This is a genomic window from Sphingobacteruim zhuxiongii (assembly GCF_009557615.1).
Taxonomy (GTDB): Bacteria; Bacteroidota; Bacteroidia; order Sphingobacteriales; family Sphingobacteriaceae; genus Sphingobacterium; species Sphingobacterium zhuxiongii.
In genome coordinates, this window is sequence record NZ_CP045652.1 from 4210022 (window position 1) to 4267692 (window position 57671).

The window sequence follows — 57671 nt, forward strand, 5'->3', positions numbered from 1 at the left end:
ACTAGATGTTCGAATCGACAGTGCGAATTACGCTATTCTAGGCGCTCAAGTGCAAGCTAACCTCCAAGTACCACTTCAGGGTAACGAAAACTACTTAACGCTTCATATACCCGATAAAAACGCGTCTGCTACAAGTATTAATCCCCTTGATGAGATTAGGACAAGAACAATCGCGTCAAGTGCAATCTTAAAATTCCAACCAGGTTTCGATGATCTTATCTTAGTGCCTATTGACTTCGCTAAAGATCTATTGAATGAGTACAATAGCATTTCCGCCATCGAACTATTTGGAGCAAACGATAATTCGAAAACACTTCAAAACGAAATACAAACACTTATCGGAAAAGACTATATCGTCAAAAACCGGGAACAACAAAATCCAACACTTTATAAAACCGTTCGATCAGAAAAGTGGATTGTGTTCTTTATTATAACCATAATTGGAATAATAGCCATATTTAACATTATTGGATCATTAACGATGCTAGTCATAGACAAAAAGCAAGATATGGTCGTTTTAAATAGCCTAGGAGCCAATAGAACATTGATTCAAAACATCTTTTTCTACCAGGGAGTATTAATTGCTCTTATCGGAAGTGTCGTTGGTGGAACGTTAGGCCTAATATTTTGTGTTTTGCAAGAGAAATATGGATTTGTACAGACTAATGAGGGATCGCTATTTGACGCATACCCTGTAGACGTTCGATACTATGACATCGTAATCATCTTTCTAACGGTATTACTCGTGTCCATCATAGTTTCCTATGTGGCATCAAAATTAAGTATCAAAGGATTTAAGAAAATTGAAGAACTAGATTCTAACTAGTATTTGAGGCGTTCGCGACTAAAGTCCCCTCTTTTGATTTGATTAATCAGCTGTCCCCAAGCAAAAGGATTCAGCAATGGATTTGCAAAATTCTGGTTAATGGCTTTATTTGACATATTGATATGCCTTTGGAAATTATTATAAGCCTGAATCTCATCGGCACTTCTTGGAACAATCTTAGATAATGCTGCTAAGGCCTGCGGAGACAAGTTTCGTTGAGCAGAAAGAATATCATCAGCACCGACATTTAGCGCCAGAAACTCTCGATTAAATTCCTCAATACTTGCCCATGGCAAGGGACGCCCAATTGTGACAACTGGGAGCTCTTTTACCAATGGCGTCAACTCTATATTTAACGTGTATTTATCGGTTGAAGTTTGAGGGATAGTAATAGCCAACGTGGCATATCCAATTGAAGAAAGCTCAATAATATCTCCTGTACGTACGACAAAAGTGAAATAGCCTTCATGATTCGCAGAATAGGTTTCATTGCCAAAAGAAGTGTTCCTAAGCGTTACGTAAGGCACAGCGACGTCGGTACTTACGGCAGAAATAATTCCAGAAAATTGCACAATACGCTTCTCCTGTGCAAATGTAGTCATACATAAACACAGCAAAACGCATACAGATAAAATTTTCAGATATAAATTCATTTACTCACAAAACTAATGAAAACGAATTATAGACGCTGTTAAATTGTGTTAACGGCATCTATCATTTTAATTACAATTGATTCGGAGTAATTGCATTAGGGTCATTAATATCCGTCAAGTTGATTGCTTCGACAGAAACGATCTCTGGAACTGCCTTTTTAATCGCCTGTTCCAATCCCGCTTTAAATGTCATTATGCTCATCGAGCAACTCGCACAGGTTCCAAGCAACTTCAATTTGACTACATTGTCAGGTGTAATTTCCTCGATAGAAACGTTTCCACCATCAGTTTCCAAATAAGGTCTGATAGACTCCAGTGCCTGCTCTACTCTCTCTAATAAGGTCATTTTAATATTTTTAATAGAATTTAATAGTAAATATAGTTATTTTTTCAACAAATGTAGTTTACGCCTCGTAATTCAACAATCCACTGACTTTGCCTGATTCTTAGTTAAAGATTGTTAAAAGCATGATAACAAAGCTTCTTCTCCATAGAATTCAACTATTTTAGCACCAAAATATAATTGAAAATTAGTATTAATTGACGTATCTTTGTGAGATGTTTTTAAAGAATCATGTATTTAGCCTAATTGTCGGCGCTTCATTGCTATTTGTTTTTGGAAGCTGCAAAAGCAAATTCGAAAAACTACGTGCCAGCAATAATATACAAATGAAATATCAAGAAGCTATTAAATACTACGAGAAAGAGAAGTATTCAAAAGCCTTGACTTTATTTGAAGATTTGTTAACGCGTTATCGAGGTACTGCGGATGCAGAAGACCTTGCTTATTATACTGCTTATGCAAGTTATAGGCTAAAAGACTATATTTCTGCGAGATACCATTTCAAACAATTTGCTCAAAATTACCCGAACAGTCAACGTGCAGAAGAATGTCGATTCATGTCTGCTTATTGTTTCTACCTAGACTCTCCGAGATCAAATTTAGACCAAGAAAACACACGTAAGGCGATAGAAGAGCTTCAATTATTCGTGAATCTATATCCTGAATCTGATCGTGCTAAAGAAGCATCCGAACTTATTCAGACTTTACGCGATAAATTGGAAAAGAAAGCATTTGACAATGCAAAATTGTATTATAATATGGGGCTTCCAGATGATTACCGTGCAGCGGTAATTGCATTGGAGAATGTTCTAAAACAATACCCAGACACGAAGCATGCGGAAGATGTTGAGTATCTATTAATCAAATCACAGTACTTGTTTGCTGATAATAGCTATGCGCATCGTCAGGAAGAGCGATTTAACCAAATGCTTGACTACTTTGAGAGCTTTTCTGAGCACTTCCCTGAAAGTAAATACGGCAGCGAATTAAAAGGATTAAGATCTAGTGCTGAACGCAAAATTTCTTTAGCAATCAAACGTGTTGAGGAAGACAAGAAATTGAGAAAACAACAAGAAGAAGAATTAGGTATATCTACTTCAACAAGCGGACAAGCTTCCTCCGAGGAAAATAAAGAGAAGAATTAATTATCTTTGTAAATAATATCATTTTAAATATGAGCCAGAATAAAACTTCAGTTGCAAATAGTACGGTAACACGAGATTTAAGAGAGTTGGATAAAGGAACTGATAACTTATACGAGTCAATCGTAGTAATCAGCAAACGTGCTAACCAAATTTCTGTCGATATCAAGGAAGAATTGAACCAAAAGCTTTCTGAGTTTGCAAGTAGCAATGACAATTTGGAAGAGGTATTTGAAAACCGTGAGCAAATTGAAATCTCTAAACACTACGAACGTATGCCAAAACCATCGTTAGTAGCGATTGACGAGTTTTTACATGATAAAGTATACTTTAGAAACCCATCTAAAGAGCAAGAATAGGTTTATACCATGTCCTTGCAAGGAAAACATATTGTAATTGGCGTAAGCGGCAGTATTGCCGCTTATAAAATTGCAAGTCTAATTAGACTTCTACGCAAGGAAAATGCTTCTGTACAGGTTATCATGACCGAAGAAGCTTGTTCATTTATCACTCCACTTACGCTTTCAACATTATCCAATAACCCCGTTTTTGTAGATTACTACAACAAAACAACAGGGGAATGGAATAATCATGTCCATATTGCAGAATCTGCAGACCTTATCCTAATCGCACCTGCGACCGCTAATACAATTGCTAAATGTGCACAAGGTCTATGTGATAATTTGTTATTAGCGACTTATCTATCTGCGAAAGGTGTTGTATACTTCGCCCCGGCAATGGACTTAGATATGTGGAAACATCCCGCCGTACAACATAACATCGATCTTCTAAAGCAATTCGGAAATCAAGTTATTCCCCCAGGAAAAGGAGAGCTTGCGAGCGGTTTGGTTGGCGAAGGACGCTTAGCAGAACCTGAGGAGATATTGCACTTTATTAAGAACAATTTAGGGCAGTCAAAACCTCTAAAAGGCAAAAAAGCATTGGTTTCCGCTGGGCCAACACATGAAGCTATTGATCCGGTTCGTTTCATTGGAAATCATTCAAGTGGTAAGATGGGTTTTGCAATTGCAGAGAAACTAAATGCTCTTGGAGCTGATGTAACTCTAGTAAGTGGACCAACATCCCTTGCAACCCCAATAGGCGTCAACAGGATCGATATTACCTCAGCAAAACAATTGTTAGATGTCTGTATCGATGAGTTTCCTAATTCTGATATTACGGTAATGAGTGCCGCTGTTGCTGATTATACCCCAGAAGAAGTCGCAACACAAAAGATTAAAAAGAAAGAGGATCATTTCTCAATCGCTTTAAAAAAGACAACAGATATCCTAGCGACATTGGGGCAATTGAAGAAAGACGACCAACTGTTGGTTGGCTTCGCCTTAGAAACGAACAATGAAATTGAAAACGCAAAAGATAAGCTTAAGCGAAAAAATCTAGATTTCATTGTCTTAAACTCCATGCAAGACAAAGGAGCAGGATTCGCTCACGACACAAATAAGGTAACTGTAATAGATCAAACAGGCGAAATTATTCATTTCGATCTTAAATCGAAAGACGCCGTTGCTACAGATCTTTGTGACATAATCGCAAGTCAAATACAAAGCAAATAATTCAATCTATAAATTTGCTATCCTAACCTCTTTAGGGTAATAGTTATTTATTCTATTTCCTAAAACTTTAATCCATCCAATAGCTAAACCTTTATATTTGATAATGCACCATCCCTTTTTAACTTGATCAAATACATCAAGAGGGATCGATTCTTTTCTCAAATAATCTCTAGCCAGATCTAGATTCAATTCTATCGCGTTAATCTCTCCAGATAAATGAATGCTCAATGCCAAGTCATGGCTCGGAACCAATTCCTTCCCTAACCACTTTCCCACAGCTGTGCCCGCATTCTTCAAATACAATACTTGTTGAAATGCTTTTATTGCCAATTCATGTTCCTTTGAAGAGATATGTATAGTATCGTGATGAACTAGTGTTGCAAAACGATCCGAATCCTTCACCCAAGATGTTAAGGCATTTTTAGGAACGGGTGACTTTTCAACCTTCAGTTTCTTCAATGAAAAGGTAGGTTGAACCTGCTTCATTTTCAAGATCGCAACAAAAAAGCCCTCTCCTTTCACTTTATGCGGATAAAAACGATAACCAGTTGCCTGATGTCTTAATGACAAAGTCGTTTCAATACCCCAAGACGGATCTAAGGAAACATTCACTGATTCCATTTCAAACTCATCTGAAAGCCAATCTAATATCATTTCATTTTCCTCTTCGGAATATGAACATGTTGAATATATCAAATAACCGTTCGTCTTCAACGAAACCAAAGCCTCCGACAATATTCGTTGTTGCCGTTCGCTGCACAACTTCACGTTCCCTTCAGACCACTCATCTATCGCATCCTCGTCCTTCCTAAACATACCAGACCCTGAACAAGGGGCATCAATTAGCATCAAATCAAAGAATCCAGGTAAGCGATTAAAAGCAGACGGATCATTATTGCTCACCACTGTATTAGCGGTCCCCCAGCGCATTAAATTTTCTTGAAGGACAATTGACCTGCTTTTGATGATTTCATTCGAGAGAAGCAAGCTATCCTCGTGCAAAAAGGAATTTAACAAAGTAGACTTCCCTCCAGGAGCTGCGCAGACATCAACAGCCATAATTGCCTCCTTATTTAGCTCTAATTCTTCTATAATATGCGCAATAAACATGGAAGATGCCTCTTGAACATAATAAGCGCCGGCATGAAATAATGGATCAAGCGTGAATTGTGGCCTAGCAGGTAAATAGTAACCCTTATCACACCAACCAACCCCCTCAGAAAGATAAAAATCCAATTCAATAGGTTTGAATGGATTTATCCGAATAGTAGTGATCTGACTTCTATCTTCATGTACCGCTATAAAAGCGTCGTTGTCGAAGGTGGGATTTTGACTAAGTCGTTTAATAAGGGAATTCGGAAGGAAATTACTCATGCTTTGCTAATAAATCTGCGTAAATTTACGGAAATTGTCTTTTTTCAAAACAACAATGAGAAATTTTAAGAAATATTATGTTATACCGGCGAGTCCAGAAGAGATATACCGAGCATTAACAACAGAAATAACGATTCGATTATGGACTGGTGATTTAGTGGAAATAGATCCACAGGTTGGTGGCGAATTCTCATTGTGGGATGGCGCCATACAAGGTAAATTCATTAGCCTTGAACCCTTTGAAAAGATTGTACAAGAATGGTACTTTGGAGAACAAGAGGAACAATCTATTGTGACCATAAAACTCCACGAACATAAAAAGGGAACATCCTTTGAAGTCAATCATGTCAATATCCCCGACGAAGCATTCGATGAAATTGCCGACGGATGGACTGATACTTATGTAGGTTCTCTACTAGAATTCTACGAAGAAGACGAAATAAGCTAAGTTTAGATGTTAGATATTAGACAAATGTCGATCTCTAAATACAGTTGACCGTTTTTATACTTTTCTTATCTATAATGCAATTATAGTTGAAAGTGGTTTAGGAGATAGCATTCTCTTAAACCACTTTTTTTTTAAAACTCCATGGGACTATTCGTCCTAGGGAATCGTGGTTCCTTATCTTATTCTACTGTGCTACTGCCTATTTACATGGAAGACATTAGATGTTAGATATTAGACCTATGTTTTCGACATCTTTAAATAAGAAAAACATCTACTCTCTACTATCTTAGATTTTAGATATAAGATATCAGACATTAGACCGATGAATCAACATCTCCACTAGACAGATACCAGCAATCACGCCCTACATCTTATATCTAATGTCTTATATCTAATGTCTAACATCTAATATCTATAACACAAAAAAGCTCGTCATCTTTCGATAACGAGCTTTTCGTATAAAAATAGGCGCCGACCTACTCTCCCACCTGTTACGGCAATACCATCGGCTCTGGCGGGCTTAACTTCTCTGTTCGGAATGGGAAGAGGTGGACACCGCCGATATAGGCACCTGAATATCTTTATGTTCTATACTTGATTGTTCAAGTACAGTAACAATGACATGTTATTGAAAGAAAAGATTCAAAAAGAGAGAGGACAACAGACTATCTGCATTGGAAAGCTTCGGGCTATTAGTATCACTTGGCTTTGGTCTTTCAACCTTTACACCTATGACCTATCAACGTCGTCATCTACAACGACCCTATAAGGAAGTCTCATCTCGTGGCTAGTTTCGCACTTAGATGCTTTCAGCGCTTATCTATCCCGGACGTAGCTACCCTGCCGTACACCTGGCGGCATAACAGGTTCACCAGCGGTCCGTCCAACCCGGTCCTCTCGTACTAAGGTCAGATCCACTCAAACTTCCAACGCCCACAACAGATAGGGACCGAACTGTCTCGCGACGTTCTGAACCCAGCTCGCGTGCCACTTTAATGGGCGAACAGCCCAACCCTTGGGACCTTCTCCAGCCCCAGGATGTGACGAGCCGACATCGAGGTGCCAAACCTCCCCGTCGATATGAGCTCTTGGGGGAGATCAGCCTGTTATCCCCAGAGTACCTTTTATCCTTTGAGCGATGGCCCTTCCATACAGAACCACCGGATCACTATGTCCGTCTTTCGACCCTGGTCGACTTGTTGGTCTCACAGTCAAGCAAGCTTATGCCATTGCACTCCTCGTACGGTTACCAAGCGTACTGAGCTTACCTTTGAAAGCCTCCGTTACCTTTTTGGAGGCGACCACCCCAGTCAAACTACCCACCAAACAATGTCTCCCGCAATGCGGGATTAGAAACCGAATACAGAAAGGGCGGTATTTCAAGGTTGTATCCACGATTCCTAGCGAAACCGCTTCACATACTCCCGCCTATCCTACACATCCTGTACCCAATTTCAATGTTAAGCTATAGTGAAGGTTCATGGGGTCTTTCCGTCCCGTTGCGGGTAATCGGCGTCTTCACCGATACCACAATTTCACCGAGCTCATGGCTGAGACAGCGCCCAGATCGTTACACCATTCGTGCAGGTCGGAACTTACCCGACAAGGAATTTCGCTACCTTAGGACCGTTATAGTTACGGCCGCCGTTTACTGGGGCTTCGATTCAATGCTTCTCCTTGCGGATGACATCCCCTCTTAACCTTCCAGCACCGGGCAGGTGTCAGGCCTTATACTTCATCTTTCGATTTCGCAAAGCCATATGTTTTTGCTAAACAGTCGCCTGGGCCTTTTCACTGCGGCTTCTCCATCGCTGGAGGAAGCGCCCCTTCTCCCGAAGTTACAGGGCCATTTTGCCGAGTTCCTTAGCCATGATTCACTCGAGCACCTTAGGATTCTCTCCTCGACCACCTGTGTCGGTTTGCGGTACGGGTATTAATAACCTGAAGCTTAGCGGGTTTTCTTGGAAGTCTGCTTACCTGCACTATCAGCGCCCCCGAGGGTTTGCTGTACTATCAGATTTCAGCTAGACCGGCGGATTTGCCTACCAGTCCAATACCTACGTCCTTCAACGAACTATTCCGTCAGTTCGCGGCAGTGTCACTACTCCGTCACCACATCGCAGTTATTAATAGTACGGGAATATTAACCCGTTGTCCATCGGCAATCTCCTTTCGGATAAGCCTTAGGCCCCGACTAACCCTGATCCGATTAGCGTTGATCAGGAAACCTGGGTCTTTCGGTGGGCGGGTTTCTCACCCGCCTTATCGTTACTTATGCCTACATTTGCTTTTCTATAAAGTCCACCACAAGTCACCTTGCGGATTCACCCCCTATAGAATGCTCCCCTACCAGTACAATAAATTGTAATCCATAGCTTCGGTAGTAATCTTGATGCCCGTTTATTATCCACGCCCGGTCGCTCGACTAGTGAGCTGTTACGCACTCTTTAAATGAATGGCTGCTTCCAAGCCAACATCCTAGCTGTCTGGGCAACCGGACCTCGTTAGTTCAACTTAGACTACATTTTGGGACCTTAGCTGATGGTCTGGGTTCTTTCCCTCTCGGCCTTGGACCTTAGCACCCAAAGCCTCACTGCCGGCCATATCTAACAGCATTCGGAGTTCGTCTGGATTTGGTAGGATTTGACTCCCCCGCACCCAATCGGTAGCTCTACCTCTGCTAGACTCAATGCCGACGCTGTTCCTAAAAACATTTCGGGGAGTACGAGCTATTTCCCAGTTTGATTGGCCTTTCACCCCTACCCTCAGGTCATCCGGAAACTTTTCAACGTTTATCGGTTCGGTCCTCCAGTACATGTTACTGCACCTTCAACCTGCCCAAGGGTAGATCACAAGGTTTCGCGTCTACCTCATCCGACTATGCGCCCTATTCAGACTCGCTTTCGCTTCGGCTCCTTGACTTAATCAATTAACCTTGCCGGACAAGAGTAACTCGTAGGCTCATTATGCAAAAGGCACGCCGTCACAGAACTTGTCTGCTCCGACCGCTTGTAAGCACACGGTTTCAGGTTCTTTTCACTCCTCTGTTCGAGGTTCTTTTCACCTTTCCCTCACGGTACTGGTTCACTATCGGTCTCTCAGGAGTATTTAGCCTTACCAGATGGTGCTGGCAGATTCCCACAGGATTTCTCCGGTCCCGCGGTACTCAGGATACCACTATGTCTGTATTCTTTACCTGTACGGGGCTATCACCCATATCGCGCAGTTTCCCACCTGCTTCCAGTTCATAGCACAGTACAATATCGTGGTCCTACAACCCCCATATTGCCGTAACAATATAGGTTTGGGCTCTTTCCCGTTCGCTCGCCACTACTTGGGAAATCATTATTATTTTCTCCTCCTACGCTTACTTAGATGTTTCAGTTCGGCGCGTTCGCGTATTATACAATATACCTTCAGTATATTAGGTTGCCCCATTCGGAAATCTACGGATCAATTCGCATTTGCCAATCCCCGTAGCTTATCGCAGCTTATCACGTCCTTCATCGCCTCTGAGAGCCTAGGCATCCCCCGTGTGCCCTTATTTACTTTCTTCACACTATCACCCCTTTTGCTAAGTGATAGGTTGCTTTTGCTTGTTCTACAAGTAGAACAAACTTCTGTTGTCTTCTCTTGTGTCTCTTTTCTTTCAATATGTCAAAGAACTCTTTGTCTTCATTAGTGATTCAGATCTTAGTAGTTAGATATTAGATATTGTATGTCTTATAGACACTCTATCTAATCCCTCTTTGCTAAACACCCTCATCTTTGATGACTCGTGGAGAATAACGGATTCGAACCGTTGACCCCCTGCGTGCAAGGCAGGTGCTCTAGCCAGCTGAGCTAATTCCCCGTCCGTGTGTTGATGGTAGTCCCGAGCAGATTTGAACTGCTGACCCCTACATTATCAGTGTAGTGCTCTAACCAACTGAGCTACGGGACTAGCTTATCTTTCTCATCTTCTCTAGGACCTCATCCCAACCTTACGGTGGGTGGGTACTTTCTTCTAATGTGTTTCTCTTTTTTCTTTTAAACGATCAATTGTGGCGCAGACGAGCCGGAATCAGGCTCTAGAAAGGAGGTATTCCAGCCGCACCTTCCGGTACGGCTACCTTGTTACGACTTAGCCCCAATTACCGGTTTTACCCTAACACGCTCCTTGCGGTTACATGCTTTAGGTACCCCCAGCTTTCATGGCTTGACGGGCGGTGTGTACAAGGCCCGGGAACGTATTCACCGCGTCATTGCTGATACGCGATTACTAGCGAATCCAACTTCACGGGGTCGAGTTGCAGACCCCGATCCGAACTGTGAATGGCTTTTCGAGATTGGCATCATATTGCTATGTAGCTGCCCGCTGTACCATCCATTGTAGCACGTGTGTAGCCCCGGACGTAAGGGCCATGATGACTTGACGTCGTCCCCGCCTTCCTCTCTGCTTGCGCAGGCAGTCTGTTTAGAGTCCCCACCTTAAATGCTGGCAACTAAACATAGGGGTTGCGCTCGTTGCGGGACTTAACCCAACACCTCACGGCACGAGCTGACGACAGCCATGCAGCACCTAGTTTCCTGTCCCGAAGGACGGATGCGTCTCTGCATCCTTCAGTAACTTTCAAGCCCGGGTAAGGTTCCTCGCGTATCATCGAATTAAACCACATGCTCCTCCGCTTGTGCGGGCCCCCGTCAATTCCTTTGAGTTTCACTCTTGCGAGCGTACTCCCCAGGTGGATAACTTAACGCTTTCGCTTGGACGCTTACTGTATATCGCAAACATCGAGTTATCATCGTTTAGGGCGTGGACTACCAGGGTATCTAATCCTGTTTGATCCCCACGCTTTCGTGCATCAGCGTCAATAACGGCTTAGACAGCTGCCTTCGCAATCGGTGTTCTGAGACATATCTATGCATTTCACCGCTACTTGTCTCATTCCGCCGTCTTCATCCGCATTCAAGCACTTCAGTATCAAAGGCACTGCGACAGTTAAGCTGCCGTCTTTCACCACTGACTTAAAGTGCCGCCTACGCACCCTTTAAACCCAATAAATCCGGATAACGCTTGGATCCTCCGTATTACCGCGGCTGCTGGCACGGAGTTAGCCGATCCTTATTCTTCGAGTACATTCAGCTATCTACACGTAGATAGGTTTATTCCTCGATAAAAGCAGTTTACAACCCATAGGGCAGTCATCCTGCACGCGGCATGGCTGGTTCAGACTTGCGTCCATTGACCAATATTCCTTACTGCTGCCTCCCGTAGGAGTCTGGTCCGTGTCTCAGTACCAGTGTGGGGGATTCTCCTCTCAGAGCCCCTAGACATCGTTGCCTTGGTGAGCCGTTACCTCACCAACTAGCTAATGTCACGCGAGCCCATCCATATCCTATAAATATTTAACTACTAAATGATGCCATTCTGTAGTATTATGCGGTGTTAATCCGAATTTCTTCGGGCTATCCCCCTGATATGGGTAGGTTGCTCACGCGTTACGCACCCGTGCGCCACTCTCACCAAATGATAGCAAGCTACCATCTGGATCCCGTTCAACTTGCATGTATTAGGCCTGCCGCTAGCGTTCATCCTGAGCCAGGATCAAACTCTCCATTGTAAAATGAAGTGTAAGATCAAGACTATTTATAAAAAATAGAATTGTCTTTGTATTAATATCTGTTTCCCTGGTTCCGATCTGGTTGAATTGATTTAAAAAAATCTTCTTGTTTCAACTTTCGACTTTCGTCTACTCGCTGCGCTACTTGATCATTATTTCTTAAAGAACTTATCGCTTCCGCATCTCGCTTCTGCTTTTTCTATGTTGTCTGGTGAACGAATTCACTCTTCAAACTTTCATTTTTTGTCGGTGTCAAGCCTTGCGCTTTCCGCCGTTCCCCGTAGTTGGGACTGCAAAGGTAGAAGGTTTTTTTTAATCTGCAAAATTTATTTTAAAATATTTTTTGAGCTTTTTTTAAGTCACATTTTCTAAAGAATAATACCCTAAAATTTGTCTACTTACCTTCCCGATGTCATGGTTGTTTTAACCGTCCCTCCCTTGCGGAGTGGTGCAAAGATAGGGACTTTAATCCCATACTTCCAAGACCTAGCAACGAATATTTTTTAGGCTTTTGCGTAACTCGCTATAGATGTGATGGATAAATTTGAATAAAAGGCCTAAAGGAAAGGGATAATCGGACAGAAACAGCCGTTTTGGATACCTAAAGGCGGATTAGTAGCGCTGTTGTCGCTAAGACTTGTATCCAGCTTTTGCTAACAGAAATTAGTTAAAATAGCCGCAAGATTGTTTTCAGGGTCTTAAAAATAAGGGTTGCATGATCGTTAAGGAGGCTAAAAAAGTAAAAGAATATTGCATCGTCGATAAAAAATCGTCCCATTCTCTTCTATAAAACATCCCCTACCCGCTTAAGGATTACAAAAATTAGTAGCTAAAAGCAGAGGTTCAGTAAAACTCAGCCACAGCTCAAGCCTTGAAAATAATCGAAATTGGGTTAAGCTAGGGGTAAGCTAGGCCTAAGGTAGGCTTGAGCTTTATCCTATATCCTATTATAAGCAAACAGAGATTTCAAAAAAATGAAAAAATATTTTGTATTTACGAAAACCTTCGTACATTTGATTACGAAATGATTCGTAGATTAAAGTAAAGAAAATATGAAACCGACAGATAGCGAAATGGAAATTCTACAAGTACTTTGGAAAAAAGGACAGTCTAGTGTCCGCGAGGTATTCGAATCTCTAGAGAAGAAAGACGTTGGCTATACCACAATTCTAAAACTAATGCAGATTATGCATGACAAGGGATTGGTGGAAAGAGACACATCGTCGAAAACACACCTATATATAGCAAAGATTAGTAAAGAGGATACCCAACATCAGTTCCTTGACAAAATGATCGACACCGTATATAATGGTTCAACGTCTCGTTTGGTTATGCAGGCACTAGGCAACGAACGCACCAGCCAAAAAGAAATTGATGAAATAAAGGCCTTTTTACAAAACCTTGAAAATAATTAACCATGGAAAGCTTGATCTATAAAACCATCACAGCCATTGGCTGGAGTATGCTTCACTCGTTGTGGCTTGGAGCTATATTCTATATTCTAATATGTATTAGCATGATGGCCCTCCCAAAAATGCATGCGCGAGGCAAACATAATCTAGCCTTCATTTCTCAAATACTATTGACTATCGCATTTGGCTGTTCCTTTATGTACTATTACCAGATCCCATTTGAGCAGACAGACAGTTTACCGATCAATATGGAAAATATGGCAAGACATATTGGCTATATACCAGACAATAGTTTTCGTCTTGAAACACTGTTCCCTTACTTGTTTGCAATTTATATTATTGGAATTGTGTTGCAAACTACGTTACTCATCAACAGTTTCATTAAGCTCCGTCGAATTAAATACAAAAGCCTACACGGAAGTCCGACAGCATGGCAAGCTAAATTTGAAAAAGCGAAAGCAATATTAAATATACAGGGCTATGTGCCGTTATTCTTATCGGAACGGATTAGCGTACCGATAACAATCGGGTTTCTAAAACCTGTGGTCTTATTTCCCTTCGCCTTTGCTAATATGATGGATATCGCGCAAGTGGAAGCTATTCTATTACACGAACTAGCACATATCAAGAGAAAAGACTATTTACTGAATTTAATAAAGGTTACCATAGAGACCCTCCTATTCTTTAATCCATTCGTATGGGCTATTTCCAAAATTATGGAACGCGAACGCGAACACGCCTGTGACGACATGGTTTTAGAACATGTAGAGAAGCCTATTACATACGCACATGCATTAGTTGAATTAGAAACCTTGCGTCTGGGAAACGCGCATCCATTGAGCATGGCAGCAACCGGAAGAAACAGTTTATTTAAACGTATTAAAAGAATCACCAAAATGGAAACAAATTACATTAGCGTTAAGCAACAACTTATTGCCCTACTTATTAGTTCTGTTGCTTTAGTTGGAATCGCTTGGCTGGTTCCGACAAATGAGGCGAAGGCAGAAGCCTCTACCACACAAACATTATTAACTGCTCCTCGAGCATTAAGTGCATTGCCAGCTTTAGAACTTCAGCAAGACACGACCAAAAAGAAGAAAACCACTCGAAACATCGTTTCTTCAAATGGCGTAATTGAGTCACCAGAGTTGCCAGCGGAAGTGCAAGCGCATTTGAACGCCTTGACTGCCGAATCGAAAACCGTTAGCGAATACTTTAACTCACCAGAGTGGAAGAAACAAATGGAATCCATCCAATCACAATCCAGTTCAATCAATGAGTATTTCAACTCACCTGAATGGAAGCAGAAAATAGCTTCCATGAACGAAGATATTCAAGCACAATTCAATTCACCAGAATGGAAAGAGAAGATTAAGAAGATGTCAAACTCAGGTGAAGAAATCAGTAAGTATTATGAGTCCAAGGAATGGAAGGACAAAATGAAGAATATCGAAGAAAAGAGTAAAGAAGTTGAAGCCTACTTTAACTCGCCTGAATGGCAGAACAAAATTGCGAAAATAGAAAAAGATGCCTCAAATGTTGAACAGTATTTCAATTCGCCACAGTGGAAAGAGAAGATTAAGAAGATTGAAGAACATGGTAAAGAAATCGAGAAATACTTTGACTCACCAAAATGGAAAGCGAAGGTAAAAGCTGAAGAGGAGTTTCGTAGTAGTCCGGAGTTTAAAGAAATTGAAAAGAGACATCAAGAGGATGTAGATGCGCTCCGGAAGAAGAAAGACACACAAGTACAATAATGATCCTCGCCCGAGGATATCAAATAAACAGTTCGTTGTTTAGTTTAGTTTAGTCAGGAGCCGCACAAGGCTCCTTTTTTGTTATTATCATTTCCTAAAACGCGACGAGAATTCTTCTAACCGATTTAATAATTTTTGTATCATTGTATGCAAAAATAGCTGGCATTATATGGATTTCATATATTTTATTGACCTTCTAGGAACGATGGTTTTTGCTATATCGGGTGCGATGGCTGCGAACCGCAAGGGTATTGATGTTTTTGGCGCGACCTTTATGGGTTTTGTGACAGCCATTGGTGGCGGATCGCTGCGGGACTTATTTCTCAATATACGACCTGTCTGGGTCGAAGACGATAATTACTTGATTGCAATCTTTATTGGTGTTGCGATTTCCATCTTGTTTAATAGGAGATTAGATAGCTTTGCTCGAACACTCTTTCTTTTCGATGCGATCGGTATTGGATTTTTCACGATCGTTGGGGCTCAAAAGTCGCTGAGTTATGAAAGTAGTGCAATAGCGGCCGTGATGTTTGGGATGTTCTCCGCAAGTATGGGTGGAGTGATTCGCGATACATTAATGAATGAAACGCCCTTAATCCTTCGAAAAGAAATATACGCCTCAGCCTGTTTAGCTGGCGCTATTTGTTACGTTTTGCTACGAATGACCCCAATCCCTGAAAATTTAAATGCATTTATCAGTGCAAGCCTAGTCTTTATCATACGATTCCTGTCGGTAAAATATAATCTTTCTTTGCCGTCAGTTCCTATGGTCGATACGACTCAACAGAAATAAGAATCCTTTCGTCATTCTACAAAACGAAAAAAGGAAGTGTTCCAATAGGAGCAACCCTTCCTTTTTCCTATTCATCCATCCTGTAAATGGAATATGCGTTTATCTCCCCTTTTTCATCAATGGAAATGACATCTTATAGGATACGCGAACTTGCCCTTTTGATATGTTGTCTAGTTTCCCTTTCAACATAGCCTTTTTTAATGGACTTAATTTATCGATAAAGAGCTTTCCTTCAATATGGTCATATTCATGTTGAACAACTCGGGCAGCAAGGCCTGTTAGCTCTTCCTCTTGTTCTTGAAAATTCTCGTCCAGATAATTAATAATCACATTTTCTGGACGCATGACCTCTTCGTTAATATGCGGGATACTCAAGCATCCCTCACTGAAAGCCCATTTTTTTCCAGACTCTTCCACCAGAATTGGGTTTATGAATACTCGTTTAAAGTCTTTTGCTGTTGGATCCCCTGGTCCGTCTTCATCATCTTCTCCAAAAGGAGAAGCATCGATTACAAATAAGCGGATCGGCAAGCCAACTTGTGGAGCGGCAATACCTACACCATTTGCCGCATACATTGTTTCAAACATATTGGCAATTGTTTCTTTTAATTTTGGATAATCCTCATCAATCTCCTCGGTTTTCTTTCTCAAAACCGGATCTCCATAGGCAACTATAGGTAACTTCATTTGAATATTTTTACGGTACAAAGTTATTAATAATTTAGTATTGACATATATTGATATTAAATAGAGTAATTTTGGCTCATGGTAAATGGCGGACTCGTTGCTCTATTGAATTACATTGGATATGGGCTTAAGTTAAATGCAACAATTCAAGAATTTGAACGATATACCTTAATTACAGCGGATGGCCTAGGTTTTGACATTCACTATTACATAGATGTTTCACAAGGAACTGTTGGAGGAACGGCAAATAAAACGATACACATTACTGAAGCGCAGCTTCAACGTCACTCAAAAAAGATATACAATAGGCTCAAAGTACAAGCAGGACATGCGACCAAAGTATACGCTCGTAATACGGTAGTAGCCCGAGTTGACAAAAGGGTTACTCTAGATTTCTTAACCGAGCACCATTTACAGATTGCCATGCCTGGCAAATACCGATATGGATTATTCCACCAAGGTGAATTGTTATCTATAGCAGTGTTTAGCGGAGGTAGACGAATGTATGATAAGGCGGAAGATTATAGATCCTTCGAACTCATTCGATTTTGCCACAAAAGCGATTTCGTCGTAATTGGTGGCCTTTCCAAACTACTTCAAGCTTTTACGAAAGACTTCAATCCAGGAGACATCATGACCTATGTGGATACCGATTGGACGCAAGACTCCTCCTTGCTGAAGATTGGATTCCAAGTCGAAAAAACAATACCGGCGCAACGATTTTGGATTGTTGACAACAAACAAATTACTATTCTGAACGATCAGGAATTAGAAACAGCGAAGCAATTATATCCTGACGGATATCTACACCACAATAGCGGAAGCACAAAATTGGTCCTATCGCTTTAAATGCTTCAAGAATTTACTATATTTAATCTTTAATCAATCGAAATACACTCATTTATGAAACGAAAACTTCGCATGGGCATGGTCGGTGGTGGAAACGACGCGTTTATCGGCGCCGTTCACCGTATTGCTGCCTTTATGGATGGAAAAATAGAATTAGTATGTGGTTCTTTCAGCGTAAATCCAGAGATATCTTTACAATCTGCAAAGGATTTATTTGTTCCTGAAGACCGCGTATATGCTTCATATGAAGAAATGATCGAGAAGGAAGCTTTGCTACCCGAAGGTGAACGCATGGACTTCGTAACAATCGTTACGCCGAACTTCTTGCACTTTGCACCGGCAAAACTAGCAATGGAAAAAGGCTTTGATGTTGTCGTTGAGAAACCGATGACCGTTTCATTGGAAGAGGCTCAGGAACTACAAGCAGTGGTGGAGCGTACTGGACGTACTTTATGTTTAACGCATACGTACTCTGGATATCCTATGGTAAAACAGGCGAAAGCAATGGTTCGAGAGGGACACTTCGGTAAGATTCGTAAAATTGTTGTAGAATATCCACAGGGATGGTTAAGCCGATTAAGTGAGCGAGAAGGAAATGCTGGCGCTGCATGGCGCGCAGATCCAAAGCGTTCTGGCAAATCCTTAGTGATGGGAGACATCGGTACGCATGCTGCACACTTAGCAGAATATGTAACCGGTTTAAAAATTCAGGAGGTATGTGCTGATTTAACCACCTTTGTTGAAGGTCGTTTGTTAGACGATGATGGATCAGTACTATTGCGATTTGAGAATGGCGCAAAAGGCGTATTGATGGCGTCACAAATTTCCGCTGGAGAAGAAAATGCTGTTCGAATTCGAGTTTACGGAGAAAAAGGCGGATTAGAATGGGCAAACGAGGATCCAAACAACTTAGTTATAAAAATGTTGGATCAACCAAGACAACTTTATCGTACTGGTAATGCTTATGCAGCGCCATTTACCTTAAGTAGCTTTGCAACACATAATACGCGCATCCCTGCAGGACATCCAGAGGGACTACTAGAGTCATTTGCGAACATTTATCGTAACTTTGCATTGACGGTATCGGCTAAGAAAGAGGGTACAACCCCAACGGCAGAGGCTCAAGACTTTCCTAATGTATACGATGGTGTACGTGGAATGGCCTTTATCGATACAGTTGTAAAAAGCAACGATAGTACAGAGAAATGGACAAAATTTGTGATCTAAAAACGACACAAGATGTTATAAAATATGTAAATCGGGCGAAAGAAACACTTTCGCCTGATTTGCTTTTAATCCTTATTGGACCGACGGCGTCGGGAAAAACGAGACTTGCGGTAGAAATCGCGAAAGAGTTGGATGGCGAAATCATATCCGCGGATTCCCGTCAAGTATACCGTGGGCTAGATATTGGAACAGGAAAAGACTTAAAAGAATATCGTGAGATCCCGTATCACCTAATCGATATTGTTCCTCCTACTTTTCAATATACGGTTAAAGAATTCGTTAAGGACTTCGAAGAGGCTTATACAGATATTATAAATCGAGGCAAATTCCCTATTCTATGTGGAGGCACTGGATCTTATATACAGACATTATTACAGCCACAACCTTACAGCCAGATTCCTAAAAACGAAACATTTCATGTGGAACATGCACGTTTCACTAAGGAAGAGCTCATTCAGCTAATCAATGCGGAAGAAATTCCAAGTGATTTTCATATTGATTGGCATAGTCATAAGCGTTTGATTCGCGCCTTGGAAATCCTATATTATTTGAGGATAAATGAACCGCCTACCGTATTGAAAGCAAGCTATCCTAGCTTAATCTTAGCTTTATCTCCTTCATTGGACCTAAGAAGAGCAAGAATTGATCAACGTTTGAAATCAAGAATTGATGATGGTTTGATAGCAGAAGTCGAAAGGCTTCTAGCCGAGGGAATTAGCCACGACCAATTACAATGGTATGGATTGGAATATAAATATGCTTCGTACTACCTTATCGGGCAACTTAGCCAAACTGAATTCGAAAATAAGCTACGTACCGAAATCCATCGATTTGCTAAACGTCAGATGACTTATTTCCGGAAGATGGAAAAAGAAGGTTTAGAAATAAAGTGGCTTGAAAATTACGGTTGAAAAATCCATCTTAAGGATAGAATACTAAAGTACCTGCATTAACTGCAACTTCTAGATAGTGAAGCTACTTAATAATACAAAAAAAGGCGACCATAGTCGCCTTTTTCTAAAGTTTAATTTCTTCGTCTTTGGCATTAAAGAAGCGGAACTCTGTCAAATAATAAGATGACATCTCCTTCACTTTAATCCATTTTCCATATTTGAAAAACCATTTTAACCTTCTAGAGACAAAACCTTTGGTAATGTAGGCCGCAATATAAGGATGTACACATAGCGTAACTCCTTTTTCGTTCTGCTCTTGTAAAATGAAGCTTAAATTATTCTCAATATCGTCCAGTAAAACGATGCTGGATCTAATTTCGCCGGTACCATCACAAGCCGGACATTTTTCATTTGTCACGATGCTCATTTCTGGCCTTACGCGTTGTCTAGTAATCTGTACTAATCCAAATTTACTAGGAGGAAGAATAGTATGTCTCGCACGATCACTTGCCATACATTCTTTTAAGAATCCATACAATTCTTTTCTATTGGTTGCTTTGTGCATATCGATAAAATCAATTACCACAATACCACCCATATCCCTAAGCCTTAGCTGTCGGGCAATTTCTTTTGCAGCTTCTTTATTTACTAGAAGTGCGTTATCTTCTTGATTTTCCTTATTGGCAATGCGATTACCGCTATTGACGTCAATCACGTGTAATGCTTCTGTATGTTCAACAACCAGATAAGCACCACCTTGTAAGTTGACAGTTTTGCCGAAGGACGCCTTAATTTGCCTCTCTACACCGAAATGATCGAAAATAGGTTCTTTACCTTTATAGTGTTTAACTATTTTTTCTAGATCGGGAGAAATCTCCTGTATATATGATTTGACCTCATCAAAGATATCTGCATCATTAACATAGATATGAGAGAATTCGTCGGTAAGTATATCGCGCAATATCGTTGAAGCGCGATCCATTTCACCTAATACTTTTTGAGGAGGTTCAGCAGATTTAAGACGTTTGGTAAATAGTTCCCATTTAGAAATCAGGTCGAGTAGATCTTTTTGCATTTCTTCTACCCCTTTGCCTTCAGAGACTGTTCGAATGATTACGCCAAAATTAGCAGGTTTAATGCTTTCAACGATTTTCTTAAGTCTATTTCTTTCGGCGCTTCCCTTAATTTTCTTGGAAATGGAAACCGAACTTGAGAAAGGTACCAACACTACAAATCGACCAGCAATGGATAAGTCTGAGCTTAACCTCGGTCCTTTTGTAGATATCGGTTCTTTTGCAATTTGCACTGGCAACAGCGTGTTACGGCTCAGAATATCCGATATTTTTCCAGCTTTGTCAATGTCCTTTTCAAGTTTCAAACTATTGAGCAGTTTCTCTTGATAACTGCCATTCTTTACTACTCTTGTGAGTTTAAGCAGCGACTGTACTTGAGGCCCAAGATCAAGATAATGCAAAAATGCATCCTTTTCGTATCCTACATCTACGAATGCGGCATTCAGACCGGGCATGATTTTCTTTACTCTACCTAAGTAGATATCTCCTACCGCAAAATTATTGTCTGCTTGCTCTCGGTTTAGCTCAACCAGCTGCTTATCCTGTAGTAAAGCAATAGTCACCCCCTTATCGGGGACTGAATCGATAATTAATTCCTTTACCAACAGCTACTGAAATTAAGGACTATTGTGGACTCGCTCCACAATATAATTTGTCCGGTTAAACAAAAAACCGTTTAATGAAAAAACAATCTATGATGCTTATACCATCATAGATTGTAACCACATATTTTTAAAAATAAACGTTAAACGTTATTTTTTCTTATGTCTATTTTTTCTTAAACGTTTTTTGCGCTTGTGAGTAGCCATTTTGTGTCTTTTTCTTTTTTTTCCGCTTGGCATAGCTTTAATGTTTTTAAATGATTATTACTAATTGTTAATTACTTACTTAGTTCTTCGATTCGTCTGTCGATGAACTGCGAGAGACTAGGATCAGACGCTAATTCCTTACTTTTTCCAAAAGCAGCAATAGCTTCATTCTTCATCCCTATATTTTCATAGCCAGTGGCTAAATAGAAGTACGATTCAGCATCAGGTTTCTGCTCTATTACTGTTTTGAAACGCTCGATAGCTTTATCAAACTGTCTCGATTGTAAAGAGAATAAACCCAATGTTTTATTAGCTTCTAGATTTTTAGGCTCAGCTTTAACAACTTCTTGAAGAAGTGCAATTCCGGCCATCGGGTTGTTCGTACCAGTTACCATGGCTGCTCCCAAACCTGTTTTTGCGTCTAAACTTGCGCCGTTCAATTCAACAGCTTTTTCATACGCTACAATCGCTTGTTGATTCAATGCTTTTGCAGTTGTGCTGTCTTGAAGATTAGTGTAAGCTTTTCGGTAGGCATTTCCAGCTTTTAACCAAAGTTCGAATTTAGGAGAAATTTTCGCCATTTCCTCATACAATAATGCTTGAGGGGCAAATTTTTCTACATCATTCCATTTATCGGCTAATTGTTGGTAGATTTCTACTTTCTCCTCTCCATCTGCTTTATCAGCTTTTGCTTCTAAATCAGTGATTTCATTGAGAATGGCAGGATTGAGGCCACGTTTCGCCGCTTCGGATGCTGCAGCGAGACTGATTTGATTTGCAGGAGCCTCTGTGGTAGCAGCTCCTGCAGTATTTTTATCTTGATCAACTAAGCCCTTCACCGGTCGCAGCACTAGAAATCCCATAACAAGGAGGACAACTGCTACAACAACGATTTGGATTTGCTTAGTGTTTTTCATGAATCAATACTTATTTTTTGTTCCCGTTTTTAACTTTTTCTACAAAAACTTTTGCAGGTTTGAAACTTGGCACAAAGTGCTCAGGAATAATGATTGCTGTGTTTTTGGAAATGTTACGAGCTGTTTTCTCAGCTCTTTTCTTCACTACAAAACTACCAAATCCTCTCACGTACACGTTTTCACCGCCAACCATTGCGTTTTTAACCACCTTGAAGAATGCTTCTACGGTCTCTTGTACATCAACCTTCTCTAAACCAGTTTTGTTAGAGATTTCTGCAATAATTTCTGCTTTAGTCATATCTATATTTACTCTAATTAATCTAAACCCTTGGCATCTTTGCCCTTTTGGGGATGCAAAAGTATTCTTTTAAAATGAGTAATGGAAATATTTTAATGTTTTTTTACCAACCAAATATCTACTATTCAAGTATTTAGTCCTATTTCCCCCAATTTTACATTTCAAAAGGCTCGCAAAGTTACTATTATTTTGTTGACAATCAAAGTTTTAATCGACTTTGAGCAATCAAAGTTTCAGATAGTTGAGATATATCACTTTCTTCATGTAATGCAGATATAACAATTCTATTTAGCAATGGACTACTCGGCAGTGGGTATGGAAAACTAGAAATCACAATGCCATTGTGTAGTAAATGACGATATAAATTGGGGTCTACGGAGGTATAGACTGGGAAATTATCGATCGCGTTGAACCCATCCAATGGAGCAATCAAGTACTGTGCGAATGCTATGTTTTGATGCAATTTATCGAACGCTTCGGTATACAATTGCTCGCCTTTTAGCAGGGCATATATGGAAGCAGGGGCACTTGGCGACGCGCCCATGTATATTGGATGTTGCCTAATCTTGGCGATCGCATTCGTTGATCCCAACACGATTCCCGCGTCTGTTCCCATTCCCTTGGCAAGCGACGCCAGCACTATTACCGATATATTTTCAGAGGATATAGCAGCAAGATCAACTGAAACACCATTTTTACGCAAGACGCCTATTCCATGAGAGTCGTCAAGAATTAGTGTAATTCTTTTTCTACTATCAATGTTTTTAAAGTCAGAAAAATCAAATAATTCCGGCGTTAAATTATCAATAGCGTTGGATATAATAACAAAATCCATTTCATCGCTATGATTGATTTCCTGAATAGTTTTAGCTTTCCATTCCGAGAAACTGCCTGTAATATTTGGGTTATCATTTAACCAAAGCGAAGGGTGCGCGCCAAGAGCATAGTATATTTTATGATCGGCTGCGAGCGATTGAACGGCAACCTGAGCAGCTAAATATCCAGAAGACAGCAATACAGCATCTGCAAAACCAAAACGCTTTGCCATGTATTCTTCGGCTTCTTGATAAACTCCCAATTGAACATTATTCGTTCTCGATGTCCCATTGTTCAGCCCATACCGATCTATTCCCTGTTTATATAATTCAATATATTCTTTATTGTCAAGAAGCCCTAAATAAGCAGTGCCTCCAAAAAAGTTATAAACGGTTTGGTCTATATTGATTTTACGTCCAGTAGGCTGCGAAAGGTTTCGAAAAGATGTCATAATCGATGTTTGAAAAACAAAGGTACGAAATCATCGGATACCGATTTTGACAACTCGTCCCGGCAAAACTACAGTTCAGCCATATTTAATTTCTACTGCGTTTGACAGGGGCTACTTTTAGTAAAAAATAAAACCGATGCGTCTATTTACTCTATTTCTTCTATTTATTTTCCCCATTATCAGTAAAGCTCAAACTGCTGAAATCATCGGCGTAATCTATCAAAAAGGCAAGAAGCCTTTGGCCAACGCCAATATCTATATCGACGGCAGTTATGACGGAGCGAACAGCGATAGTTTAGGTCGCTTCAATTTTAAGACTACTTTGACCGGCGAGCAATTAATTAAAGTATCAGCAATAGGATATCAATCGAAACAGCAATTGATACAAATCAAAGACACGATATACCTAGAAATGATACTGCAAACTGACCAACGCAGTATTGAAGAAGTTGTGGTACGTGCGGGTCAGTTTAAAGTTGGACAACAAGCGAACGCTGTTTTAAGCCCATTAGACATTGTAACAACAGCAGGCAGCATGGGTAATATTATTGCCGCTTTGGACAAGCTTCCTGGCGCTCAGATTGCTGGCGAAAATGGTCGATTAATGGTTCGTGGCGGCGATCCGTCCGAAACGCAAACCTATATCAATGGCCTTCGTGTTGCCCAACCATACACCGCATCAACAAACGGAGTCCCTGTCCGCGGACGTTTTTCTCCTTTTTTATTCAAAGGAACCAGCTTCTCCACAGGAGGATATAGTGCAGAATTTGGAAATGCACTATCCAGCATATTGAACTTAAGTACCGATCTCAATCTTGCAGAACCAAAATCCGAGATCTCGATAAGCTCCGTGGGATTAGGACTCAGCAACACAAGGCGCTGGAAGAATAGCTCATTGAGCATGAACGGAACTTATACCAATCTAGCTCCCTACGTTAAACTCGTTAACCAGCAAATCGATTGGATTAAACCCTACCAACAGGCCAATGCTGAGGGTATTTTTCGGAATAAAGGCGATAAACATTTTTTCAATCTTTACAGTGCTGTTTCCTTCGAAAAGTTTTCTTTCAAAGACTATGCGATCGAATATGACGAAAAAGTAAAAACAGCTATTGAAGAAAAAAACATCTATCTCAACAGCAACTATTTACGATACTTAGAAAACAATTGGAAATGGGAAATGGGGGGAAGCTTTGGATACGCAAACAAAAGGCTTAACTACTACAATTTCCAAATACCAACGCAAGAATACAGCAGCCATTTGAAAACCCTATGGCGGAAGAAACACAATAACCAACTACAATACAGTTTTGGAGCCGAACATTTCTATCAAAAAGTTGATGAGCAATTCAAAGATACTACACAGCAATTCGTCTATGGATTTAAGCGTCAACTACTCTCGACATTTGCCGAGATGCAGTATACCGCCTTTTCCCGACTCTACATTACTGCTGGCGCTCGATACAACAATCAGTTCAGAGCGCAACAATCTCTCGAACCTCGAGCTTCTATTGGCTATGAAATCAACAGCAATCATCAAGTATCCCTCTCGTATGGCATATTTCACCAACAAATCCGCGAGGAGATTGCCAAATACAATGCAAATCTAGACTGGCAAAAGGCGCAACACTACATTTTCAATTACAGTTATAGCCGCAAGAACCAAATGTTGCGATTAGAACTATTCCAAAAGGATTACAGCCAACTGCTACAATATGATAGCGCGACCCCAAACTACCGCAGCAACTTCCAAACTAATGGTTATGGAACCGTCCGCGGTGTCGACTTATTCTGGCGAGATTCCAAAAGCATCAAGAATTTCCAATATTGGATTTCGTACTCTTATACCGATGCCAAAAAACTTGAAAGAAACTATCAATATGCCGTCCAACCGGACTACGTAGCAAAGCATTACTTTTCCATCGTCACTAAATACTGGTATGCACCAATACGATCTCAACTAAGCTTAACAAACACTTATATTTCTGGACGACCTTTTAACAACCCCAATGAATCCGGTTTTATGCAGTTTAAAACGTCTGGACGCAATGATCTGTCGTTTAGCTGGTCTTACTTGTTAACCCAACAAAAGATTATCTTCTTCTCCGTGACCAATATACTAGGCAATGAGCCCATCTATGGCTATCAATATCGTTCTACACCAGATCAACACGGAAAGTTTGCAGGAGAAGCCATTCGACCTAATGCCAAGCGCTTTGTCTTTCTAGGCTTCTTTTGGACGATTAGTAAAAACAGAAAAGACAATCAATTAGATAACTTATAGAAACGATTCATCCAGTAGAATCAACAGTTCATCCGGATTGATTTTCAAAATCAATAGAAATCGTGGAAATTTAAATCATACTTTAAAAATCGAAATCACATGAAAACACTACTTATCACCTTATTTAGTTTGTTCAGCATCATTTGCTACGGACAAGGAAATTACGAGAAAGCAATGTCTGATGCCCTTCAGTCATGGAAGGAAGGCAAATCAACAGACGCTATGTCGAAATTTGAACGCATTGCACAGGCGGAAAAAGACAACTGGATTCCACGTTACTATCAGGCAATGGTGGCGAGCACAAGCTCTTTTCAAACACAAGATGTCAAAGAAAAGACAAAATTGATTGATGCTGCACTTCAACTAATTCCAACACAAAGTGAAGCCCTTAATGCAGAATGGTATGTATTGAAGGCCATTACCTTAACGGCACAACTAGTGATAGACCCAATGACTACAGCCATGACTTTATCGCCACAAATTATTGAAGCCTACGAAAGTGCATTAGAACTAGAACCTAACAATCCTAGAGCGCTATCGGGTCTCGCCGAATTCCAAATTCAATCAAAGAAATACATGGGTGGCAGTACCGAAAAGGAATGTAAAGATTTGGAAAAAGCAGTATCTTTATACGCAGCAGAGAAACATGAAACCGCATTTTATCCAAGTTGGGGTAAAGAAAGCGCTGAAAGTGCACTAGCCAACTGCAAAAAGTAAATCAAATGAAATACTTCCTGAAGTCCCTTTTATATACTGTAATTATTACCTCAGTCCTCTACTTTCTATTCTCTGTTTACTACATGGTAAAAAGTGGAAGTAAAGCGATTGAAGATGGCCAACAGAATGCATTGATTGCGACCTTGACCTATAGTATTCTATTGGGACTTTCAGGCACTTATACGGCCTCCTTTCTCCAAAGAATCATTCCGGGCAAAAACAAAATGCCCCAACGCTTCTTGGTTTACATGCTCATCACGCAGATTATAGCCCCTTTGGTCGTATTCTTTACCACATGCTTCTTTCAAGTCTTTATTTACAAAAAATCCTTCGCCACCTTTGTTTCGCAAATATATTGGGTCAATTATATTATGCCAACCGTTATCGCGATGCTAATCGGTTCGGGGTTCTACCTTTTTGGGATCTATATGGAGCGAAAGAATGCTCAATTGGAAAAACAAAAACAGATTGCGGGTGAAGCGACAGCACAACTTGAAACTTTAAAAAATCAAATAGATCCCCATTTTCTATTTAATAGCTTGAACGTGCTAATTGGTCTAATTGAGGAGAACAAAGAAAACGCAATTATTTACACCCAATCACTATCCAAAATATACCGCTATATCTTAGAGCAAAAGGATAAAACGCTCGTTCCTATTAAAAATGAACTTGATTTTGCGAAAAATTATATTGCCTTATTGACATTGCGTTTCGAGGATGCTATTCAAGTGCAAATGCACTGCGATGATATCCAAGAAGAAATGCAGACAGTTCCTTTAGCCCTACAATTATTGTTGGAAAACTGTATCCAACATAATAAGATTAGCCAAGAACATCCGCTAAATATCAGTATTCGAATAGAAAACAACATCTTGCTGGTAGAAAACAACTTGCAACCAAAAACACATGTGGAAAGTTCAACAAAAATTGGCTTGAGAAATATCCGCGAGCGTTACGCGATCATAAGTCAGAAAAACATCGAAGTTATACAAACCCCGGAAGTATTCCGGGTTGAATTACCTATTTTATAGCATGAAAGATCAGATTGTCGTGATTATCGAGGATGAGCGTCCTGCAGCACGTTCCCTTCAAAGGAAGCTTGATACACTCGGCTATTCCAACACAATCCTTTTGCACTCGGTTGAGCATGCAAAGAAATGGTTTGTTGAGCATCCTGAACCAGCCTTGTTATTCTTAGACATCCAGCTCTCCGATGGGCTGTCCTTCGAGATATTAGAAGATTTACAGCTTACATGTCCCGTAATCTTCACAACAGCATATGACGAGTTTGCATTGAAAGCATTCAAAGTAAACAGCATCGATTACCTCATGAAGCCAATTGAGCAATCAGAACTCGCGAAGGCATTGACGAAATATGAGAATAACTACAAAAAACAGAGTCCTATCGTAGACGTTGAACAATTAAGAGCGCTGCTGCACCCAACGGCAAACAATTACAAGAGTAGATTTAGTATCAAGATTGGACAGCAAATTAAACTGCTTACAACCGATGAAATTGAATGTTTCTTCTCGGAAAACAAAGCAACGTATGTTTTTTGCAAAGATGGGAATCAATATCTAATGGATTATACTTTAGATCAGTTAGAAAATCTACTTGATCCAAAAGCATTTTTTCGGATTAGCCGCGGATATATCATACATGTTAAGGCCATAAAGAGCATTTCTATGCACTCTAATTCTCGACTAAAGCTATATTTCAATCGTTATGCAAATCCGGAGGTGATTGTAAGTCGCGAACGTGTTAATGAGTTCAAGGCCTGGATTGAATAGTTCAGCTTCTTAGTAAAGATGAAATTTCAATGGAATGTTTACACCTACTGAAAAAGTGAATCCATCAATCGGTTTGAAATCTTTCTTTGTATTGATGTCAAAACCGTAACCTGCAGCAAACTCGAGTAAGTTAAACACCCCTATTCCCGCCTTGGCTGTTGCTGTATACGGAGTGATTTCCCCTTTTAAAAAGGGCCATACAGCCACATTATTCAAATAATAAGTCATCCCAAACTCGGGGATTACGGTTGTCTTATCCATCATCCATGTAAAATTCGCACCACCATCGAATTTCAAATATTGTGATTGATTTAGCGCAAACAATCCCCAACCAGAAGCCTTTAAGAAGCTACCACTTTGATATTGATAACCCACGGACGGGCCAAAAATCCAACCCGTTGCTCTTTGCTTCTGTGCACTCGCCTGACTAGTGAATAGTAACCCTACGATAAAAAGATAAATCGCTCTCCTCATGTTTATTTGACTTTACTGCAAGATAGAATTTTTAGCTTACAATTCTAAGCTAGATGGCCTCCATTACTCGATCATAGCTCTCCCCCAACTTGAGTCGAAGCCTTTGTTTATTCTTGTTAATCGCTTCGATGGAAATACCGAGGACGTTTGCCGTTTCTCGAGCTGATAGCCCCAATTTCTGCAACAGAATAAACCGTATATTGTTTTCACTGAGCTCGGGATACCCTATTTTGATCTGTCTACAATAGTCCGGATGTACCTCATCGAAAGTCCTTTTAAAATTCTGCCAACCCTGCTCCGTCAAAGCATGAGATTGCAATAACTGTTTCAACTTCCCGTTTTTTTCTTCTATTTCCGCGAGGTTTGATTTATTGATTTTGGCAATTTCTCGCTGTAATCCTTCAATCTGTCTATTCTTCTCGGTCATATAGCGAAAATGATCTTCCAGTGTTCGATTTGCCTGCTCGAGCTTTTGATCTAACAGCGTTTTCTCCAATCGATAGCTCAACACCTTTTTTTCATAGCGATGATGCCTAATACGCATCTTCCGACGAAAATCGATGTAAGCGATAACCACAATACCTATAGCCATAAGGAATAAAGCTAAATACATCGTCCGTGTAAAACGTGCTTGCTTATCCTTAAGTGTATTCATCTCAATCTCGTTGAGATAACGCTCCTTCGCGACTAATACCTTCGCTCGTTGTATAGACTGTGCATCTTCTCCAAAGCGAGCGCTATCTAATAGTCTACTCAAATTTCGACGGATTAAAAGTTCCTGTTGAGCGTCGCCTCGCTCTTCAGCGAGTTTTAACTTTAATTGTTCAACTTCAACTAAGAAGTCGCTTTGATAAACATCCTTCGCGATTTCAGCTGACAAGCGCTTTAACAAGGAGTTTGCACTTTCAACCTCGCCATTTGCCAACAATACATTTGCCTTAATAATCTCGGCGTGATTCTTATTCTTGAGATCAGAGCTTTCGATACTCAGTTGAATATCTTGTTCGACGAAATACTTGGCAGAATCTAATTTCCCTTTTCCTAAACTTATTTGCGCAAGCATTCCGTTAACTCTAGCTAGTCGAGCCTTCGCTCCTATTGCTACCGAAAGGTTCTTTGCATCGTCAAGATAGGCTAAAGCGCGACTAGTATCTTTTTCTAACAAATAACATCGGGCAAGATTATCAAGAATGGAGGCTTTCATCACCGAAGAATCCGCAGCTAGATACGCAGCCTCTTTCAGATAATGAACTGCATCCCCATATTCACCAAGCGCATAAAAAAAGAAGCCTAGAGAACGATAGGATTCATCTGGCGCAATCTGTTCATTACTTGGTATTTCTTCAATATTAAAAGATGCTTCCATAAAGTATGGAAGAGAACCTTCCAATTGCGAGAATTGATATCTATACTTCGCCAACTCGACTTGTAGCCACAGCATCAAGGCATCATCCTCCTCATCTACTGCAATATCAACTGCCTGCTGAAAATATCGATTGCTAATTTCATTAACATGTCCGATTTTACGACTCGTACCTCGCCCCATAAGCGCATAGTAAACAGCCGTTTGTTGTTCTTTATTTACTTTGAGTTCCTTTTGACGCAAAGGTTTCAGAAAATTCTTTAGTGCAATAGTGTCCTCCGCAAGCTGATGTTCCTCTTGAATATAATAGGCCAAAGCGCTCCTATCGCTGTTCTTTTTTACTTGCGCATGTAGCTCTTGTAAAAAGACCAACAATTGGATCATTATTACCCAAAAGATTGACAATCGTCTAGTCATGATGGTTCTCTCCGAGTTAGGCTCGAGTTAGTGTGTGAATGAGTACACAAGCTACGATTTACCAAATGCTAGGCAAATATTTTGCCTTAGAACCGACTATAAAAACCGAATTGTAAACTATGAACTACAGTCACTATTCGAATGGAAAGATGCTCAAAAAAGGAGCCTAGGTTTATTTCTTCTAAAAATCAGGTTTTGTAGCGATGTAAACTCCCCGCATTTTCGTAAATTAGTTCTAATCGTTAACATACGCAAACGACTATCAGCTATGAAAAACCTAAGTTCTGAACGCTCCACGGAGCTGCTCGCTATACTAAAAAAACGCTTTGAAAAGCATCCCGAACGCCATCCTGGACTGGAATGGCAAGCTATTGAAGACAAGTTTAAAGGAAATCCTTCCGCGATTAATGTTATTTCTGCAATGGAAGAAAGCGATGGCGAACCCGACGTAATCGGGCATGACCCCGTAAAAGGTACCATTACTTTCGCAGACTGTAGCCCAGAGAGCCCGAAAGGAAGGCGAAGCGTTTGCTATGATCAAGCGGCTTTGGACTCGCGAAAGGAGCACAAACCCAAGCACAGCGCGGTATCCATGGCTAAAGAAATGGGGATTGAATTAATGGATGAAGCACAATATGCGGCGCTTCAAGCGCTAGGTTCCTTCGACAATAAAACCTCTTCTTGGTTGAAAACACCAGAAGACGTTCGAAAACTGGGCGGAGCGATCTTTGGCGATTACCGTTATGGCCGTATTTTTACCTACCATAATGGCGCAGAATCTTACTATGCAGCGCGCGGATTCCGTGGTATTTTGATCCTATAAACCAAACATTCTAAATTCATGATTCGCATATTCCTTCTTGCTTTTTTTTGGATCTTAAGTTTCAGTACCTTTCAAATACTTGCACAGCAAAAACCATCAGATATCCAGTTTACAAGACAGGCCGTTAAACGTATCATTTTTGATGAAGGGCAACAAATTCCCCTAGCATCGCTAGAACCGAACGCAATTGTTGGAATGAGTGCGATGCACCCTGATTTGTCGAGCGATAGCAGCCGCTTACAGGTTAGTTTGTCGAAAGGACTTTTACAGTTGAAAGGGAAAGACGAGCAATCATCCAGATTATGGATGTCAGGCTTCAATCCATTTGCCTGTTATAGTATCAACATTAACGATTTTTTGGGGAAGGGTTACTTAGGTTTCGAATTTGCAGATCCAATGCATAAAAATCGTTTCCAAATCAGTATTGTAGGCGACAACAACCAATTAAATTCGGTACATGTTGAAATAGAGAGGGAAGGAAAACTGCTATTGGATAGTAACCTCATACAAGCGGGTAAAAACAAAAAACTCAATGGCAGTAAGTTAATCTTACAAATGCTAGGCAGTGGGCTTGTTCTTTATTTACAACAGGAGGAACTACCCCTTGTCATTGCACAACTCGATTATAGTAACTTTCTCGATCTGAGAGACAAAAAGTTGATACAGAGCATGCAAACGGCACTATATAGCAGGCTTTCACAGGGCGAAATTCAAATTGAGCAAGCGGCCATGTTCCTGAGTTCAGGAATGGGTTTAGCAGATATCCGTGCTATAACCTATGAGAATGGAGACCCTTTTATCGATCAAGGGCGTCTTTGGTATACCATGACAGTTCGAGGTCGTGCCCTTCCGCATCACCTACAAGGCGTTTTTAGTATGAACCCCAGTACATTTGACATTAAATTTGAAGGAATCATAGTGTTCGATCGCTCTGACGGCATATTACGTAATGAAGTCGCCTCTCATATTTTTTATGATCGCAAAGCAGCAATTTGGCGCGGTATTACAACTGGATTTAGTGCATATGCAAATCCACAAAAAGAGAAAAAGCAGCTTTTAGCCGTTGAAAGCAAGAAAGATCCGCGCTTTGGGTATTCTATAATGCAAGCAGAGCCATTTGGTCAGGTTGGAGATATTGAAGATCCGCATATTCTCTACGATGAACAGGCGGGAAAGTGGCGGATATTAACCTGCGAGAACATACAGGGCTATCAAGCGATCATGCTGGAGTCAGATGTATGGAACAAGCAATATAAACGTATTGCGGGTCCTGTACCGCATAATTCAACCGGTACATCTATTCAAAAAATCGATGGCAAGCTATATTGCTTTTCCGGAAGTTCTGCGCGTGAAATATTTATTTATAGTTATCCAGATCTTAAAGAGCAAGGTACCCTAAAAATGGATCTTCCTCCTTGGGATAAAGAGGCCAATACAAGGACATGGCCTAATGTTCTGCAATTACCTCCGGGCTATCCGATGAAATATATTGCATTAATGATGGATAGGTTTAACTATCCAGGTATGAAGGGACCAAACTGGACTTATGGCGCGCTATATCTTTATTACGGCTACTAACTTAGGCTTTTACACCAACTTTCTCGCCAATTTTGACTAAGGTTTCTATTCTTTTTGCTGAATATTCTATGATGTCAGCATCAGGTTTTATGGTTCCTTTTTTGAAGATTTGAACAACCGTGGAGCCCCCATATTCGAAATACCCCTTCTCTTCGCCACGAAGAAAAGAGCCAGAATCATAATTTCTTTGTACGATCTTACCGACGAGCAGTGCTCCAACTTCGATGTGTAAGACATCGCCAAAGTTCTCCGTATGCAAAACCGTTAGTTCACGGTAGTTTTTTGCAATTAATGCACGGGTCTCTGCCAACGCTAGCGGGTGTACAGAATGCAATACGCCTTTAATCTTCACAACCGGATCTTGTGTTCCGTTATCAATATAACCGTATCGGTGGTAATCGTTTGGAGCTAATCGATAAACAAAGCACCAACCGTCTTTATACGCATCAGCAAGAGCCTGATCCTTTAATAGCGCCTCCAAATTGTACCAATAACCTTTAACAGGAATGCTACTATTCTGTGCTAAATCAAAAATCATTAAACGCGAGTCTGCAGGAGAGATAAGATGTTCTGGCGTCTCATCAACAGGTCGAACACCTTCTTTCAGCTCCCGAATAAAAAACTCGTTAAAGCATTTAAAGGATTGAATAGGTTCTTTAATTTCATCAACATTGATATGATAATGTTCAATAAATTTAGGGATTTGTCCAAGGCTCTTGGGCGAATTAACGTGTCGCGCATAGGCTTTGGAAACCATCTTCTTATTCAACAATGACTTCGTTAAGGCTCTGCCTAAAGTATTTTTATATAAAAATGCCAAACCATTTACTTTGTACGTATTCTCGTATTCAATTGCTTTAGTCTGTCTATTATATAGCTGCGGAACCTTCATCTGATAAAAAATTAAAGCCCAAATTTAATAAATCACATTCAATTGTGAACCATTGAAAAAAATCATTGTGGCTGTAGCAAAAATGAAGGCGCCAACGTATGGAGAATATCAACTAGCTTAAACGTTATGAATCAATTATTAAAATCCTGTTTCCCACTATTAATCAGCTTGATTATAATCTCCTGTTCTAAATCAGATCTGCAATACGAGTCTAAGTTCGAAACTAGTTTCCGAACCTGGCAAGACTTCAAAAAAGAAAGTAATAATAGCTATAGCTATACAACACGATCAGGGAGCTGGACAGGCTGGTCTTCAGAAATCACGACAACCGTTGATCAGGGAAAAATAAAGAAAATAGTCTACATCGTCCCAAAACTATCAACAACCAACAGACCTGAGGGTGGGTGGACATTAGCATCTTTCTCCGAAGCACTTAAGAAAATGGGGTATACTGACGCGGAAATAAAGAAGCATGAAGAAGATCGAACTTTCGAAAACATAGAATGGACGGAAGATGAATCAAACTTAGGCGAACATGGAAGCACTTTACAACGCACACTAGACGATATCTATCGCTTGGCGAAAGAAGATTGGCTAGTAAAACGTAAAGGCGTCACAAACTACTTGGAGACCGAAAACAACGGTTTAATTTCTAAGGTGGGAAAATACGAGGAAGGATGTATGGACGATTGCTTTATCGGGGTTGATATCGCTTCCATTGTCAAAAAATAAGATTGTTTCCATGCTTGATTCGCAAGAGCCAAAGCATGGAAACAATCCTCATTATCTCCATCTCTATTTTTTTCCGCCTCTTAATATCGCTACCAACAGTAGGATAAATACCGCCGCTCCGACAACCCATACCCATGGTTTCATGAAGATATTCCCATCATCTCCTTTATCAATATCCACATTGATATCCAAACCTTTCTCTTGGGCAAAGGATTGAGCCGTCATCAGGATAAACATGATAAAAGCAAGCGGTCCCATTTTAAACAACATTTCTCTTTTCATAGTTCATGCAATTTTAAGTTTATAGGATAATAAACACGGCTATTTGCTAAATGTTTGGCTATATAAATCGATTTATAGATTCTTGATTATCGACCAATCAAGAATCTATATCTCCAGTTGATAAATCAGTAGAACTTTATCTTTTTTTTGCATTCCGTCAATACTTTCGGTTTGATTATGGTGGAAGCCTTGTCTTATCAATTATTTGCTGATTCTAACTGTGCTTTTTCAATCAAATTTAAGGCAATCTGTAACGCATTAATTCTACGTTCAAGTAAAGTTTGTTGAGAAGAATTTTCCTTTAAATTAGGTAGTGCTTTTTTACATTTGCTTAGAAGTGACATAATTGCAACTTTGGCTTCATTCAATTCTTCTTTTCTATGATTCATTTTTTATAGTTTTTCGTATGTTGTTTATTACGCACAAGCCGAGCTGAAAAAAAATTGTTTTTCAGCTTCCATGATTTCCTCTTTGTTTATTTTTATTTTGTTGATACTACAATGATTTTATTGTTTCCAATTAAGACTTCCATTTTTGTCAAACATTTCGATAGATGGATTCCCTAAACTGTCAACCTTTAAGATAATTCTTGGTACCTCATTGGCATCTTTCATAATCAGAGCGGCATTTCCGTTTTCTGTTACCAGGTTAATTCTATTAATATTGTGACCTGGTTTGCCAGACAAGTCTTTGTCATTAATAATCAAACCGGCTTTAAAATAACTATCTTCTTTATTATCCTGAGCGAGAACACCAATAGCATCGGCATTTTGATAGTCTAAAGCTATAGCATTTAAATTTGTGGTTTCATCATCAGTTATGGCAATCCCCCCTCGTTCATCACCGTGTTTATCATAAAAAATAATCCCTGCCGGATTAACTGCCCTTTGAAATGTTTTACCATTGATGATGGGAGGCGGAATATTATCCATATTGGAAATTACGATTCTGTTTTTTCCGGTTTTGTCTTTAATGTTAATCCTTTCAGCGTCCATAAATCCATTTGAGCCATTTAGTAGTATAAAACTTAAAGCGATTAAGAGTGCGATATTGAATACGACAAGTGTATAAAACGGAATTTTAAAAGTTTTTGATGTTGTTTGCATGGTTTAAAAATATATTTAGATTGATGATGTATGCTGTTTTTTTATCCTTCGTATATGTGAAATTCTGTTACCGTTATGAAATAACCATCGGGGTCCCTGAACGAGAATTCCTGTCTGCGTGAATTTTTATTTAGGTGAATTTCTTCTTCAATAGCCCATTCGATTTCTTCGAGGTTATGCTTCACTTTCTTCCAATCAGAAGTCCTAAAATAAAGTAACAAGCCATTTCCTGCTGTTAAACTTTGGTTTCTCATCGTTGGGTGACCGTCCCTTTCCCAAGCGCGCAGGCAAAGCACAATTTCATTGTCTTTATTCGTCAGAACGGAAAATGGACTCTATCGTGTACTATGTTGAACCCAAATATGTTACTATACCATGCAGCACTTACTTCAACATCTTTTACGGCAATCATTGGATCAAGTTTTGTCATTTTGTTTTCTATTTATTGTTTATGGCGTATGTTAATTGTTTTGTTAAGCTTTAACAGCAGGCATAATTTTTAAAATATAATAAATCAACGATTCCTGAAAAGTGTCATCGTAAGTTTGAGAAAGTATAGTTGGAGATCAATCGACAGAATATTATTTTGTTGGTCTATATGTTGATCCAGCCGAGAGAGGGAACAAGACTTTAAACTGTCATTGGTCATAAAGCCCCTTGAGGATGCTAGTCCCCCTCTCTTATCCTTATTCAAACTTGCTGCTATTAAGTTCTTTTTGACTCCCGACTTAATTATCTGTTTGGTGTTTTTAATATGCTTCTTAGCCGATGGTTTCGCCAATGGAACTTTAACCTCAAGGGTAAGGTAATCATAAAAATGATCACCGAAGGTCGGGGCGATTTTATTTAGTGCTAAATCTTTGGCTCTGTATTTACGCACTAAAAATGATTCCTCCTTCTTTTTTGTTGTGAGCCAATGTTTGAGTGTTTCATAAGAGCGGAGTCCTTTATCTGCCATTTTTTCGAAGCGCTCGATAAACTCGTCAAATGCATACAAAATGGTATCTTTTCCTTTTTCAGATTGCTCTTGCTTAGCCTTTGCTTCCGTCTTTCCCAGGTAGGCATTCTTTACCATATCGGGTGTTACCCGAGCTACGTGAGTTTGTAAAGCATTGAAATGCCGATCTAAATCAACCTGAGGTTGAATAATTTTGGAGTTTATAGTCTTGTAAGAAGGCTCTGTTTTTTTTACCCGCTTGGATTTAATATCCCAGTCTTTTGGGTTAATTTTTACTCCTAGAGATATCTCCTTAGAAATACCACAGATGGTCACTCGGATGTACAAAGGTGTTACATCATTTTACGCGTGACTTCTGCGTATCCACAGCAGAAGCTCCATGTTTTGTTTGATTTTCATCATCCCACATTAAAAGGTTAACAAATAATTATTTGAGAGTCCTTTTGTCCAAATCGCCTCATTAAACCCGTCTAATTCGGTGACCTTAATTTACTATTTAAAATAAGTCACCGAATAGGTCACCGAATTGTATGCTATAGAATGATATTAAATGAATCGCTTTTTTGTAAAAATCGCAGAAAACAGAGGCGTTTAATGCAAAAAGGCGCAATTTCTTGAGCCTTTTGTGACCCCGCTGAGGCTCGAACTCAGGACCCACAGATTAAGAGTCTGTTGCTCTACCAACTGAGCTACGAAGTCGTTTGATGTGTCAAAGGTACAAGACATCACAAAAAAATCAAATAAAATATCATCTTTTTTGAGCTTTTCTGACAATCTCATTATTTACCTAACCAAACGCTTTCCGAACCTTAACCCAACTTCCCCAAAAAAGACGTATCCCCACCTACACAATTCCTTTGAGATTGCTTCGGACCTCAACCCTTCGTGTTCAACAAAAATCCGCAGCAGCACAATAAGTGCCTGTATTCAACAATTCTAAAATCTTTTTCTTTTCAAAAACTGCTCTATTGCAGATTTTAACGGTTCATACGTTGTTTCATATTTTTCTATCTTTCCGTATTCTTCTTTGCTCAAGCTCAGATTTGATTTTTCAAATACTTCAAGGACTTTAATCAACACCCAAGGCGATTGCTTTAAGTCAAAATCTGCGAACAACGCAGATTTCAATGATGGATAAATGAAAGTAAATTATGATGGGAAAAATTGTCATCGCCCTGCTGTATTTGCAAAACGAGTTGTACATCATCCTCATTATCGTTCGCGTTTCGATCGAATCGATGCATCATTTTTTATTTAGGACTGGTTATAAACTTCGCGTTTCTTGATCTCTCTTGAGTAGAAAGGTTGAGACAAAGTTTATATAAAATTTGATAAATACAAGAATTAATTCGATTGAACAAACCCCTTATTGGAAGAAAACGAAATAGTAAATGTACTCATGCTGTAAACTCAAATTGTTTAAGATTTCCCTCATTTCTCGAAAAAATAGCAACCAGGCAACATTTTTACGCCAGCATAAACTTAGAGTTAACAATAACAGCCTCTAATAAACATATTTTTAACACAACTATAACAACTTCTTATCAGTGAATCTATGTTTAGTTAATATTCCTACTCTAGTTTTGAGCCATAATTAACATAGATATGAATAATAAATACTCAACAAAACTTTTTCTGCTCATTCCACTACTGATCTTTAGTTTGTTTTCTCAAGTCTTTGCACAGGGAACACAAGCTTCTATCACCGGATCCGTACGTGATGAATCGGGCAATCCAGTTACCAACACGACTATTCGCGTGCGGAATGAATCGACTGGATTTACAACTACATCAGTCACGAATGAACGTGGAAACTTTGATATCAAGCAGCTACCCCTAGGTGGTCCATATAGCGTACAAGCGAATCATATGGAAAAAGGAAACGGTTCTGCCTCCGGCATTATGTTGAACCAAGGTGACGTTTCACGCGTCAATATCAAGCTGATATCTTCAAGCACATCGCTCGATGTCGTTGAAGTGACAGCCTCATCCTTAAAGAACTCCAAAGACTATTTTGGTGCGGCTACGGCATTTTCTTCCAAAGATATTAAGTCATTGCCTGTTAATGGTCGTAATTTCACCACCTTAACAGATCTTTCTCCTTTAGCAGCGGGAGGCTCATTATCTGGACAATTAGGTTCTTCGACGAACTTTACCATCGATGGTATGAATGCTAAAAACCCGACCTCAGCAGGAGCTACTACAGCACGAAGTGGCGCTCCATATTCCATTTCTATGGAGGCGGTTCGGGAATTTAAAGTGGTGACCAATCAATATGATGTTACCTTTGGGCGCAGTGGTGGTGGAACCATTTCTGCGGTTACCAAATCTGGAACAAACACCCTATCGGGTTCCGCATTTCTATTCGGTCGCGCAGATTGGTTGACGAGCAACTATGATATTCGCGGAAACAAACGTATGGGTAGCTATTCCACCTATCAATACGGTTTCTCGCTAGGCGGTCCGATTATTAAGGATAAATTACACTTCTTCGTCGTATGGGATAGACAACAAGACAATCGCTCTTTACTTATTGCCGATTTAGGTTCTCCTGCTGATGAAATTTTATACAAGATCAACAAGACAACCTTAGATAATTTCGTCAATATCGCGCAGAATAAGTACGGTGTTGCTAAGCAGGCACAGTATGGCTCGATTAATAAAAACAGAACATCAGACGCTGCATTTCTACGTTTAGACTACCAGATCAACGAGAAAAACCTCTTGACGATCCGCAATAACATGACCTATGACTATAATCCATTGGGTCTTGGCGATAACACAAGTATCAATCTTTTGGAGTCTTACGGTAATGACAAGAACTTTGACAATAGCTTCTTGGCAACGCTTCGTACGGCGATCTCTCCACGTGTAACGAACGAGGTTAAACTACAACATTTATATGTTTATCAAAACTCGACACAGGGCGATCAAATCGGCAAGAATTATATTCCTCGTGCAATCGTAGAAAACGTAGCTTCCACGATTGATGGAAAGGAACTGGCGACAAATCTTCAAATCGGAGGTCATCGTTTTGCTCAAGAGAGTTTCAAGAACAATGTATTACAACTAACAAATAATCTATATTGGGATACAGACTTCGCCAAATATACATTTGGTTTAGATGTGATGGCAACTAACTCTAAATCAATTTACGGATCGGAAGTGAATGGCCGTTTCCACTTTACGAGTGATAAGAATGCCGTTCCTCCAATCAGTGCTTTGCAAAACTTTGAAAACTTAAAGCCATATCGTTACTATCGTGAAGTTCCATTGAAAGATGATATTGCTGTACGTGGTACGATTATGAACTTCGGACTTTACGGACAGTTAAGAAAGAACATTGCTGCAGGTTTAGAGATGACTGCAGGTTTAAGAATGGACTATGCCGCATATCCAAAGGCAACTTTCAATCAACTGGTTTATGATGAACTAAAATTGAGAACAGACAATCAATTGAGCTCATTCATTCTTCAACCAAGACTTCAATTCTCTTGGGATATCAACGAGAATCAAACGGATTACTTGCGTGTGGGAGGTGGTATCTTTGCCTCTGACATCAATAATTACATGATCATCAACAATTTGACATTTGATGGTTCTAACTTGGCAACTGTTGATGTTCGCGGAGATTTGGTTCCAACACCGGATTTTAATGCTTATCGTAACGATCCTAAAAGCATCCCAACATTGAAAAGTCAACAATTACCGACAATTAACTTCACTGGCAAAGACGCTAAAGTTCCGACGGTATACAAAGCAAACTTATCTTATACCAAACTCGTTACTGATCGTTTTAAAGTAGGTATTACGGGCTTCATGACTTTGGGAAGAAATAACTATACCTATATCGAACGTAACTTAGTTAATGATCCATTCTTCCGATTAGCGAATGAAGGCAATCGTGGCGTATACGTTCCTGCAGATAAAATCCCAACAAATGGTCAACCAGATTGGAAAGACGGTCGTGTATCAAACAAATTGGGTCGTGTATTAGAATTAACAAGCTTAGGCAAGGTAAATCAATATGCGGTCGTATTAGATGCAACTTACCAATACTTCAGAGATGGTGCAGTTAGCGCGAGTTACACGTGGAATGACACAAAAGATAATACGTCTTTCAACGGAAACGTAGCGAACACGGCTACTTTAGTACAGCCTGTAATGGATGATCCGCGTAACTTAAGTGCTATAACCTATTCAGACAATCAATTCCGTCATAAAGCAGTAGTTTATGGTACAGCGCCAACATTTTATGGCTTCCAATTCGGTTTCCGTTTCACTGGTGTTGCAGGAACACGTTACACGCTCCGTTCTGGTGGAAATACCAATGGTGACTTTGTAACTTCAGATAATGACTTAGCATTTATCTTCGATCCAAATAATGCAAACACTCCAGATGCAATCAAGAAAGGAATACAAGGGATTTTAGACAATCCAGAAGCTGCACAAAGCATGAAAGACCTGTTGACAACATACTCAGGTCGCATTGCTGAACGTAATGCTGGTATCAATGATTTCTTTGGAACAATTGATTTACGTCTATCTAAGAATATACGTTTCTACAAAACACATGGTCTAGAGTTATCAATGGAAGTTTTCAACTTTATGAACATGCTAAATAAAGAGTGGGGAGTTAACCATGCTCTAGGAAACCAAGCGCTTTACAAAGTCGACGGGTTTAACAAGGCGACACAACAATATAATTATTCCGTAAATAGCGTTGGTGCTAAAGGATTCTCAGGAAATCCTTTCCAAGCGCAATTCGGAGTTCGATATGCATTCTAATTCAATAATATAATCAACCTTAGATAGAGAGCATCCTTCGGGATGCTCTTTCTTTTTTTCGACATTACCTTTTTTAATATCTTAGCTATGTCTACGCAATCATAGCCCCGCTAATAAGGGGGGATTAACTAAATCGCACACGAAAACTTAGCTCAATGAAAACAATAATCTACTATCGTCACATAAAACGGTATGCATCGTTTCAAAGGATAGTTTTCGACCAATAGAAAATCTGGTTAACAATGTTTAGTATTATGCTATGAGCGACGCGTTTTTAGATTGACTAATCAAATTAATGGACCTAGTGACGGTAGTATAAAAACGAACTGATAGTCAGCCAACTAGAATTAAACAATTAAAAGTGTATTTTTTACACTATGTAGAAGAATGCTATTATTTTTTATCCTAACTTTGCATCAAAATTGAATGAAATGACAAGCATATCTCCCAGCAGTCAACTGATAACCCCTTCCGCAAAGAGTAGAATCCGTTTGGCTGTTGCTTTATTTTACTTTGGTCAAGGTTTGGGTTTTGCCTCATGGGCAAGCCGCATTCCAACGATTAAGACCGCCCTAGGACTATCAGAAGCCGAATTAGGAACAATTCTTCTCATGCTTCCGATAGGACAGTTGATAACAATGCCACTATCTGCAGCCTTAGTCAACCGATTTGGGAGTAAAGTAATTTTACCATTCGCAGCAATTATCTATGCGTTGATTTTAATTCCAATCGGGCTATCACCAAATGCTTGGTATTTGGGTGCATCATTATTCTTCTACGGTGTTGCAGGTAACTTATGTAATATATCTGTGAATACACAAGGAGTTCTTGCCGAAGATATGTATGGCAAATCCATTATGTCTTCATTCCATGGAGCTTGGAGTCTTGCTGGTTTCACCGGCGCCTTAATTGGATTGCTGACAATCAACTTTGGATTTAATACTTTCACGCATTTTATTGTGATTGTAGCTCTATTAATCGGTAATATACTTTGGAATAAATCATTCTTAATTCCGGAGGAAAACAAATCGGAAACGGGCGCTAAAAAAACGAAGTATAAACCTGATGGACTTATCATTCAATTAGGTATCATCGGTTTCTTCTCTATGGCAACCGAGGGAGCGATGTTTGATTGGAGCGGTGTATACTTCCACGATGTGGTACATGCACCAGAGAAATTAGTCACTTTAGGCTATGCCTCTTTTATGATTATGATGGCAACCGGAAGGTTTATTGGCGATTATATCATCAGCAAATTCGGCAGACAGCGAACACTACAAGTTTCTGGTATATTGATGTTTGTCGGTATGTTGTCCTCAGTCGTATTTCCAAATCTTTGGGTCTGTACTTTAGCTTTCATGTTGGTGGGCCTTGGTGTTGCGTGTAACGTCCCTACAGTATATTCAGTAACTGGAAAGCATAAGACAATCCCTGCGGGCGTAGCATTAGCTATGGTATCTAGTATATCATTCCTAGGCTTCTTGATGGGTCCCCCATTAATTGGTTATGTCGCCGAACTATTTAGCTTACGCTATTCTTTCGCTCTATTTTCTATTTTTGGCTTCTTAATGTTTATTATGACAAGTCGCCTAAAAGTTTTTAAAGATCAATAATTAAGGCTTCACGGCCATTAACTTGGCGAGTTCCTTCTTCGATATTTTTAACACTGTACCATGCCGAATTCCGTTCGGCATGTTTAGTTTATCGGAATTATCTTTCCAGGTTTTCAAGTCATTTGATTGGATAACCCCATAATGCTTGTCTACATATTTATCAAAATAAATTGTCCATATGCCCTTATCAAACATTACTGTTGGCCCTTCTGCCCAATAATCACCAGTAATCGGACTGCTCGCCTCGCCATAAGGCCCTTCCAGTTCATCGGCAAACGCCAACTTTAAATTTTTCGCCGCAGGCTCTCTGGTTTCATCTTTAATAACCATCATCCATTTACCTTTGTAGGGTAATATCGTTGCATCAATACAATTGAAGCCTGGATCATAGAGCAATTGTGTTTCTGTAAAAGTTTTGAAATTCTGCGTTGTGGTATAATACATTCTATGGTTATAAGCATTATCCGCTTCTATCTGCGTCTCTGGAAAAGCACCTGTAATCGTTGATGCCCAATAAATCATATACAGATTGTTCTTTTCATCGTATGTGATCTCCGGTGCCCACGTATTTCGAGTATGATCTTCATGTTCCATAACCGGAATATACGTTTGCTTTGACCAGTGAATCAAATCATCCGAGCTAGCATAACCTATTCCCTTTTGCGTCCAGCTGACTGTCCATACCATATGAAATTTACCATCTCCTCCTCGAATAATACATGGATCGCGCATCAATTTGTCAGGACTTAGTTCCGGCGCTAAGAAAGATTGATCGTTCTTAAGTGATGTCCACGACATCCCGTCTTGACTGTATGCTAAATGCAATCCATCTTCCCCATTACCTTTAAAATAGGAAAAGACAAATAACGAGTCTTGTATCTGTGCGCTAACGATTGTTGTAAAAAGACATAGGCATCCCAAGCATAAGGATTTAAGATTCATGATTTCGGTTTTTTAGGTTGATTAACAAATGTAATCAAAAGAGCGCTGAAATGAAATAGCAGAAAGAAGCCTATTTTGCTCGCTATCTTTTGCTTTTCCATCTTAAGAAATTTTTCATTTATGCTATACAATCAATAAAATAAAACCTTAAATTAATAGCATTAACTGAATGGAATAAAAATGAAATGGATTCTCGTACTGTTTACTTTATTAAGCTTTAGTACTAGCCTAAATGCGCAGGATAAGGATAAGCAGTTTGAAATGGCAGATAGCCTTAGCGATGCAAAAGAATATCATAAAGCATTAGTTATCTTCGAGAAGCTCTGTGAAGAAGAGCCTAATAATCCGACCTATTTATCACATGCGGGCATTACCTATTTTCGCTTAGAGCGGTTTGACAAGGCTAAGGAAAAGTTCCGATTAGCCGTTTTGTATTCACAGGATAATGAGACCCACCTTTCCAATTTAGCCGCAGCCTATAGCAACATAAATGAAAACCAGAAGGCGTACGAATATGCGTTGAAAGCTATGAAAGTAAAGCCCACTAGCTTGACGGTCTATAATGCAATGGCTAATGCCAACAATATCTACAAATACGATGAGACCTTTCGTATTTATAAACAATATCCAGAGTTAACGACCGAAAACAAGTTTAATTTAGTCCTCGGTTTAGCGCATTACCACACTCTTAATTTTGAGAAATCGGCTTCTTATTTCGATGCGTTTCTAACGAATCAAGATGAATCTGATCTGTTAATGAAGCAAGAAGAAAACACAAATTCTTATCTTTTCAATAGCTATGTTGGGCAGTTAATCAGACAAATTGTATATAAACAGGGAGATAAAGAGGCATCGATGGCTCGTCTTACCGCACTGCGCAATGAGTCCTACAGCGACACGCAGTCACAGCGCTATGAAGTGCGAATTTTGGTTTTATTAATGATTACTCAATTGCTGGAGAGTCCAGAGTTTGACTATGGAAAGGAGTTGCTGTTAGCTCGGCCTTCGGCACAAATGAAGCTTTCAGTCGCTGACTTATCAAGCAAGTTAAACGAAGTGAACGACAAGTTAAAAAGCACATTAAACGAATCATTAAATAAGAAGGATCCTAATGGTGAAGATTTTAGAGTTTTCTTAGCTTCTGGTGGGAATCTTGATTTATTTTTAAAAAAATTAATTTCTGGCAATATCCTATAAATGAATGGAAAGAGAATCATTTGAACAATCAACCAACAAACGCTGGATATGGATAATTCTAGGGATAGTGATACTAAGCTGTTCCGGCTATTGGTATTATTTCGGCGGAGGGAAGAATAAGTCGCAGCCTACCCCTGACGATGTAGACGCATTGAAAACCCCACCCGCTATTGTCGATACAAGCTCGCCACCGGTTACAAATATCACGAAAGTAGTACCAGAATCCTCTGGCGAGGAGGGCATTTACTTCGAGCGTTATCAGATTATTGAACAAGGAGCTATTGGCGTAGAGGAATCTACTGGAAATAAGTTTGCACAGGCTTTTGGAACGCTTGTCTTTAAAGATCCTGAACGCAGTACCTCCCAAGAAACATGGGCTTATCTCATCGAACCTCAAGTAGGAAAAGCTTATCCGACGGCATACATGTTCGATGAAAAAGAATTAGTCCCTACGTATCAATTCGATGACTATAAAAAGAACTTTTCTCTATCGCCCTTCAATATTATTCGCACCAGTTATAAACAACTCATTCTTCAAAATAACCGCTATAACGGCAATGATTATACCATCACACAGAATGCTGAGCGTGCGCAATCAACTTATTGTACTGGTGATTTCGACAATGACGGAATACAGGATATTGCTGTCGTATTAGACAACAATGAAAAACAATATAGTCGCTTGTTGATATTGAGTTATAATGAAAAGACTGAATTACCCTATGTCGCATTCTCAGAAAACTACTCTGATAAAATGCGGATTAATTCTTTTAAAAAAGGGTCGAAAATTTATCTGTCGGAAATTTCCAACGGATTTAGCCCCGCTCCCACTGATGGAATAATCTTACGTGGGGAAGATGTAAAACTAGCATTGGTTTATGATGTGAACTTGCAAAAGTTCAAAAGTTATTTTCAAGAGTAAAATAGTACTTAAGTCTAATGGTAAGAAAGATTTGGTCAAGGTATGTCATCCTAAATTGGAAGTTTGGCTTGTTATTAGTTTTGCTAATTTGTATCCCACGTTTTTACTTGGTTCTCAGTGCAAACAAAATTGGCAACTATAGCGCCATTGGCATCATCATGTTAGTTTCATTTCTTATTCCATTTATATTCCTCAATCCTCAAGGATTATGGACGATTGGTTGGCGCAAACCTTCTAATTATTTTAACCTAGCACTCGCATTTATTAAGGGCTTACTCTTTGCTTTCTTTTTATATTTTATTGGATATTTTCTATTCAGTGATAGTATTGAGAACTGGTATATCTATATCGGCAAGTCGTACAACATCCCGTCGGACATCTCATTGAATGATAAAACGAGTTTATTTCTCATCATGGCAAGTACAGGCATGCTCTTTAGTCCATTTGGGGAGGAAATGTACTTCCGAGGAATTGTACACGAATGCTTTGCGAATTCATTTGGACACTCATCCGCATCGAGAATAGATAGTGCTGCCTTTGCACTAACTCATTTGGCACATTTCGGAATCATATATTGGCAAGGAACATGGCAATTCCTGCCAGTTCCTAGTCTACTTTGGTTCGCAGCCATGTATTCTGCAAGTCGACTTTTCTATATCTCTAAAATAAAAACAGACTCTATTTTCGGCGCTATCGCATCCCATGCAGCATTCAATTTCATGATGATTTACTGTATTTTCTATCTGCTCTAAACAAAAAAAGATAGACAACACCGTATGCACTATCTTTATCTAATTATCGCTTGATGCACCCTTATTGTACTCTGGTCCCCTCACTTTTTCTCCATCGATTCCTCTTAAATGTTCAACTAACGCAGAATAATCACCTTTGTAAGTCGCTTGTGTAACTTTACTTTCCTGAATCGTAAAGTTTAGTTCACAGAACCAAGGACCATCAGTACCTGAAGAGCTATAATCGTAAGCAACTAGTTTCCGACCATCGTTCAGCGTTTGACTGCGCATTGGTGGACCAAAAACTTGATACAGTTGGTCTTCGTCTTGCCCCTTCCATTGGGCAATCGATCTATCAAAATCGGCAAAAGTAACACAACTACTTAGAAAAAGGAACAGCAAAGAAATGCCGATAAGACTTTTTAAATTTTTCATATACGGAAAGCTAAATTAGTTGCTTAGTAAGATTGCATAATCTCCAAAAGGTTTAATAATAATTCACAGTTTAATGAAAAAATCAGTGAAGAAAGCAAGCTATTTTGATTTCAACAGATGAGTTATGCTAATGGGTATTAGGAGAAAGCCATTAGAATAAGTTTTTAGAAAAAAAATGTATCTTGTTATTGGATATTGAATCCAATAACAATCTGACCAAAAAAACAAGTCTATTATGAATTTCCTCAAACAAATTGTTTGCAGCAACTTCCTTCCCTACGTTAGTCTTTTAAAAACACATTACAATAGTAAGCTAATGGTTATGGTTCTGCTAATTGCCATACTTCCATGCAAGAGCTTAGTTGCGCAAGAAGCCGACCGTTCAATACGATTAGATAATGGGAAAATCTCAATTGAAATCAATAAAGAAACAGGCGCTCTCGAGTCTATTAGAGATAATAGAAGCGACAAAAACCTACTGGCAAAGACAAATGATAAGACCTCACTTTTCATTGTAGAGGGATATCAGGGAAAGGCTAAGCTAACTTTTGACGCAAATGCCGCTCGTAGTTTCAACTATATCGAACATAAAAACGATCGTGAGATTCAATTAATATGGTCAAATTTTAACTTCCTTAACTCTGAGCTTAAAATCATTGCTACTATTAATTTAGAAAAAGAAACGCCTTTTTCTTCATGGAAAATAGCTGTGGAAGGTTTGAAAGAGATAAAGTTATCTCAGTTGACTTACCCAATTATTAGCAATATAGCTGATTTAGGGAAAGAGGAGTTGGTAATTCCCGAATGGATGGGCAGTCTGACCAAAGATCCAAGATCCTATTATGCAAAGAACCTCAAAACAACTTTAACACTGAATTACCCCGACCACTTAGCCATGCAGTTCTTTGCATTATACAATCCAAATGAAATAGGGTTATATTATGCATGTGATGATTCACTGGCCTATGCAAAGAAAATGGTTATCCGTCTGGATCAAAATAAAAGTTTAGGTCTTGAAGCTGTCCATATTCCGGAGTTTTCTGAGAACCTTAACCGCTATGAGCCAAGCTATTCAGTTCGCTTAGGAACATTTAATGGTGATTGGCAGGATGCTGCTGAAATCTATGCGCAATGGGGAAGAAAGCAATGGTGGGCGAAACAGAGTCGTTTAAAAAATGCTAATGTTACCGAATGGCTAATGAATACGGGTGCTTGGGTTTGGAACAGAGGGCGTGCTACGAATGTGCTTGACCCAGCGACAACCTTAGGAAAAGAACTCAAACTTCCTGTTAATGTCTTATGGCATTGGTGGCACGGCGGCTCCTACGATGATTCATTTCCTGATTATTTCCCTCCAAGAGATGGGAATAGCTTTATCTCAAAAATTGATCAGGCCAAGAAGAATAATGTGAACGCCTTAGTTTACATGAATCAACTTAAATGGGGATCCTCAATGCCCAGTTGGAATGAAGAAAAAGCTTATTTATCCGCCTCGAAAAATATCGATGGACAACTAGAAAGCCACATGTACAACATTTTCACAAAGAAGTCACTAACATACATGTGCTTAGCGACCGATTTTTGGAAAGCAAAATATGCCAGCCTCGTTGACAGTGCCATTAATAAATATCATGTATCTGGAATTTACATGGATCAAACATGTCTAAGTCGCGTCTGTTATGACCCAAATCACGATCATCCAGTCGGTGGAGGAAACTATTGGATGAAACATGTGAAATTAAGAGATGAACTAAACCGATCTCAACCTAAAAGTCCAAAGGAGGCTGCTTTTGCTGGCGAAGGAGCCGGAGAAGCTTGGTTGCCATACATTGATGCATTTCTTACACTTGGCGTGAGTAAAGAGCGCTACGCTGGCGTAAATGGGCCGGAGACTATACCTTTATTCCAAGCAGTTTATCATGAATACGCCGTAACTTTTGGAAATTACTCATCGCTCTTAACTCCCCCATACGATGAGATGTGGCCAAAAGAGTTTGCTCCAGAAAATGCTGAAACATTGTTAGACCCTCGTTTTAATCGTCAGTTTTTAATTGAACAAGCCCGTTCTTTTGTATGGGGTATGCAACCGATGATTGCAAACTATCAACCTTTTCTGAAGAAAGATAGAGCTAAAGAAATGGCCTTTTTCAGTGATGTAGCAAAGGTTCGATATAGAGCGCTGAAATTCCTATTAAACGGTCGTTATATGAAGAACTTAAAACTAAGTGTACCAAATTCTGTGTATGATATGTCAAAGCTTTCTATATATGCTGGCCAGAATGAGAAAGTTACAGCCTTCAGTAATGAATATCCAAATGTATATCAAGGCACTTGGAAATCTAGCGACGGCAATATTGGTCTATCGCTCGCAAATATCCAAGAAGATACATATAAGTTAGTTCATCAGGTAAATGCAGCTGACTACGGGCTTCCGAATAATGGAACCATCTATATGATTGAAGCAAAAGGGAAAACTAAAGTCGGAAACTACGTAAATGGGAAAATTAATCTGGACGTCGAGTTGAAAGGAATGAGCGTATGCGTTATCGAAATTGGTAATTAGAACGTTATTATCAGCCAGCGGCAAAACCTTCAAAATAACGACAAGCCTCAACTAAAAGACATTGTCACCTTAGCTTATGTGCACGAGAAGTAGATAGAGACTAATCGCGAATAACACCGCGGGATTAACCGTTATTTATGGCTTTCTAAGAAGCAGTCTTCTTATGCTCAGTAAATGTACAAATATGATGATTGGAACGATAAAAGTTGGCAACCAACTAAAAGGAAAGTGTAGCATGGCAATATTCGGCTGTTCAAATGATATTCTTTGTAGTGGTGAGGGTGCCGATAAAAAAGCAAGAATAACAACATTGAGCAATAAACCGAGAGAAATAATATTCCAAAATAAATTTAATGCTCTTAGGTACTTTCTTTTTGATGTATTTAGATAAACCATGAGCGGAACTGTTAGCCCAGCAAGAATGTCTAAATTACTCCCACTAAATGTTATTAATCTAGGCACCAATTCATAGAGGGAAAGTAAATAGAGGGCTAACTCCACTGGAATTCTGATCAAGTGTATATACAGAAGCATCTCTAGCGATAAACTATCCATAAATTCCCTTCCTTTTTGAGAGACGAATGTCATCGTGATAATAACAATCGTAGGGAGAATTCCATACAATAATATTTTTGGTGGAATCGATCTCGTATCCATGCTATAGATGCCAACTAGGCTCAATATCACTTGGAGACACAACCAAAACACCAAGATAAAAGTAATTTTCCCCGCAATCTTTCGAATCTTCAGCGTGTCTGATGCCCGAATTACTCGAACTAATAAAAAAAGCGTTGCTAATGTGCAAAAAGAAAATAATAGGGAAATATAAGTTGGCAAATTATCAATCATTCTAATCTAATAGAACGACAATTTATACAAACTTAAACCGTTATCACTTTACATATGGCAAGTATTTTCTAAAAAAACATAGCACAAGCAGCTAAAAAGTCAGCTTTTATTATCGTTTAAGCTGAGATTTGAATACAATAACAATCTGCTACTGGCATAAAAAAGGCAAACTAAACAAATCGCCCTTTAAAAAACATACTCGTCGATTTTGCGTAAATACTTTGGCAATTATAATCTGTAAAAAGTGCCGTTAATGAAGATATTGTAGGCGCTCAACAAATTTTTATGTCCGCATGAATCTTATTAAGCATAGATATTTCAAAAATCTATATTAAATTAGTATTAAAGGATCATCCAATACAGACTAACTAAAACTCTTTCTTCGTCAAGATAATGGACCAATTTGATAAGATCTTCAAGCGATATTTTGTTCGGCTATGCTCTTATTCCCACTCAATCATAGGTAGTGAAGGGGTTGCTGAAGATATGGTACAGGAAGCTTTTATCGTCTTATCCCAAAATAAGGAGGTCCTTCAAAAACCTGAGATATTTATTAAGAGCTTTCTCTATACCTCTGTACGAAATATTTGTTTAAACCACGTGCGTCGAAGGAATCTTAGCTACAGATTTAACCATGAAACAATCAATGACGGATTAGACCATGCTGACTATTTAAATGACTTGATTAAGGCAGAAATCTTTGGAGAACTTCACAAAGAATTATCAAGGTTACCAAAACAATGCAAGAGAATCTGTGAATTAATATATTTAGAGGAAAAAAGTTATGAAGAAGTTGCAGATGAAATGGATCTAAGCATAAATACAATTAAGACCCAAAGACAGAGAGCATTAAAATACCTCAAATCAAAATTTACCGCAAGCCTATATTTTTTATTTTTTATTAAAATTTTATACCTGATTTACAACCACTTATAAAATATATAATAAAAACCGTCCTATTTATTCACCCTTTTTTTCTTCCCAAGTTACCTATAGTCTGAATTATGATATCAGAAGACAAAATTCTTTTGGCAGAATTATCTGCAGAAATTGTGAAAGGCATTGAGCTCACTGCTGAACAGGAGGCTATTTTCCAAAAATTATTGGAAAAATATCCTGATTCAAAGGCTGTAATCGAATCAATCTTGCAAGATGGAAGATTAGAAATTCCATATGAAGTTGGGAAAATCAATGTAGAAAGTGAGTTGTCTAGATTTCATGAAAACAACCCGAAATTATATAACAATCCTAGATTCACGATATCCAAATTGAGCTGGTTAGTAGGGACTGCTGCCGCAGTATTGATTGTCTCTTTTTTCCTCTTCCAACGGCCTATTTCTAAGAAGGATTATGTTGTTGAAGACAAGGTTTATGGACAGCATAACGACATCTTGCCAGGAAAACCCGCTGCAGTATTAGAAATCGAGGGAGAAGAATCGATATCATTAATCGACGTCAATGGTAACAGAACCCTAAAACATGGACTGGTTGCCAATGGAAGTACTTTGATTTATAAAAATATAAATCAGCATTTGAACCCGCTTCATACCCTTAAAATACCAATTAGAGCAACCTATGAAGTGATCCTAAGCGATGGAACTAAAGTATGGATGAATGCAGATTCGAAAATAAAATATTATGCCAATTTCTCTAAAAATGAGCGACGTATCATTTTAGAGGGACAGGCTTATTTTGATGTTGCAAAAGATCGAGATCGTCCATTTATCGTAGAAAGCAATGGCGTTTCTGTACAAGCTGTTGGAACTGAATTTGATGTCAATTCATACTCCAAAAATCTCAGTGTAAAACTAATTGAAGGGAAAGTAAAAGTCTCCGCACGAAAGGGTGAAGTAAGTCTAAATGCTAGGGAAGAAATTCAAATTACGGGAACCCAAATGAAAGTTGTACCCATCTTAAATTTAGAGGAAGCCCTAGCGTGGAAAAATGGCTATTTCTATTTCGACAATAAGAACTTGGATCAAATCCTGAATGAGGTCGAACGCTGGTATGGTGTCAACATCAAATACAACAAAAATATTAACCAAACGCGGTACTTTGGAAGCATTTCCAAACATAGCTCACTAGCAGAAGTTTGCAACGTACTAAAAGATCTAACTAACTATAATTTCAGAATAGAGAATGATGATTTGTACATAGAATAATGAACATGTTGTCCATATCTAACTAACCTAAAATAAGGAGGCAAAAAAAGAAAAGAATTACCACATTTTAAGAAAGAAGCAGAGGTACGGCAATACCCCTGCCCAGTTTACATAGCTTAATAATAAACCATTAAATCTTCAGCAAATTATGAATAAATCTTTTTATTCGAAAGACCTCCTATGCTTCAAAAACAAGGATCGCCTTTTGAAAAACCTAATTAAAATGAATCTCACTGGACTATTACTAGCAGCATCCTTCATGGTTTCATACGGTGCTACCCATGCTCAGGTCACAATGAAAGGTAAAAATGTGAAGGTTGCACAGGCCCTAAAGACCATTACCGAACAAACCGGATATCGATTTATTTATCAGGAAGGTCTATTAGCGAATGCTAAATCAGATGTCGACTTTAAAAATGTGACTTTGAAAACATCGTTAGATAGACTCCTGAAAGACAACAATTTCGATTTCACGATCCACGAAAACACGGTTGTAATCAGGAACGGGCAATCGAATACAACGGCTGCTGTTGTTGAAAGTCAGCAGTTGACGATGAAAGGTAAAGTTGTTGATAGTCGATCTGGAACTCCAATTGCTGGAGCGACGGTCACTGAAAAAGGCACATCAAATGCTGCCCAAACAGACGCTCAAGGAAATTTCAGTCTAACTGTTTCCAATAGTTCGGCGCTCTTCACGGTTCGTATGTTGGGCTATGATCTAGCCGAGGTTAAGTATTCTTCGACCGCAGCTGAAATTAGATTAGAGTTTTCAGAATCGGACCTTGAAGAAGTTGTGGTAGTCGGATACGGTCAACAGCGACGCGGTGATTTAACAGGATCAATAACCTCATTAAAAGGTGATGAATTAACGAAAGGTGGTGCTATAAGCAATGTTGGTCAGGCACTACAAGGTAAAGCCGCGGGGGTTGTAGTTACTCAGAATTCCAAGGCTCCAGGAGGAAGTATCTCCATTCGAATACGAGGTGTAAACTCCATCAGTAGTACGAATGAGCCTCTTTATGTCATTGACGGTTTCCCTAGCAATAATGGTGTAAATATTAACCCTGATGATATTGCTTCCATGGAAATATTAAAAGACGCCTCTGCCACAGCTATTTATGGTTCACGCGGTGCCAATGGCGTTGTATTAATTACTACAAAACGTGGTAAAACGGGAGAAAATAACATCGCTTATACTGGATACGTTGGCACGCAGAAGCCATATAATCCTTTCAAAATGCTGAATGGCCAAGAGTACATGCTAATGGCAAATGCATTATATAAAGAAATTGATGGCCAAGAAAACCAGGAATACGGTGTATATACAAAATCGCAATTGGAGTCAGATGTAAATACCGATTGGATAACAGCGACGACAAGACGAGGTATATTACAAAGCCACAACCTTCAGTTTAATGGTGGTGGTGAAAAAACCAAAGTACTGAGTAGTATTGGCTATTTTGATCAAGCAGGTATCTTAAAAAACACAGATTTTTCACGCATTTCTGGTCGCGTGAATGTGGATCAAACCGTAAACGAATACATTAAAGCTGGCGCAACGATATTTGCGCAAAGAGAAAATTCAAACATCCAACTTTACGATGGTAATATACTGAATTCCAATGTTCTTTATGGAATTTTAACATATGACCCAACTGTTCCTGAATACAATTCCGATGGAACTTTCGGTCGTCCTCCTGGAGGTAAAGGAGATAATCCCTTAGCAAACTTGATGTCAAGGACCAATGATGTTCAACGCGACAAATTGAATGGAAACTTGTTCCTAGAGGTAAAACCGATAAAAGACATCACCATCCGAATGGATGCAGGGACAGAAATTACCAGAGATGAATTGGGGTCTTATTTAAGTCGCGAATCTTATCAGGGAAGTATCGACGATGGTGTTGCAAGGGTTGCCGATTACAGCTTAACGCACAACCTTTTTGACCTATTCGTTACCTACAGCAAAACTTTCAACGAAAAGCACAATTTTAGTGCAATGGGAGGCTATGCTTATGAAAAGTTTACCAATAACAGAAAAGGAATTGATGTTTATGGGTTTTCAACCGACCTTTTCAAGTATTATAACTTGGGTGCTGCCTCAACAATTACTGGCGTTAATTCTTATCGTTCAGAAAACATGATGGCATCTTTCTTCGGTCGTGTGAATTATTCATTCGATGACAAATACTTAATTACTGCAACCGTTCGTCGTGATGGCTCTTCACGCTTTGGATCAGAGAACCAATGGGGAACTTTTCCATCTGCCGCATTTGCGTGGAAAGCAATAAATGAGTCCTTTATGAAGGACCAAACCCTTTTTACGGACTTCAAAGTTCGCTTTGGATATGGTAGAACAGGTAATGAGCGTATCGCAGATTATGCATCTTATGGTTTGGTTAGCAATTCCCATTATACATTCGACGGAAAAACAAATAATACAGGAACAACACTAAATCCAAACTCCCCAGAAAACACGAAACTTCGTTGGGAAACCACATCCCAATTCAATGGTGGATTAGATATGGCATTCTTAAACGATCGCCTAGCGCTTACTGTTGACGCTTATTATAAGAAAACCTCGGATTTATTGATCAAGGTTACTCTTCCATTCTACACGGGATATAATTCTGGTCAAAGCAATGTTGGTTCCGTTGAGAACAAAGGTTTAGAATTTGCATTAAATAGTAAGAATTTCGTCGGCGAATTTACTTGGGATACGAAGCTAAATATTTCAATTAACCGAAATAAGGTTTTATCACTTGGTGGACAGAACGAAATACTATTGACGTCTTCAAAACCAATTGGAACAGTCTCAGAAGAATCATATGCGATCATCAGAGAAGGTCAGCCCTTAGGCTCTTTGTTTGGATATACTTACCTCGGTGTCATTCAAGAAGGCGAAAAATACAGCCCTCAGCCAAATTCAAAACCTGGCGATCCTAAATTTAAGGACATGAATAACGATGGTACAATAAGCTCGGCGGATCGTGCAATTATTGGTTCAGCTTATCCAAAAATGACTTTTGGACTAACGAATAATTTCTCCTTCAAAAACTTCGACCTCACAGCATTCATTTATGGAAACGTTGGTAGTGATCTACTAAATATGACGAGAATGAATATGGAGTGGAAACGTACTGAAGAAGCATTAAACCGTTGGACTCCACAAAACAAGGATACTGATCTTCCTAGAAATGGCTTCTTCTATTCCAAATATGGGGGCTATATCAACGATCACTTTATTGAAAACGCATCGTTTTTACGATTAAGAAATCTAACCATAGGCTATACGGTACCATTCAAAACCAAGGCAATTCGATCATTACGAATCTATGCGATGGGTGAAAACTTATTTACGATCACCAAGTATAGCGGTTGGGATCCTGAAGTAGATACCAAGGCTTATGAGAATGATGGCTTAGTGAAATACAGTGGAAACGCACAAACGGCGAATGCTGGTGCAGGTCTAGACTTTAATTCATATCCATCCATGCGTTCATTTACATTTGGAGTTAGCGCAAATTTCTAATCTAAATACAATTATGACTATGAAATATCTTTCAAAGAATAAAAATAAATCAATAGCTATCATCGCTTTTGCGTGCCTGTTCAGCGCAATTAGTTGCACTAAATTGGAACCAAAACTTTATAGTGATCTAACGACCAAGAACGCGTATTCGTCGGAGAGTGATATCGATGCAGCTCTGACAGGAATTTATGCAAGCTTATCCCCTTATCCTGGCGATGCATACCTATATTATGCGGGTTATTTAGTTATGATAACGGACTATTCAACTGACATGGGGTTTTCGACGGCTGCTGGTGATCCGACCAAGATGAGCAACCTTACTTATGATGACAACAACCGTTATTTCAAATTCAACTATCAGAACATGTATCAGGTTATCAGCAATGCGAATTCGCTGCTATCAAACATAACCGATGTTGCGATAGGAGATGCTAAGAAAAAACAAGTTATAGCACAAGCGAGATTTTTAAGAGCCTTGTCGTATATGGACCTTACGGATGCTTTCGGACCTGTTCCTTTAATTACCGAAGTTCAGAACCCATCCGAAAGTTATAATCTTCCACTCGCATCGGTGG

General features: G+C 39.4%; 47 protein-coding genes, 3 tRNA genes and 3 rRNA genes (2 of these 53 running past the window's edge). 28 read left to right on the plus strand and 25 right to left on the minus strand.

Features of this window, described 5'->3' with window-relative positions; all coding sequences use genetic code 11:
* Positions 1–826: the 3' portion of an FtsX-like permease family protein gene (locus GFH32_RS17715; RefSeq protein WP_153512871.1), read on the plus strand. It extends 404 nt beyond the left edge of the window; the window shows 826 of its 1230 coding nt (coding positions 405–1230); the start codon falls outside the window, past its left edge; it ends in the stop codon at positions 824–826.
* On the opposite strand, the gene GFH32_RS17720 is transcribed toward GFH32_RS17715, so the two are convergent.
* Together GFH32_RS17720 and GFH32_RS17725 are read right to left on the minus strand one after the other, a co-directional pair.
* The gene (locus GFH32_RS17720; RefSeq protein WP_228384167.1) at positions 823–1428 is read right to left on the minus strand and encodes a hypothetical protein; all 606 of its coding nucleotides are present in this window, start codon (positions 1426–1428) and stop codon (positions 823–825) included. The genes GFH32_RS17715 and GFH32_RS17720 overlap by 4 nt on opposite strands.
* A 121-nt stretch (positions 1429–1549) precedes the next feature.
* Positions 1550–1825, minus strand: a complete 276-nt coding sequence (locus GFH32_RS17725; RefSeq protein WP_153512873.1) for a NifU family protein — start codon at positions 1823–1825, stop codon at positions 1550–1552.
* A gap of 212 nt (positions 1826–2037) precedes the next feature.
* On the opposite strand from GFH32_RS17725, the gene GFH32_RS17730 reads away from it, so the two are divergent.
* Genes GFH32_RS17730 through coaBC form a run of 3 tightly spaced genes read left to right on the plus strand, consistent with a single transcriptional unit; the run spans position 2038 to position 4538 of the window.
* Positions 2038–2967 (plus strand): outer membrane protein assembly factor BamD, encoded by a 930-nt coding sequence (locus GFH32_RS17730; protein WP_153512874.1) that lies wholly within the window; start codon positions 2038–2040, stop codon positions 2965–2967.
* A 29-nt stretch (positions 2968–2996) separates the two neighbouring features.
* Positions 2997–3323, plus strand: a complete 327-nt coding sequence (locus GFH32_RS17735; RefSeq protein WP_153512875.1) for a DNA-directed RNA polymerase subunit omega — start codon at positions 2997–2999, stop codon at positions 3321–3323.
* 9 nt (positions 3324–3332) lie between these two features.
* Positions 3333–4538: a bifunctional phosphopantothenoylcysteine decarboxylase/phosphopantothenate--cysteine ligase CoaBC gene (coaBC, locus tag GFH32_RS17740; protein WP_153512876.1), complete on the plus strand. Its 1206-nt coding sequence runs from the start codon at positions 3333–3335 to the stop codon at positions 4536–4538.
* Between the two features lie 6 nt (positions 4539–4544).
* Here coaBC and GFH32_RS17745 read toward each other — a convergent pair whose 3' ends face one another.
* Positions 4545–5912 carry a methyltransferase RsmF C-terminal domain-like protein gene (locus GFH32_RS17745; protein ID WP_153512877.1) on the minus strand — a complete coding sequence of 456 codons (1368 nt, stop codon included), beginning with the start codon at positions 5910–5912 and terminating at the stop codon, positions 4545–4547.
* Positions 5913–5967: 55 nt separating this feature from the next.
* Here GFH32_RS17745 and GFH32_RS17750 point away from each other — a divergent pair, with 55 nt between their 5' ends.
* Positions 5968–6360, plus strand: coding sequence for an SRPBCC domain-containing protein (locus GFH32_RS17750; RefSeq protein ID WP_153512878.1), 393 nt, complete (start codon positions 5968–5970; stop codon positions 6358–6360).
* A gap of 463 nt (positions 6361–6823) precedes the next feature.
* Here GFH32_RS17750 and rrf read toward each other — a convergent pair.
* From rrf to GFH32_RS17775, 5 genes are all read right to left on the minus strand, one after another.
* Positions 6824–6935 (minus strand): 5S ribosomal RNA (gene rrf / locus GFH32_RS17755).
* A gap of 98 nt (positions 6936–7033) precedes the next feature.
* A 23S ribosomal RNA gene (locus tag GFH32_RS17760) occupies positions 7034–9915 on the minus strand.
* Between the two features lie 224 nt (positions 9916–10139).
* Positions 10140–10213 (minus strand) — tRNA-Ala (locus tag GFH32_RS17765).
* Positions 10214–10226: 13 nt separating this feature from the next.
* Positions 10227–10303, minus strand: a tRNA-Ile gene (locus GFH32_RS17770).
* A 131-nt stretch (positions 10304–10434) separates the two neighbouring features.
* Positions 10435–11963: ribosomal RNA gene (locus GFH32_RS17775) — 16S ribosomal RNA — on the minus strand.
* The 16S, 23S and 5S rRNA genes sit together here with 2 tRNA genes alongside, the layout of an rRNA operon.
* 1052 nt (positions 11964–13015) lie before the next feature.
* Between GFH32_RS17775 and GFH32_RS17780 the strand changes: the two genes are divergently transcribed.
* From GFH32_RS17780 to GFH32_RS17790, 3 genes are all read left to right on the plus strand, one after another.
* Complete coding sequence (locus tag GFH32_RS17780) at positions 13016–13378, plus strand: BlaI/MecI/CopY family transcriptional regulator (protein ID WP_153512879.1); 363 nt, start codon at positions 13016–13018, stop codon at positions 13376–13378.
* Between the two features lie 2 nt (positions 13379–13380).
* On the plus strand, positions 13381–15132 hold the full coding sequence (locus tag GFH32_RS17785) for a M56 family metallopeptidase (protein ID WP_153512880.1): 1752 nt from the start codon (positions 13381–13383) through the stop codon (positions 15130–15132).
* A 169-nt stretch (positions 15133–15301) separates the two neighbouring features.
* Positions 15302–15925: a trimeric intracellular cation channel family protein gene (locus GFH32_RS17790; RefSeq protein ID WP_153512881.1), complete on the plus strand. Its 624-nt coding sequence runs from the start codon at positions 15302–15304 to the stop codon at positions 15923–15925.
* 99 nt (positions 15926–16024) lie between these two features.
* Here GFH32_RS17790 and def read toward each other — a convergent pair whose 3' ends face one another.
* Positions 16025–16612, minus strand: a complete 588-nt coding sequence (gene def, locus GFH32_RS17795; RefSeq protein WP_153512882.1) for a peptide deformylase — start codon at positions 16610–16612, stop codon at positions 16025–16027.
* Between the two features lie 78 nt (positions 16613–16690).
* Here def and GFH32_RS17800 point away from each other — a divergent pair, with 78 nt between their 5' ends.
* Genes GFH32_RS17800 through miaA form a run of 3 tightly spaced genes read left to right on the plus strand, consistent with a single transcriptional unit; the run spans position 16691 to position 19599 of the window.
* On the plus strand, positions 16691–17461 hold the full coding sequence (locus GFH32_RS17800; RefSeq protein WP_153512883.1) for a hypothetical protein: 771 nt from the start codon (positions 16691–16693) through the stop codon (positions 17459–17461).
* 54 nt (positions 17462–17515) lie between these two features.
* A complete protein-coding gene (locus GFH32_RS17805) occupies positions 17516–18688 on the plus strand; it encodes a Gfo/Idh/MocA family protein (RefSeq protein ID WP_153512884.1) in 1173 nt (390 codons plus the stop codon).
* Positions 18667–19599: a tRNA (adenosine(37)-N6)-dimethylallyltransferase MiaA gene (miaA, locus tag GFH32_RS17810; RefSeq protein ID WP_153512885.1), complete on the plus strand. Its 933-nt coding sequence runs from the start codon at positions 18667–18669 to the stop codon at positions 19597–19599. Before GFH32_RS17805 ends, miaA begins: the two co-directional genes overlap by 22 nt.
* A 106-nt stretch (positions 19600–19705) precedes the next feature.
* Here the strand turns inward: miaA and GFH32_RS17815 are convergent, their stop codons facing one another.
* From GFH32_RS17815 to GFH32_RS17830, 4 genes are all read right to left on the minus strand, one after another.
* The gene (locus tag GFH32_RS17815) at positions 19706–21259 is read right to left on the minus strand and encodes an Rne/Rng family ribonuclease (protein WP_153512886.1); all 1554 of its coding nucleotides are present in this window, start codon (positions 21257–21259) and stop codon (positions 19706–19708) included.
* 275 nt (positions 21260–21534) lie between these two features.
* Positions 21535–22380 (minus strand): tetratricopeptide repeat protein, encoded by an 846-nt coding sequence (locus GFH32_RS17820; RefSeq protein WP_153512887.1) that lies wholly within the window; start codon positions 22378–22380, stop codon positions 21535–21537.
* A gap of 10 nt (positions 22381–22390) precedes the next feature.
* A complete protein-coding gene (locus tag GFH32_RS17825; RefSeq protein ID WP_149527532.1) occupies positions 22391–22678 on the minus strand; it encodes an HU family DNA-binding protein in 288 nt (95 codons plus the stop codon).
* Between the two features lie 199 nt (positions 22679–22877).
* Complete coding sequence (locus GFH32_RS17830; protein ID WP_153512888.1) at positions 22878–23945, minus strand: pyridoxal phosphate-dependent aminotransferase family protein; 1068 nt, start codon at positions 23943–23945, stop codon at positions 22878–22880.
* 136 nt (positions 23946–24081) lie between these two features.
* Here GFH32_RS17830 and GFH32_RS17835 point away from each other — a divergent pair, with 136 nt between their 5' ends.
* From GFH32_RS17835 to GFH32_RS17850, 4 genes are all read left to right on the plus strand, one after another.
* Positions 24082–26229: a TonB-dependent receptor gene (locus tag GFH32_RS17835; protein WP_153512889.1), complete on the plus strand. Its 2148-nt coding sequence runs from the start codon at positions 24082–24084 to the stop codon at positions 26227–26229.
* 99 nt (positions 26230–26328) lie between these two features.
* Entirely contained in the window at positions 26329–26946 is a 618-nt protein-coding gene (locus GFH32_RS17840) for a tetratricopeptide repeat protein (RefSeq protein ID WP_153512890.1), read from the plus strand.
* A gap of 5 nt (positions 26947–26951) precedes the next feature.
* Positions 26952–27977 (plus strand): sensor histidine kinase, encoded by a 1026-nt coding sequence (locus tag GFH32_RS17845; RefSeq protein WP_153512891.1) that lies wholly within the window; start codon positions 26952–26954, stop codon positions 27975–27977.
* A 1-nt stretch (position 27978) separates the two neighbouring features.
* Positions 27979–28737 (plus strand): LytR/AlgR family response regulator transcription factor, encoded by a 759-nt coding sequence (locus GFH32_RS17850; protein ID WP_153512892.1) that lies wholly within the window; start codon positions 27979–27981, stop codon positions 28735–28737.
* A 9-nt stretch (positions 28738–28746) separates the two neighbouring features.
* Here GFH32_RS17850 and GFH32_RS17855 read toward each other — a convergent pair whose 3' ends face one another.
* Both GFH32_RS17855 and GFH32_RS17860 read right to left on the minus strand, forming a co-directional pair.
* Positions 28747–29211: a hypothetical protein gene (locus tag GFH32_RS17855; RefSeq protein ID WP_153512893.1), complete on the minus strand. Its 465-nt coding sequence runs from the start codon at positions 29209–29211 to the stop codon at positions 28747–28749.
* A 49-nt stretch (positions 29212–29260) separates the two neighbouring features.
* The gene (locus tag GFH32_RS17860) at positions 29261–30991 is read right to left on the minus strand and encodes a hypothetical protein (protein ID WP_153512894.1); all 1731 of its coding nucleotides are present in this window, start codon (positions 30989–30991) and stop codon (positions 29261–29263) included.
* A gap of 268 nt (positions 30992–31259) precedes the next feature.
* On the opposite strand from GFH32_RS17860, the gene GFH32_RS17865 reads away from it, so the two are divergent.
* Both GFH32_RS17865 and GFH32_RS17870 read left to right on the plus strand, forming a co-directional pair.
* A complete protein-coding gene (locus GFH32_RS17865; RefSeq protein ID WP_153512895.1) occupies positions 31260–31814 on the plus strand; it encodes a DUF4256 domain-containing protein in 555 nt (184 codons plus the stop codon).
* Between the two features lie 18 nt (positions 31815–31832).
* Positions 31833–33392: a hypothetical protein gene (locus GFH32_RS17870; protein WP_153512896.1), complete on the plus strand. Its 1560-nt coding sequence runs from the start codon at positions 31833–31835 to the stop codon at positions 33390–33392.
* A gap of 1 nt (position 33393) precedes the next feature.
* Here GFH32_RS17870 and GFH32_RS17875 read toward each other — a convergent pair whose 3' ends face one another.
* The gene (locus GFH32_RS17875) at positions 33394–34284 is read right to left on the minus strand and encodes a phosphatidylserine decarboxylase (RefSeq protein WP_153512897.1); all 891 of its coding nucleotides are present in this window, start codon (positions 34282–34284) and stop codon (positions 33394–33396) included.
* A gap of 126 nt (positions 34285–34410) precedes the next feature.
* Between GFH32_RS17875 and GFH32_RS17880 the strand changes: the two genes are divergently transcribed.
* Complete coding sequence (locus GFH32_RS17880; RefSeq protein WP_153512898.1) at positions 34411–35016, plus strand: hypothetical protein; 606 nt, start codon at positions 34411–34413, stop codon at positions 35014–35016.
* 63 nt (positions 35017–35079) lie between these two features.
* Here the strand turns inward: GFH32_RS17880 and GFH32_RS17885 are convergent, their stop codons facing one another.
* The 6 genes from GFH32_RS17885 to GFH32_RS17910 form a co-directional block, all read right to left on the minus strand.
* The gene (locus tag GFH32_RS17885) at positions 35080–35298 is read right to left on the minus strand and encodes a hypothetical protein (RefSeq protein ID WP_153512899.1); all 219 of its coding nucleotides are present in this window, start codon (positions 35296–35298) and stop codon (positions 35080–35082) included.
* A gap of 197 nt (positions 35299–35495) precedes the next feature.
* On the minus strand, positions 35496–35687 hold the full coding sequence (locus GFH32_RS17890) for a hypothetical protein (RefSeq protein WP_153512900.1): 192 nt from the start codon (positions 35685–35687) through the stop codon (positions 35496–35498).
* 117 nt (positions 35688–35804) lie between these two features.
* Positions 35805–36404, minus strand: a complete 600-nt coding sequence (locus tag GFH32_RS17895) for a hypothetical protein (protein WP_153512901.1) — start codon at positions 36402–36404, stop codon at positions 35805–35807.
* A gap of 41 nt (positions 36405–36445) precedes the next feature.
* Positions 36446–36658: a hypothetical protein gene (locus tag GFH32_RS18485; RefSeq protein ID WP_202111242.1), complete on the minus strand. Its 213-nt coding sequence runs from the start codon at positions 36656–36658 to the stop codon at positions 36446–36448.
* A gap of 260 nt (positions 36659–36918) precedes the next feature.
* Positions 36919–37689 (minus strand): phage integrase SAM-like domain-containing protein, encoded by a 771-nt coding sequence (locus GFH32_RS17905; RefSeq protein WP_153512902.1) that lies wholly within the window; start codon positions 37687–37689, stop codon positions 36919–36921.
* Between the two features lie 299 nt (positions 37690–37988).
* Positions 37989–38061: transfer RNA gene (locus tag GFH32_RS17910), tRNA-Lys, on the minus strand.
* Between the two features lie 906 nt (positions 38062–38967).
* Here GFH32_RS17910 and GFH32_RS17915 point away from each other — a divergent pair.
* Both GFH32_RS17915 and GFH32_RS17920 read left to right on the plus strand, forming a co-directional pair.
* Positions 38968–42150, plus strand: coding sequence for a TonB-dependent receptor (locus tag GFH32_RS17915; protein ID WP_153512903.1), 3183 nt, complete (start codon positions 38968–38970; stop codon positions 42148–42150).
* 431 nt (positions 42151–42581) lie between these two features.
* Entirely contained in the window at positions 42582–43763 is a 1182-nt protein-coding gene (locus tag GFH32_RS17920) for an MFS transporter (RefSeq protein WP_153512904.1), read from the plus strand.
* On the opposite strand, the gene GFH32_RS17925 is transcribed toward GFH32_RS17920, so the two are convergent.
* Entirely contained in the window at positions 43764–44705 is a 942-nt protein-coding gene (locus tag GFH32_RS17925) for a glycoside hydrolase family 43 protein (RefSeq protein ID WP_153512905.1), read from the minus strand.
* A 180-nt stretch (positions 44706–44885) separates the two neighbouring features.
* On the opposite strand from GFH32_RS17925, the gene GFH32_RS17930 reads away from it, so the two are divergent.
* Genes GFH32_RS17930 through GFH32_RS17940 form a run of 3 tightly spaced genes read left to right on the plus strand, consistent with a single transcriptional unit; the run spans position 44886 to position 47576 of the window.
* A complete protein-coding gene (locus GFH32_RS17930; protein WP_153512906.1) occupies positions 44886–45902 on the plus strand; it encodes a tetratricopeptide repeat protein in 1017 nt (338 codons plus the stop codon).
* Between the two features lie 4 nt (positions 45903–45906).
* The gene (locus GFH32_RS17935; RefSeq protein WP_153512907.1) at positions 45907–46824 is read left to right on the plus strand and encodes a flagellar basal body-associated FliL family protein; all 918 of its coding nucleotides are present in this window, start codon (positions 45907–45909) and stop codon (positions 46822–46824) included.
* 17 nt (positions 46825–46841) lie between these two features.
* On the plus strand, positions 46842–47576 hold the full coding sequence (locus tag GFH32_RS17940) for a type II CAAX endopeptidase family protein (RefSeq protein WP_153512908.1): 735 nt from the start codon (positions 46842–46844) through the stop codon (positions 47574–47576).
* A 39-nt stretch (positions 47577–47615) separates the two neighbouring features.
* On the opposite strand, the gene GFH32_RS17945 is transcribed toward GFH32_RS17940, so the two are convergent.
* The gene (locus GFH32_RS17945) at positions 47616–47990 is read right to left on the minus strand and encodes a hypothetical protein (protein ID WP_153512909.1); all 375 of its coding nucleotides are present in this window, start codon (positions 47988–47990) and stop codon (positions 47616–47618) included.
* A 235-nt stretch (positions 47991–48225) separates the two neighbouring features.
* Here GFH32_RS17945 and GFH32_RS17950 point away from each other — a divergent pair, with 235 nt between their 5' ends.
* Entirely contained in the window at positions 48226–50553 is a 2328-nt protein-coding gene (locus GFH32_RS17950; RefSeq protein ID WP_153512910.1) for a DUF6259 domain-containing protein, read from the plus strand.
* A gap of 135 nt (positions 50554–50688) precedes the next feature.
* On the opposite strand, the gene GFH32_RS17955 is transcribed toward GFH32_RS17950, so the two are convergent.
* Positions 50689–51210: a hypothetical protein gene (locus GFH32_RS17955; RefSeq protein ID WP_228384168.1), complete on the minus strand. Its 522-nt coding sequence runs from the start codon at positions 51208–51210 to the stop codon at positions 50689–50691.
* A gap of 585 nt (positions 51211–51795) precedes the next feature.
* Between GFH32_RS17955 and GFH32_RS17960 the strand changes: the two genes are divergently transcribed.
* From GFH32_RS17960 to GFH32_RS17975, 4 genes are all read left to right on the plus strand, one after another.
* A complete protein-coding gene (locus GFH32_RS17960; protein ID WP_153512912.1) occupies positions 51796–52338 on the plus strand; it encodes an RNA polymerase sigma factor in 543 nt (180 codons plus the stop codon).
* Positions 52339–52406: 68 nt separating this feature from the next.
* Positions 52407–53564 carry a FecR family protein gene (locus GFH32_RS17965; protein ID WP_153512913.1) on the plus strand — a complete coding sequence of 386 codons (1158 nt, stop codon included), beginning with the start codon at positions 52407–52409 and terminating at the stop codon, positions 53562–53564.
* A 148-nt stretch (positions 53565–53712) separates the two neighbouring features.
* Positions 53713–57096: a TonB-dependent receptor gene (locus tag GFH32_RS17970; protein WP_202111241.1), complete on the plus strand. Its 3384-nt coding sequence runs from the start codon at positions 53713–53715 to the stop codon at positions 57094–57096.
* Positions 57097–57199: 103 nt separating this feature from the next.
* Positions 57200–57671 carry the start of a RagB/SusD family nutrient uptake outer membrane protein gene (locus GFH32_RS17975; protein ID WP_202111240.1) on the plus strand. Its footprint extends 1007 nt past the window's final position, so 472 of the gene's 1479 nt are visible here — the first part of the coding sequence; it begins with the start codon at positions 57200–57202; the stop codon falls past the right edge of the window.

Excerpts from the sequence above, each read along its gene's own strand:
- GFH32_RS17720 (WP_228384167.1), bottom strand. The coding sequence starts at position 1,428 with ATGACTACATTTGCACAGGAGAAGCGTATTGTGCAATTTTCTGGAATT.
- GFH32_RS17725 (WP_153512873.1), bottom strand. The coding sequence starts at position 1,825 with ATGACCTTATTAGAGAGAGTAGAGCAGGCACTGGAGTCTATCAGACCT.
- GFH32_RS17730 (WP_153512874.1), top strand. The coding sequence starts at position 2,038 with ATGTTTTTAAAGAATCATGTATTTAGCCTAATTGTCGGCGCTTCATTG.
- GFH32_RS17735 (WP_153512875.1), top strand. The coding sequence starts at position 2,997 with ATGAGCCAGAATAAAACTTCAGTTGCAAATAGTACGGTAACACGAGAT.
- coaBC (WP_153512876.1), top strand. The coding sequence starts at position 3,333 with ATGTCCTTGCAAGGAAAACATATTGTAATTGGCGTAAGCGGCAGTATT.
- GFH32_RS17745 (WP_153512877.1), bottom strand. The coding sequence starts at position 5,912 with ATGAGTAATTTCCTTCCGAATTCCCTTATTAAACGACTTAGTCAAAAT.
- GFH32_RS17750 (WP_153512878.1), top strand. The coding sequence starts at position 5,968 with ATGAGAAATTTTAAGAAATATTATGTTATACCGGCGAGTCCAGAAGAG.
- GFH32_RS17780 (WP_153512879.1), top strand. The coding sequence starts at position 13,016 with ATGAAACCGACAGATAGCGAAATGGAAATTCTACAAGTACTTTGGAAA.
- GFH32_RS17785 (WP_153512880.1), top strand. The coding sequence starts at position 13,381 with ATGGAAAGCTTGATCTATAAAACCATCACAGCCATTGGCTGGAGTATG.
- GFH32_RS17790 (WP_153512881.1), top strand. The coding sequence starts at position 15,302 with ATGGATTTCATATATTTTATTGACCTTCTAGGAACGATGGTTTTTGCT.
- def (WP_153512882.1), bottom strand. The coding sequence starts at position 16,612 with ATGAAGTTACCTATAGTTGCCTATGGAGATCCGGTTTTGAGAAAGAAA.
- GFH32_RS17800 (WP_153512883.1), top strand. The coding sequence starts at position 16,691 with ATGGTAAATGGCGGACTCGTTGCTCTATTGAATTACATTGGATATGGG.
- GFH32_RS17805 (WP_153512884.1), top strand. The coding sequence starts at position 17,516 with ATGAAACGAAAACTTCGCATGGGCATGGTCGGTGGTGGAAACGACGCG.
- miaA (WP_153512885.1), top strand. The coding sequence starts at position 18,667 with ATGGACAAAATTTGTGATCTAAAAACGACACAAGATGTTATAAAATAT.
- GFH32_RS17820 (WP_153512887.1), bottom strand. The coding sequence starts at position 22,380 with ATGAAAAACACTAAGCAAATCCAAATCGTTGTTGTAGCAGTTGTCCTC.
- GFH32_RS17825 (WP_149527532.1), bottom strand. The coding sequence starts at position 22,678 with ATGACTAAAGCAGAAATTATTGCAGAAATCTCTAACAAAACTGGTTTA.
- GFH32_RS17830 (WP_153512888.1), bottom strand. The coding sequence starts at position 23,945 with ATGACATCTTTTCGAAACCTTTCGCAGCCTACTGGACGTAAAATCAAT.
- GFH32_RS17835 (WP_153512889.1), top strand. The coding sequence starts at position 24,082 with ATGCGTCTATTTACTCTATTTCTTCTATTTATTTTCCCCATTATCAGT.
- GFH32_RS17840 (WP_153512890.1), top strand. The coding sequence starts at position 26,329 with ATGAAAACACTACTTATCACCTTATTTAGTTTGTTCAGCATCATTTGC.
- GFH32_RS17845 (WP_153512891.1), top strand. The coding sequence starts at position 26,952 with ATGAAATACTTCCTGAAGTCCCTTTTATATACTGTAATTATTACCTCA.
- GFH32_RS17850 (WP_153512892.1), top strand. The coding sequence starts at position 27,979 with ATGAAAGATCAGATTGTCGTGATTATCGAGGATGAGCGTCCTGCAGCA.
- GFH32_RS17855 (WP_153512893.1), bottom strand. The coding sequence starts at position 29,211 with ATGAGGAGAGCGATTTATCTTTTTATCGTAGGGTTACTATTCACTAGT.
- GFH32_RS17860 (WP_153512894.1), bottom strand. The coding sequence starts at position 30,991 with ATGACTAGACGATTGTCAATCTTTTGGGTAATAATGATCCAATTGTTG.
- GFH32_RS17865 (WP_153512895.1), top strand. The coding sequence starts at position 31,260 with ATGAAAAACCTAAGTTCTGAACGCTCCACGGAGCTGCTCGCTATACTA.
- GFH32_RS17870 (WP_153512896.1), top strand. The coding sequence starts at position 31,833 with ATGATTCGCATATTCCTTCTTGCTTTTTTTTGGATCTTAAGTTTCAGT.
- GFH32_RS17875 (WP_153512897.1), bottom strand. The coding sequence starts at position 34,284 with ATGAAGGTTCCGCAGCTATATAATAGACAGACTAAAGCAATTGAATAC.
- GFH32_RS17880 (WP_153512898.1), top strand. The coding sequence starts at position 34,411 with ATGAATCAATTATTAAAATCCTGTTTCCCACTATTAATCAGCTTGATT.
- GFH32_RS17885 (WP_153512899.1), bottom strand. The coding sequence starts at position 35,298 with ATGAAAAGAGAAATGTTGTTTAAAATGGGACCGCTTGCTTTTATCATG.
- GFH32_RS17890 (WP_153512900.1), bottom strand. The coding sequence starts at position 35,687 with ATGAATCATAGAAAAGAAGAATTGAATGAAGCCAAAGTTGCAATTATG.
- GFH32_RS17895 (WP_153512901.1), bottom strand. The coding sequence starts at position 36,404 with ATGCAAACAACATCAAAAACTTTTAAAATTCCGTTTTATACACTTGTC.
- GFH32_RS18485 (WP_202111242.1), bottom strand. The coding sequence starts at position 36,658 with ATGAGAAACCAAAGTTTAACAGCAGGAAATGGCTTGTTACTTTATTTT.
- GFH32_RS17915 (WP_153512903.1), top strand. The coding sequence starts at position 38,968 with ATGAATAATAAATACTCAACAAAACTTTTTCTGCTCATTCCACTACTG.
- GFH32_RS17920 (WP_153512904.1), top strand. The coding sequence starts at position 42,582 with ATGACAAGCATATCTCCCAGCAGTCAACTGATAACCCCTTCCGCAAAG.
- GFH32_RS17925 (WP_153512905.1), bottom strand. The coding sequence starts at position 44,705 with ATGAATCTTAAATCCTTATGCTTGGGATGCCTATGTCTTTTTACAACA.
- GFH32_RS17930 (WP_153512906.1), top strand. The coding sequence starts at position 44,886 with ATGAAATGGATTCTCGTACTGTTTACTTTATTAAGCTTTAGTACTAGC.
- GFH32_RS17935 (WP_153512907.1), top strand. The coding sequence starts at position 45,907 with ATGGAAAGAGAATCATTTGAACAATCAACCAACAAACGCTGGATATGG.
- GFH32_RS17940 (WP_153512908.1), top strand. The coding sequence starts at position 46,842 with ATGGTAAGAAAGATTTGGTCAAGGTATGTCATCCTAAATTGGAAGTTT.
- GFH32_RS17945 (WP_153512909.1), bottom strand. The coding sequence starts at position 47,990 with ATGAAAAATTTAAAAAGTCTTATCGGCATTTCTTTGCTGTTCCTTTTT.
- GFH32_RS17950 (WP_153512910.1), top strand. The coding sequence starts at position 48,226 with ATGAATTTCCTCAAACAAATTGTTTGCAGCAACTTCCTTCCCTACGTT.
- GFH32_RS17955 (WP_228384168.1), bottom strand. The coding sequence starts at position 51,210 with ATGGATACGAGATCGATTCCACCAAAAATATTATTGTATGGAATTCTC.
- GFH32_RS17960 (WP_153512912.1), top strand. The coding sequence starts at position 51,796 with ATGGACCAATTTGATAAGATCTTCAAGCGATATTTTGTTCGGCTATGC.
- GFH32_RS17965 (WP_153512913.1), top strand. The coding sequence starts at position 52,407 with ATGATATCAGAAGACAAAATTCTTTTGGCAGAATTATCTGCAGAAATT.
- GFH32_RS17970 (WP_202111241.1), top strand. The coding sequence starts at position 53,713 with ATGAATAAATCTTTTTATTCGAAAGACCTCCTATGCTTCAAAAACAAG.